Source organism: Bradyrhizobium sp., assembly GCF_035652035.1.
In the GTDB taxonomy this organism is placed as follows: Bacteria; Pseudomonadota; Alphaproteobacteria; order Rhizobiales; family Xanthobacteraceae; genus Bradyrhizobium.
The window spans coordinates 1-55,700 of record NZ_DASREO010000024.1 but is presented as its reverse complement, the minus strand read 5'-3'; the positions used below and the strand labels follow the sequence as shown (position 1 = coordinate 55,700).

Genomic DNA, 55,700 nt, shown 5'->3' with positions numbered 1-55,700 from the left:
TTGCGCTCGATTGTCTGATCAGCGCGGCGAAAGGCGAGCGGATGAGGCTCGCGGCGCGGTGGGCGATTTTCGCTAGCTTGGCGCTTGCTGCCAGCTGCTGCACGCCCTATGGCTGGGACTCGCTTCTCGCGTCGCGCAAGATCCTGGCGCTCGGCAGTGCGCTGCCGCTGATCACGGAATGGCGCGCTGCCGACTTCGCGACGCTGCATCCGTTCGAAGTCTGCCTGCTCGGCGGCATTGGGCTCGCGCTTTATCGCGGCATCACTCTGCCGTTGATGCGCATCGTGATCCTGCTTGGGCTGGTTCACATGGCGCTGGCGCAAGCCAGGGCGGCCGAAATTCTCGCGCTGCTGGCCCCGCTGGTGCTCGCTGCTCCGCTTGCGCGCCAGATCGGCGAAGCAAGAACCGCGTCCGCGTCTTCGCTCAAGCCCGTCGGCGCCGTGATGGCGGCCGCGCTTGTGGTGGTGCTGGCGGCGGGAACGCTGGGCTTTGCCGCGACGCATCGTTTCGCGCCAAACACCGCCAACTCGCCGGTGAAGGCCGTCGCCGAGCTGAAGAAGCTCAAACTCGAGCGCGTCTTCAACGACTATGATTTCGGCGGCTATCTGATCGCAAGCGGCGTTGCGCCTTTCATCGACGGCCGCACCGAACTCTATGGCGAGACGTTTTTCGTCGATCAACATCTGGCGTCCGAGCTGGCCGATCCGGACGTCCTGTTCCGCTTGCTGGACGCTTATCAGATTCAGGCGACGCTGCTGCGCACGCAAAGCCCCGCGGCCAAGCTGTTCGATCACCTGAATGGCTGGCGGAAGATCTATAGCGACGACATCGCCACGATCCACGTCCGCAAGGCTGGCGCATTGCATGCCAGGGAACCCGCGGTCAACAACGCGAACGAACCTCGCGCGAAGTGAATCGACAACGAGAAAAATTTGAGCCATCGCGGCGACACGTCGCGGTGACTCTGCCGTCGATTTGCCCCATTGATCTTCCAGGGAGCAATATGTCGGAAGCGTCTATCCGGCAGCAATCCTGTCCGATCTCCGCGTCACCGACCTTGCTTCCAGACTGACTTCAAAAAAATCGGGAGAGATGCGCTATGGCCGCAACCGGATTCCGTTCGCTGCCTCGAGAAAACCCATGCGCCCAGTGCGGCAGGCTGATTTCAATGCCCGAATGGGTCGAGACCGAGCCCGGCCGCACCTTCTATCTCTGGCGCTGCATGGCCTGCGACTATCGCTTTGAGGCGGTCGCCTATTTCGATGCAGACGAGGTCGAAGAAGCAATCGCAGCCTGACGCTTCAAGAAATTCACTCTGCCGCTTGCCGATTGGGTTGCCGCACCGGCAGTTCGATGCGCACGATCAGTCCGTGCGGCTGGCGGTCGTGCAGTGAAAGCTTGCCGCCGTGCGCCAGCACGATGGCGCGTGCGATCGAAAGCCCAAGCCCGAAGCCCGCGGTCTCGTCCATGTTGCGCGCATCGTCGCCGCGCACGAACGGTTCCAGCATCACTTCCTTGCGCGCATCCGAAATGCCCGGCCCGTCGTCCTCGACCTCGATGGTCGCGCAGTCGGCCGAGGTCGCAAGGCGAAGGGTGACGTGGGAGCTGTATCTCACCGAATTGTCCACGAGGTTGGTGATGCTGCGCGTCAGGTCGTCCGGCCGCACGGTCGCCATCGCATGCTCCGGGCCCTCATAGGTCACCTTGTGTCCGATATCGGCGAACTGGTCGACGACGAGTTGCAAGGTCGAGGCGATGTCGGCGAGCGTCATGGCCTCGAGCTTGCGGTCGTTGCGCAGGAACGAAAGCACCGATTCCAGCATCGAGCGCATCTGGTCGAGATCGCTCATCATGCGGTGACGATGAATCTCGTCGTCGATGAACTCTGCCCGCAGCCGCATCCGCGTGATCGGTGTGCGCAGATCGTGGCTGATGGCGGCCAGCATCTTGGTACGATCGTCGATCAGCGCGCCGATGCGTTCACGCATCCGGTTGAGTGCTCTGGCGACGGAACGGATTTCTTCCGGTCCGCGTTCCGGCAGAGAAGCGGCCGCGCCGTTAACGCTGAAATTCTCGGCCGCTTTCGCAAAGGCCGATAGCGGCGCCGTCAGCGCGCGCGCCGCCCACAGGCTGAGCAGGCTGACGCTGACGATCACAAACAACAGCGTCACCGTCCACGATCCGATCCAGAGCGGACGCATCCGCTGGTCGGGCAGTATGCGCGCCGAAATCATCGCGCCGTCCGGCAAGGCGATGCCGACCTTGTGACGGCTTTGATCGTTGACGAGAGAAAAGATGCGATAGCTGGAGTCGAGCCTTCGATGCAGGCTGCGCAGATCGAGGCCTTCGGGGTCGCTCGCTTCGGGCACGGGGCCCGCCGGCAGCGGCTGAATGTCGAGCTTGGGGAAGGCGCGCCCGAGATCGGCCATCAGGCGCGGGCGGTCGGCGGCTGACGCTGCGCCGAGCAGCAGAACCGACGCCGCAAACTGGGCGTGGCCGCGATCGACGCTCGGATCCGGCTGTTCCGGGCGGGTCAGCAGGAAGAGGCAGGTCAGAATGGCGTGGATGGCAACGATAGAAGCTATCACCAGCGCGGTGATCTGACCGCCGATCGTCCGCAGGTTCAGGACGTCGGCGAGCTTCATTTGACGCCATCAATCGGGACGGCAGCCGCCTCCACGGTCGGCGTGAAGAGATAGCCGCCCGAGCGCACCGTCTTGATCATGCTGGAATCCTGCGGATCGGTTTCGATCTTGCGGCGGATGCGGCTCACCAGCACGTCGATCGAGCGCTCGAACGAGCCGGCGCTGCGGCCTTGCGTCAGATCGAGCAGGCTGTCGCGCGACAATACGCGCCCGGGCCGCTCGCAGAAGGCGCGCAGCAAGTCGAACTCGGCCGACGTCATCGCTACGCGCGCGCCGGCCGGATTGCGCAATTCGCGCAAACGGAAATCGATCCGCCAGCCCTGAAAGGTGAGCGCGGTCGCGCCTGTCACGGAGCTTGCGGTTTGCGCGGCCGCCTGGCGGCGCAGCACCGCATTGATGCGGGCGAGCAGTTCGCGGGGGTTGAAGGGCTTTGCCAGATAGTCGTCGGCGCCCATCTCGAGGCCAAGAATGCGATCGACGTCCTCGCCGCGCGCGGTCAGCATGATGATCGGCACCTGCGACTCGCTGCGGATCTTGCGGCACAGGCTGAGGCCGTCTTCGCCCGGCAGCATCACGTCGAGAATGACGAGGTCGACGCGATGATCGGTCATCGCGCGGGTCATCTCGCGCCCATCATTGGCGGTGGTCACATTGCAGGCGTTGTTGCGAAGATATTTTGCAATCAGCGCCCGCGTTTCGCGGTCGTCTTCAACGACGAGGATGTTCGGCGGCACAGGAGGCATCCAAATTCTTTGCCCGAGATTTTGGGCAACAGAACCACCTTTTTTGTTTCCGGATGTTTCCGGAGTCTGGTTCGCAATAGCGGGCAATAACTGCACTTTCGCAGTCATGAGACCATTTTAATCCTGACATACGGTGATGGGGCAGGAAACCCATAAACCCCACGGCGCCCCGGCCAAAGCCCCGCAAAGAATGCATGTTTGACACCATCATTCTGCTGACCGGCTACATTGAACGAGCGGCGCTGCCGCCGGCCCTGCTCGGGCACAACCCGGCGGTCACCGTGCTGACCATCGACAGCGTCGAACAATTGTCGGAGCTATCGAGCCAGGTGCTGGCCCGTTCGCGCCTGATCGGCTTTGTCACGCCGGTGATCGTGCCCAAAAAGATCCTCGACCAGATCGGCTATGGCGCGGTCAATTTTCACCCGGGGCCGCCGAGCTATCCCGGCTGGGCGCCGGCGCATTTCGCGCTGTATGATCAGGCCGGTGAATTCGGCGCGACCGTCCATTTGATGGTCGAGAAGGTCGACGCGGGTCCGATCATCGATCTCGCGCTGTTTCCGATCCCGCCCGACACAACAGTGTTCAGCCTCGAGGGCATGGCCTACGCCCGCCTTGCATTTCTGTTCTGGCGCATGGCGCGGGAACTGGCTTGCTCTCTCACCTTGCCGGCGGCGCTGCCGGTCGAATGGGGACGGCGGAAATATTCGCGCGGCAACTACCTTTCGATGTGCGAGATTCCGCTCGACATTTCCAGGCACGAACTCAACCGGCGCATGCGGGTGTTCGGAGGAAATTATTTCGGCGTAATGCCGACCGTCAAACTGCATGGGATCGAGTTTCGGGCCGTGCTGCCGGACATTGCCGAAAGCGCTGCGGCCGCGCTGGGTTGATCTTCGTTACGCATCAGCGAACACAGGATTCGGCAAAGATCGGACGGCGCGCAATCGGAGCACATCGCTCCGGTTCCGCTGGTGTGCCAGCCGAAATTACCGGAACCGCGGAACAGCAATTGAAGCATCGGGTTTTCTCTTCACCTTTTGGCTAAGGAGGAAACAATGTTTGCAAAAACTATCACGGCGGCGTTGGCCAGCACGGCGTTGCTTATAACGATGGCTTCGGCGCAAACCCCGACGACGCAAACCCCGGCCGCTACGAGCGATCACGCGACCGGCGCGTCCATGCCCGAGTCCTCGCTCAAGGGTGACTGGCGCGCCTCGAAGGTCGTTGGCCTGAAAGTCTACAACGACGAAAATGAAAACCTGGGCTCCATCAATGATCTGTTGATGGACAAGGGCGGAAACATCAAGGCGGTGGTGCTCGGCGTCGGCGGTTTTCTGGGCATGGGCCAGCATCTGGTCGCGGTGCCGCTCGACAAGATCAAATTCGTCAACGAGCCGGTGGCCTATACCGGCACGGCCTCTACCGGTACGCCCAGCGCCGGCGGCGGCGCGATGACCCGTCCGCCGACCAGCCCGCCGACCACGACCGGCTCTGCCAGCGGCGGTTCTTCCGGCACCGGCGGCCCGCCGGCGAGCAAGCCCAACCCCTGGTATCCGGATCATGCCGTGTTCAATGCGAACAAGGATGAGCTGAAGTCGATGACCGAATTCAAATATTCGGAGTGATGCTTCGCCTGCCAACGGGCACGATAACAAGCGCGCGCCCGGTTCTGCCGGGCGCGCTTTCCTCGTGCAGGAACTTTGCGCCTTTCAGCGCCTATGTCCCGATGTTAGTCTCAGAAGTGGCAGGAGCACCTGCCTCCTGCCTAATACCGAACGGGAGGACTGATATGAGCGAAAGCGTCTACAAGGTCATTGAACTGGTCGGTACCAGCAAGGATTCATGGGAGAAGGCGGCCGCGGCCGCCGTCGAAAGGGCCGGCAAGACCTTGCGCGATCTCCGGGTTGCCGAAATCGTCAAGCTCGATATGCAACTTGATGCCAAGGGCAAGGTTGAAGCCTATCGCGCCAAGATCAACGTTTCGTTCAAATTCGAGGACTGAGGAGAGAGACCGAGCACGAGCGTCCGTGCAAAACGCGCCCGGTTTGGCCGGGCGCGTTTTTTGTTGTCCCACGTCATTGCGAGCCCAACGGGACGCGCGAATGCGCGCCCGATGACAGGCTCCGCGAAGCAATCCAGAATCTAAGAGAGCTGGATTGCTTCGTCGCTAAGGCTCCTCGCAATGACGTCTTGGCCTACGACGATCTCAATTCGTCTTCACCAGCGGGCAATTGCCCTTGTCGAGCGGACGGAACGCCTCGTCGCCGGGAACGGTGGCGAGCAGTTTGTAAAGGTCCCACTCACCCTTCGACTCCTCGGGCTTCTTGACCTCGAACAGATACATGTCGTGGACCATGCGGCCGTCGATGCGGATCTTGCCGTCGTGAGCGAAGAAGTCGTGGATCGGCGTGGCGCGCATCTGCGCCATCACCTTCAGAGAGTCGTCGGTGCCGATCGCCTCGATCGCCTTAAGGTAGTGCATGGTCGCGGAATAAAGACCCGCCTGGATCATGGTCGGCATGTGGCCGACCTTCTCGTTGAAGCGCTTGGAGAAGGCGCGCGTCTCGTCATCGCGATCCCAGTAGAAGGCATCGGTGACGATCAGCCCCTGGGTGGCCTTGATGCCGAGCGAGTGCACGTCGGTGATTTCCGTGAGCAGGGCGATCATCTTCTGTCCGCCTTGCGTGATGCCGAACTCGGCCGCCTGCTTCAGCGCGTTCTGGGTGTCGCCGCCGGCATTGGCGAGCCCAATCACCTTGGCCTTCGAAGACTGCGCCTGGAGCAGGAAGGAGGAGAAATCGGAATTGTTCAGCGGATGTCGCGCATCGCCGAGCACCTTGCCACCGTTTTCCTTGACGACGTCGGCCGCGTCACGCTCGAGCGCATGGCCGAAGGCATAGTCGGCAGTGATGAAGAACCAGGTGTCCTCGCCGCGCTTGACCATCGCCTTGCCGGCGACGTTGGACAGCGAATAGGTGTCATAGGTCCAGTGCACCGTGTTGGGCGAGCAGGCCTTGCCGGTGAGGTCGGACGTGCCGCCGCCCGAATTGATGTTGATCTTGTTCTTCTCGCGCGTCAGGGCCGAAATCGGCAGCGCGACGGACGACGTCGGCACGTCGAAGATCGCGTCGACCTTTTCGTTGTCGTACCAGTTGCGGGCGATCGAGAGGGCGATGTCAGGCTTGTTCTGATGGTCGGCAGAGACCACCTCGACCGGCTTGCCCTTCACCTTGCTGCCGTAGTCGGCGACCGCCATCTGCACGGCGACCAGCGAGCCCTTGCCGGTGGCGTCAGCATAAAGGCTTGCCATGTCGGTCAAGACGCCGATCTTGACGACGTCGTCGGAAATTTGCGCATTCGCCGCGCTGCTCGTTGCGGCAATAGCGAGCGCGGCGAGCATGCTGGCGGTGAAGGATTTCATGGTCTCATCTCCCTGACATGTTTGTTCTTATGGGGTTGTTTTACCCGGCTTCGGGAGAGCCTGCAAAGTCCGAAGAAGTCGGGGCCCATCCTTCGAGACGCATCGCTTCGCGATGCTCCTCAGGATGAGGAGCGCAGCTCAAAGCCCCGGCAGGGATGCCACTGTGACGCTGATGGTGCCGTCAACCTCGGCGATCAGGCGCAGCGTCTTGGCATCGTAGGCGATGTCGGCAAGCGTCAGGTTCTTGATGTCGGTGACGACCCGCACGCTGTTTTCGTTCTTCTGCAAATCGGAGACCGCGCTTCCGATCATCTTCTGCGCGTCGCCCAGGAACGGCTTCAGGTCCACCGTGGTCTTCTCGGCCAGGGTCTTTTGCAGATGCGGCATAACAGCACGTGCGGCGGCACCGAGCAGGCCGAAGGCAGCTTCCGATTCCACGCCCATCTCGACATTGGTGAGCCGCAGGATCTGGTTTGCCTTGTCGAGCACCGGCTTGCCCCAGATATGCACGGTGGCTTCGCCGCCGAACGAGAGGAAGCTGTTCTTTTCCTTGGCGTTGAGCAGCAGTGAAATCAAAAGCCGGTCGCCCGAGGCCGAAACCTGCGCGCGTTTCACGGTGACGTTCACCGAACCCGATCCATCTTCCGGAAAGGTGCGGCCGACCAACTGCGCTTCGACGAGCTTGTCGACGTCGGTGAAGGGAATATCGATCGGGATGCCGATGGCGACGATCGGCTGCGTCGGCGGCACGACCGAAAGCTTTTCGGGGAAGGGGCACATCGGCGTCGTTTGTTTCGGCGTGATGCGGGTTTCCGCCTCGATGCCGACCGTCATGGTGATGGCGGTGGCGCTGACATTCGGCTGGACGGCGATCGCGCGGGTCGGGCGCATTTCGAGCCAAAGCGGCGGCGTTGACGAGCTCGCGGTCTGCAGTGGAATCGAGCGGCAGGCCTTGGCCCATTGAATGCGCGCGTTGCGCTCGAACGAGGGATCGTTGTGGATGCGATTTTCCGCGGTGATGATCTGTTCGGCGACGTTCTTGTCGAGCAGCGGCTTGATCTGCGCAGGCACGTTGAGGCGCGCACCGGCGACCGACATGCTGGTGTCGCCGAGATTGACCTGGCCGCTCAGGTTGGGCTCGATGCGCCAGTTGGCGCCGAACTTCGGCCGCGCCGTGACGGTCACATTGCCCTTGATCTCGGCGCTGGCATTCACCGCCTTGATGTTGATGCTCGAGATCTTGCTGCCGACATCCCTGCCGAGCAGGCCGCCGATGGCGTCACCCACGGCGCCCGTCGTCTTCGCCGCCAGCGATCCCGTGACGTTCAGCTTTCCGGTCAGCGCCGTGTTCAGCGACAGTGCATCCTGACCGCCGCTCACCCCGATCGGCCCGCGCGCGGCGGTCCAGCCGATGTCGGCATTCTGCAGGACCTGCGAGACCGGGTTATCGGCCTTGCCGGAAAAGTTGCGGGGCGCGCCGCGGTCGGCTGCGTCGCGGATCGCGGTGATGGGAATGGCGACCTGGGCCAGGATGACGGAACTGCGCGGCGCCGGGGGTAGAGGCGGCAGGTCGGCGACGGCGGCCGGGCGCAGGCTCTCGCTGCGCGGCGAGACCCAGTCCATCACCTTCAGACTGACGAAAAAGGATCCCGCGACCACCACGATCGCGAGCAGAATGGTCTTAAGACGCATCGTCCCCCCGGACTAATTCAACTGGGGATTTTACAGGGCCGGGGTACCGGGCGCCAGAGCTCCGATTCCGAAGTTCGCAAGCTATCGCAGCAACTTCTGATGCGAACTTCGGAATCAAAGGAGCTCTGCAACCTATTAATTCTGGGGCGGCTTTGAATTTGAAGTTCCTAAAACGAACTCGCGGCGAAGCTGATAGGAACTTCAAATTCGCAGCGCCAGTAGAGCGGCTTGGCATATAAGGGGTTAAGCGCCGAAGGCAGGCCGTAATGTGGTGGAATCATTAACAAGAGTAAACGCGCCCCCCAGTCGTCCCCGCGACCCGTCTCCGCCAAGGCTTCGCCGGGCGAGCACTCCCAGGGCGCCGAAGCTTTAGCGAAGGCGGCACGCGGGGACCCATAGCCGCTGGCGAGCGAGACCGGCACGCTGCCGATCGTCACCTTCCTCGCCGACTATGGCCGCAGCGTATGGGTCCGGATCGCGCGCCAAGGGGCGCTCGTCCGGGACGACGAGTTGGTCAAGTCGGCGTGTGCATAAAAAAGAAGAGAGGCGCGGGGGGACGCCGCGCCTCTCTTTATTCGGGACTTGGGAGAAGTCCCTGGGGGAAATTAGCTTCGCCTGCTCGCGTTGTCGGCGCGGCGTTCCATCGGCAGCACGATCACCTTGGTGCCGACGCTCGCGCGGGAATAGAGGTCGGCGACGTCCTGGTTGGTCAGGCGGATGCAGCCGGACGACACATGCGTGCCGATGGTCTGCGGCGCGTTGGTGCCGTGGATGCGATAGACCGTGCCGCCCAAATACATTGCGCGCGCGCCGAGCGGATTGCCGGGACCGCCGGCCATGTGACGCGGGAGATAAGGCTGGCGCGCGATCATTTCCGGCGGCGGGGTCCAGTCCGGCCACTCCGCCTTCTTCGTGATCGTCTGCGTGCCGGACCAGGTAAAGCCATCGCGGCCGACGCCGATGCCGTAACGGATCGCCTGTCCGCCTCCGAGCACATAATAGAGATAGGTGTTCGGCGTATCGATGATGATCGTGCCCGCCGCTTCATGAGTCGGATAGGCAACGATCTGGCGCTTGAAGCGCGCTGGCAATTCGAACGGCGCTGCCTCTTCGTTGGACGGCGCGGGCTGGGCGGCCTGCGGCGGTTCCTGCATCGGGAATGGAAACAGCGGCAACGGCGCGGCCGCGGCCTGGCCGCTCACGGCGAAGATGCCGGCCGTCAGCGTGGCTGCGGCGAATGCACGGCGGAAGACGAATCTGACGTTAAGCATCTGGTCTGCCCTGTTGGATCGCTTGCCCTGTTGGATCGCACTTTGGTGCGTTGTTGACCTCGATCCTTAACCGCAAACCATTTCCGGACGTTTTCGTGGATCAGCGAAAAAGGCTTCGTCGCGTTCATCAATTATTTCATCTGTGTGTCATGAAGCCCGAAACGCAGGGGAGATGCGAAAATCAGGGGCGTTAACCTCTGTGACGTCACACGCTTGAAATATCTCTGACGCAACGTCGCGCCTTAAAGAATCAGCAAGGCTGAATCGGAAGGCATCATGCGAATCCTGGTTGCGACAGACGCTTGGCACCCGCAGGTCAACGGCGTGGTGCGCACACTGACGTCACTGCAACGAGCAGCGAGCGCGCTTGGCGGAGACATTCAATTCGTAACGCCCGAAGGCTTTCCCCAGATGGATCTGCCGACCTATCCGGGTTTGCGGATCGCATGGACGAACGGGCGCGAGATCGCGCGGCGCATCGAGGCGGCTAACCCGGAAGCGATCCATATTGCGACCGAGGGCCCGGTCGGATGGGCGGTGCGCGCCTATTGCCGCCGCCGCGGGCTTGCCTTCACGACGTCGTACACGACACGCTTTCCGGAATATATCAGCGCGCGCATGCCGATTCCGGCGTCCATCAGCTACGCGGTGCTGCGCTATTTCCATAACGCAGCGGCGACGACCATGGTCGCGGTGCCGTCTCTTTATAATGAGCTGTCCGCGCGCGGCTTCCGCAAGCTCGCTTTCTGGGGACGCGGCGTCGACACCAACCTGTTCAATCCGGACCATCCGGCCACGCTCGATCTGCCGCGCCCGATCTTCATGACCATGGGACGCGTCGCGATCGAGAAGAACATCGAGGCGTTCCTGTCGCTCGATCTGCCCGGCTCGAAGGTCGTGATCGGCGACGGGCCGCAGCGGCGCGAGCTGATGCAGAAATATCCCGACGTGAAGTTTTTGGGCGAAAAGAAGGGCGCGGATCTGACCGCGCATCTTGCCGCCGCCGACGTCTTCGTGTTCCCGAGCCTCACCGACACCTTCGGCGTCGTGCAGCTCGAGGCGCTCGCCTGCGGCACGCCGGTCGCGGCTTTCCCGGTCACCGGCCCGATCGACGTCATCGCGAGCCATCCGATCGGCGCGCTGGACAACAACCTGGGCGCGGCGTGCCTTCGCGCGCTCACGATGTCGCGTGAGACCTGTCGACAGTTTGCACTGGAGCGTTCCTGGGAAAACAGCGCGCGTCAGTTCATCGGTAACCTGAGTGATTTGGTGCCGAGCCGCTCGCTGCGGCCGGTCACGATTGCAACCGAAAGCCATGCAGTGGGTGGCTAAGAAAGACAATCACGCAACACAGGTTGGATCAGGCGACGCCGGATCAGCCATACCTGAGGAAAACGAGAAAACGACGATGGCAGAGAGCATCAAGCTGGACGGCACCGAACTCGACTTCGACCGCGAAATGGTCGAACAGGCCTATGACCGCTGGGCGCCGATTTACGACCTCGTGTTCGGGGGTGTGTTCTCGAAAGGCCGCGATGCCGCGATCCAGGCCACCAACAAGATTGGCGGTCGCGTCCTCGAGGTCGGCGTCGGCACCGGCATTTCGCTGCCGCTCTATTCGCCCAACCTTCGCATCTTCGGCACCGATATTTCGGAAGCCATGCTCAACAAGGCGCGGAAGCGCGTCGCCGAGCAAAGGCTGAAGAATGTCGAGGGGCTGGCGGTGATGGATGCCGAGAAGCTCGAATTCGAAGACGACTCCTTTGACGTGGTGATGGCGCAATATGTCGTCACGGCGGTGCCGAATCCGGAAGCCGCGCTCGACGAATTCGCCCGCGTATTGCGGCCGGGCGGCGAACTGATCATCCTCACGCGCGTCAGCGCCGACGAAGGATTGCGCCGTTTCATCGAGCAGGGCTTGCAGCCGGTGGTTCGCCATCTCGGCTTCCGCACCGCCGAATTTTCCTGGTCGCGTTACGCCAACTGGCTCGCGGGCGCGAAGAATGTCGAACTGGCGGAGCGTCGCCTGATTCCGCCGCTCGGCCATTTCTCGCTGGTGCGCATCCGCAAGACGACGAAGCCTGCCTGACCTCGCGAGAGTTTTGCATCGCGCGTCGTACTGCGTGACAGTTTTGTGACATTAAGATGATGTCACACACCGGACATCGAAATCCTGTAGAGTTCCTTCGACTCACCTTTTCCTTGAGGACGACCATGATCAAGAATTTCCTAGAGCAGCTGCGTATCCAGCGCTGGGATGACCATCGCTACTATCACCACAGCCGGATCAATCAGAGCCTGCATTTCGTCAGCGCAGTGAGCTTTTTGATCGGCTACGTGATGATGTTCTTCGACCCGCTGATGTCGGCGCTGATCGGCTGGCTGGTCTCGATGACCTCGCGCCAGGCCGGCCATTTCTTCTTCGAGCCGCGCGGCTACGACCATCTCAATGATGCGACGCACGAGCACAAGGAAGAGATCAAGGTTGGCTATAACCTGCGCCGCAAGGTCGTCTTGATGACGATCTGGGCCGCTTCGCCGGTCGTGCTCTACTTCGACCCGACGCTGTTTGGTCTCGTCTCGCCCTGGGTCACGCCGGCCGACTTCATGCGGCAGGTCGCCAAGATCTGGCTGGTGGTCGGCATCGGCGGTCTTCTGTTCCGCACCGTGCAGCTCTTCTTCATCCGCGATGTCGAAACCGGCCTCGTCTGGATGACGAAAATCCTCACCGACCCCTTCAACGACTTCAAGCTCTACTGCAAGGCGCCGCTCGCGCTTCTCCGTGGCGAGCTGATCGATCCCGGTCTCGACATCATCGAGCACAACGAACTCGTCGAAAACCACGCCTGAGATCTGAAGCTTTGCGTGGCTATGATTCCTTCGATGCCCGGGCTCGTCCCGGGCATTCGCGTTTTGTACGGGCAGCGGAAATCTTACCCTCCCCTAGAGGGGGAGGGTCGGTCCGCGGTCGAGCGCAGCGAGACAAGGACCGGGGTGGGGTGAAACGGAGCAACTTGTCACCCCACCCCAATCGCTCATTTCATTCGCGATTGACTCTCCCCCTCCAGGGGAGGGTGAGGAGCTCACCGTCCGAACCGGCTCTTGATCATCTCTTTGAGGATCTGGCGGCGGATGCCCTTGTTGGTCATGTCAGGCGGATGCCACCACCAGCCGTCGCGCTTCATCTTCTCGGCGGCTGCGACAAAGCGCTGCTCGACTTCCGCAAAATCGGCGTCGGTGAAGTTCAGGCTGAAGATCAGCCGTCCGGTGCCGACCCAGCTCAAGGCGAGGCCCTCGGCGCGCAGGTAGTACTGGAACATCCAGTTGTAGCGGCACGGCTCGGTGTATTGCACCGTCCAGACCGAAGAGAGATTGGCGACGCGCACCGGGAGGTTTTCCGCTTCGCACCGCGCATTCAGCGACGCCGCGCGGCCGTCCCAGGTCGCATCCAGCCCGTCATAGATGCCGCGGAAGTTCGGGCTCGACAGGCGCGACAGGAATTCGTCCATCGCCGTCATGACGTAAGGGTGCGAATTGAAAGTGCCGCGCGCGAAGCAGATATCCGCCGGATGATCGTCGCTGAAGCGGCGCATCAATTCCCTCTTGCCGCAGACGACGCCGATCGGCAGCCCGCCGGCAAGCGATTTGCCATAAGTCACCATGTCGGCGCGCACGCCGAAATATTCCTGTGCGCCGCCGGCCGCAATGCGGAAGCCGAGAAATACCTCGTCGAAGATCAGCACGATGCCGGCTTCGCTGCAGACTTCGCGCAGCTGCTTCAGCCAGGCGGTGTAGGCCTCGCGGTCGAAATGCGAATTGCGGGAGGAATCGACCAGCGAGGAATCGCCGGGCGCATTCGTATTCGGATGCAGCGCCTGCAGCGGGTTGACCAGCACGCAGGCAATGTCCTTGCGCGTCTTCAGCACGTACAGCGTCTTCTCCGACATCTCGGCGAGCGTATAGGTCTCATGCGGGGAAACAGGATTGCCGACGCCGGGCTGCACATCGCCCCACCAGCCGTGATAGGCGCCGGCGAAGCGAACGAGATGGGTGCGCTTGGTGTGATAGCGTGCGAGCCGCACCGCCTGCATCACGGCTTCGGTGCCGGACATGTGGAACGAAACTTCGTCGAGCCCGGATATGTCGCAGATGCGCTTGACGTTTTCGGCGACGACCGGATGGTAGTTGCCAAGCACGGGCCCGAGTTTTTCGGCGCGCTTGTCGCCCTCGGCGATGCACTCTTTGTAGAAGTCGTTGCCGAAGATGTTGACGCCGTAGGAGCCGGTGAGGTCGTAGAAGGTGTTGCCGTCGACGTCGGTCACGGTGACGCCGGACGATTTTTCCATGAACACGGAGGTGCCGAGGTTTTCCTGCACCAGACGCGAGAACTGGAACGGCACACGATAGGCGCGGGTGAATTGCAGGTCGGAGATCTGGCTCGCGGCCTCCGTCGTCATCGCGCGGCCCTTGGCGTAGCGCTCGCCGTAAAGCTTCGCCAGCGCGAAGAAGGCGTCCTTGCGCTGGCTCGCGATGTCTGCCGGCGCGCCGTCGGCGCTGAAATACGTGTCGCCGGTAAATTCGTAGAACGGCAGCAGCTTCGCCACCCGCCGCGACATCTTGGAATGTCCCGCCAGCGAGCGGTGCTTGGCGCGCGACAGTGCAATGCGCGCCCTGACCTTGGGGAAAGCAACGGCGGCGCCGGCCACCGCGGCGGCGGACAGAGAGAGAATCGGGAGAGATGTTTCCATGCCTGAAGCGCTAGCCGGTCCATCTAACAGATTCATGACAATCAAGGGCCTGATCACAGCCCTGACGGAACAGGAGAACATTAACTTTCTCCTGACCAACCGGATTCCGCGCGCCGCGCTGACCCGATTCATGGGCTGGTTCTCAAAGATCGAGAATCCCTACGTCTGCGCCGCCTCGATCGCGCTGTGGCGGCTGTTTTCCGACCTCGACCTCTCCGAGGCCAAAAAGACCGAGTTCAAGAGCCTGCACGATTGCTTCACCCGCGAGCTGAAAGAGGGCCTGCGCCCGTTCGATCCCGACCCCGCTATCGTGACAAGCCCGAGCGATGCCATCATCGGCGCCCATGGCGCCATCGAAGATACCGAGCTGTTCCAGATCAAGGGTGCGAATTACTCGCTGCTTGATCTGTTGGGGCTGCCGGACCTGGTCGAGACCCATCGCAACGGCCGCTTTGTCACGTTGCGGCTGACCTCGAGCATGTATCACCGCTTCCACGCGCCGGCGGATTTTGCGATCGAGCGCGTCACGTTCATCTCGGGTGATGTCTGGAACGTCAATCCGATCGCGTTGAAGCGTGTCGAAAAACTGTTCTGCAAGAACGAGCGCGCCGTGATCGAGACGCATCTCGCATCCGGCGAGGCGCTGACGCTGGTTCCCGTCGCCGCTGTTCTGGTTGCGAGCCTGCGTTTGCACTGCATCGACCGCACGCTGAATGCGCAGACGCGGGGACCAACGGTGTTTCCGTGTGAGGCGCACGTGAAAAAGGGCGACGAGCTCGGCTGGTTCGAGCACGGCTCGACCATCATCATCCTCACGCCGGATCGTTTTGAATTTTGTTCCAATGTGCGCGAGGGCGCGCGGATCAAAGCCGGGCAGCCGCTGCTGCGAAAGCCGTGAGTGAGCCAACGGAATTCGCGCGCGAGAAGCGAAAATAAAAATCCGCGCTCGATTTTGCGGAACTTCTGACGTATCTAAAACATGAGTCGAACGGACTCGAAATTTCGAGCAAGGCAAAGAAATGGCGCGATCGCCTGTCCTGGCGGCGGGAGGCATTGTGCTGCGGCAGGCGAGGCCGCCGCAGATCGCAGTCGTGCGCCTGCGCAAGGGCAACGAATGGGTTCTGCCGAAGGGCAAGCTCGACGACGGCGAAACGGCGCGCGATGCGGCGATGCGCGAAGTGCTGGAAGAGACCGGCCACGACGTGTCGGTGCACGAGTTTTTGGGAACGCTGGCCTATGAGGCCGGCGGACGTCCCAAGATCGTCCATTACTGGCGCATGGAGACGAACGGCAAGCCGACCCGCGATTTGATGCATGATGTAACGGCGGTCGATTGGCTGCCGCTCAATGCCGCGGTCGAGCGTTTGTCGCGTGACCACGAGCGTGCATTTCTTGCCAATGTCGGACCGCTCGCGCTGGAGGCGGCGAGACGTGCCAGGGAAAGAAAGCAGGTCGTGGCAGAAAAGCCGCCGCGGCGACGCCGTTCTGTTGCGCCCAAGCCCGCGCCTGTTGCGCCGGTGCCTGTCCCATCTGCGCCGATGGCGCCGCTCGCCAATGACGCCGCCACGATCGAACGCCGTGCTGTTCAGCCTGCCGCGATCGAACATCATGTCATTGAGGAAAGCCCGCCGCTGCTCGGCGGCGAAGCGATCGATGCCGGCGTGGCGGAGGACGCGCCGGAGATGGATCAGTCGGAGGCGGCCTGTTCCGATGCGATCGTTTCCGAGGGGGTCGGCCCTGACGCGCTGCCGGCGCTGGAGGACCAGGCGGTCAACGAAGCACGGCAAGGCCGGCGCTCCGGCGTGATGCAGCGTGTGCGGAGCTGGTTGCGGCGAGCGGGGTAAAGGCTTTCTCATCCGTCCGGCCTCATGGTTCTCCTGGCGATGGGGAGCATCGTCCAGAGACGGCGCGGAGCCTGTCATCGGGCGCGCGTTCGCGCGACCCGTTGCCGCCTCCTCACCATGAGTGTTTCAGTTCTGCCGCTCGCTCCGACCTCGTCCTGAGGAGCATCGCGATTAGCGATGCGTCTCGAAGGACGGGCGTCAGGAAACGTACCTACCGCCTGCGCTCCTTCGGGGGCTTTTTCGGCGGCGGTGCTCGTCGCGGCGGTGCGGCGGGCCGGTTCGGTGCTGCGCCCTGATGGAGCGCGGGTGCGTTTGGCCGTTGCATTGCCGGCGGCTGTTGCGGTCGCCCTTGCTGGGTCTCGTGGTTCGGCTCGCCCGGCCGCTTTTGCTCGGTTGCGTGGTTCGGCTCGCCCGGTCGCTTTTGCTCGGTAGTGCGATTCGGTTGACCCGGCTGACCCTGTTGACCGGCGCGGTTTGGCTCGCCGGGCCGGCGTTGCTCGGTCGCGCGGTTTGGTTCGCCCGGCCGGCCTTGCTGGCCGGCGCGATTGTTAGGCGAGCCCGGCTGCTGCGGACCGCGTTGCTGCAGGTTGTTCTGCCGCTGCTGCGGGTTGTTCTGCCGTTGTTGCGGATTGTTCTGCCGCTGCCCGGGTTGCCCTTGCGGATTGGGCCGGTTCGCCGGATTCGCCCGCCGCAGCGCGCGCTGTTCGTTGACCACCTGGCGGCCGACAGTCTGCGCCGCATGCACCTGGCGCACGACGCCTTGGTCGCGCGCCACCTGTTGCGGCGAGATCGCAAGCGGCGCGGCCGTGACGCGGCCACCGGCGCCGGCGCGTACGGTGAAGCCGCTCGCGCCCTGGTTAAGCGTGCCGAGCCGCGCGCCGCTGGAGCGGTCGCTGACGTCGATGGTGCCGACATGGCCGTCCGGATCGGGATAGAGCTTGATGTTGTGCGCGCCCGCGCCCGAACCGTTCACCTCGACAAGGCCGGTGGTGCCGCGAATGCCGAGCGTCGCCGTCGGCGTCGTGATCTTCATATTGCCGGTCTTGGCGACGGCGGCAGCGACAAAGGCGACGGTGCCCTTGGTGACGTCGAACAGGGCCGAGTTCTGCTGGCCGCCGTCCTGGTAGACGAAGTCGTCGATCTTGATCGATGCGCTGGCGGTGAGGTTGAAGGTGGTGGCGTCGTTGAAGGTCACGCCGACCGCGGAATCTGCAAAAGTGGTCACGACGTCATTGAGATAGATGTCGTCCTTCAGTTTCAGCGGCAGCGTGTTCTGGTTGCGGATGACGCTCGCGGTGCCCGTCAGCGTCGCGACGTTGCCGATCGGCTCATCCGATGCGGCGGGCTGTGCAGAAGGCGGCTGGGCGGACGCGCCCGGCTGAGCGGAAGAAGGCTGGGCGGAAGGTGCCGACGGTGCAGGTGAGGGCGCAGGCGTTGGCTGCGCCTGCGCGAGCCGGATCGCGTGCAACGCCGGCTGCATCGCCGCATCGGCTTCTTCGTCAAGCGCCGCGTAAGCGCGCGCGGCGTCCGTCATCGTCAGGCAGAAAAGCAGCGTGAGTGCGATCGAAAGCGGCCATTGAAGGCGATATGGCCCGGCCTTCGGTCTGCCGGGACGTGGGCCGGTTAAGGACGGGATCATCGCTGCCTTGGTGAGTTGGGACGCGGCGGGAGAAGGTTCAATTGATAGTTTTGCCGATCGGACCGGTAACGGCAAGCGCGCCTGCGGCGACGGCGCATGCGATTGAGCGGTTTAACGGCTGAACGCGGGATGAATAGTCAAAGCGTTTTCAAGCCTTGCCCACGAACCACATTGCGAATTTGTCATCCAATCCGTCTGAGCCAGGCCAGTCCTCCATCGCGACCACCAGGCATTGAAAGATGGAGATTTCATATGAAACGTATTGTCCTTGTTACAATGATATTGCTCGGCAGCGTGCTCGGAGCACAGGCCGATCAGGACATCTGGTCCAGCACTGACGGACATGCACGCGGTGATGCTGTGCTGAACGTCGACATTTCTGCCTGCTCGACGTTGCTCGGCGCTCCGCAGAACGGTGTGCCGACCTCGCGCGCGTTCAAGAGGTGCATGCTCGGTCATGGCTGGCGCTTCCGTTACACGATTCGCTCTGCCCACAGGCGTCCGACGGATCTTTATCCCGATCCGGATGATCCCGGCATGATGTGCAGGAGCTACACGGCCGGCGGCATCTCGCAAACAGACTGTTCGAACGCCTGGTAATCCGGCGCAAAAAAAACCGGCGGCTCTCGATGGAGCCGCCGGCTTTATTTCGGATGATCTTATGGTCCTAGAACACGCCAAGCACGATTGCGCCGACGAGCGCGATAGCCGCATACGCGGTAAAAACGCTCAATCTGCTGACGAAAGGACTAGCGGTCATCGAGAAACCCTCCTGAGGTCAGAAAGCTGACCCCCCACAACGCCAAGGCTAGCGATCCGTTCCATGACAAAAAAGTAAGCTTCACTGTCCGTGCACTGCACCTCCGCAGCGCAACACGTGGTTAAAGAGTCGTGAAATCAAGGCGTTGATAAGTCCTTAAATAAATTCGTTGAAGTTCTCCGCATGACGCGCGGAGTTAGTTGGTATCTCGTCGGCTCCTTCGTCCTTGTATCGTTGGCAGGCTGCGGCCGCGGATTTTTTTCCGAGGAGCGCGAGCCGTGGCGGGCCGAGGCCGAGGTCGCTTGCCTGAAGTCCGGCGTCGTCAAGGAAGGCCCTGATATCGTTCGGATCAATCCGATTTCGGGACCCGGCGCGTGCGGCGCGGATTTTCCGCTAAAAGTTTCAGCGCTCGGCGAAGGCTCGGGCACTTTCGGTTTCGCGGATGAAGATCTTCGCCCGCCTGCTGCTATTGGCAACCAGCCGCGCTGGCCGGGCAGCCAGCCGCCGCCACCACCGTCTTATTATCAACAGCAGCAGCCATATCCCGCGCGAAGCTATGGCGGATCGAATTACGGCGCGCCCGATTATGGCGCTCCTGGTAGCGGTCCGGTTTCGTTGCGCGCGCCCGGCGTGGCGCCGGATCAGGACGACATCCGTCTGCCGAGCGAAGGCTCGCCGCGCGGTGTCGCGGCGCCGATGTCTGCTCCCGTCTATCCGCCCTATGAGCCGCCGCGGCTGGGACCGGGACCGATGCAGTCATTTGCCTCCGCCCCCGTCGTGGTGAAGCCTGCGGCGACGCTGGCATGCCCACTGGTCTCGGTGCTCGATCGCTGGCTTGCCGATACCGTGCAGCCGGCGGCGCAGCGCTGGTTTCGTAGCCGCGTGGTCGAGATCAAGCAGATCTCGGCCTATTCCTGCCGCGGCATGAACGGCAATCCGAGCGCGCATATTTCCGAGCACGCCTTCGGCAACGCGCTCGATATCGCCGCCTTCACGCTCGCGGACGGACGCCGCGTCACGGTCAAGGACGGCTGGCACGGTTTGCCGGAAGAGCAGGGCTTTCTGCGTGATGTTGAGGCTGGCGCGTGCCAGCAATTCACCACCGTGCTGGCGCCTGGCTCCAACGCCTATCATTACGACCACATCCATGTGGATCTGATGCGCCGGGCTTCGCGGCGTCTGATCTGCGAGCCGGCGGCCACCTCCGGCGAGGAAGTCGCCGCACGCGCCACGCAGCGTAACCCTTACGCGTCCTCGCGCGATCCTTATGCGACGGGATCGCTCGGCGGCCACAAGACCGCCTCCCGCAAGCGCGAGAAGGTCAACGAGGAAGACGAGTTCGAGGACGAGTAGGGCTTCTCTTCCGTCATCGCGAGCGTCAGCGAAGCGATCCAGCCTCGCCACACGAAAGATTCTGGATTGCTTCGTCGCGTTGCTCCTCGCAATGACGACATGATTTTAGGCCTATAACCCTCCCTTGTTCGGCCGATCCGGCCAAGGGGAGATACCAATGTCAGACCCGATCGATCGCCGCCGTTTTCTGGAAGCTGCCGCAATTTCGGTTGCCGCAAGCGAATTCGCCCTGAGTACGTCCGCTTGGGCGCAAACAGGCGGCAACACCTCCTTCGCTGCGCTCAAGCAAATCAACGCAGGCCTTCTCAATGTCGGCTATGCCGAAGCGGGTCCCGCCGACGGCAAGCCGGTCATCCTGCTGCATGGCTGGCCCTACGACATCTATGCGTTTGCCGACGTGGCGCCGATGCTGGCCTCATCAGGCCATCGCGTCATCATTCCCTATTTGCGCGGCTATGGCACGACGAGGTTCCTGTCAGATACGACCATGCGCAACGGTCAGCCATCGGCTCTCGCTGAGGACATCACCGCGCTGATGGACGCGCTCAAGATCGACAAGGCCGTGCTTGCCGGCTTCGATTGGGGCGCGCGCACGGCGGACATCATCGCCGCCCTTTGGCCGGAGCGCTGCACCGCGCTGGTTTCCGTGAGCGGCTATCTGATCGGCAGTCAGGCTGCCGGCAGGATGCCGCTGCCGCCCGCGGCCGAGCTGCAGTGGTGGTATCAATTCTATTTCGCGACCGAGCGGGGCCGCGAGGGCTACGACAAATATCGCAGCGAATTCTCCAAGCTGATCTGGAAGCTGGCGTCGCCGAAATGGAATTTCGATGACGCGACCTTCGAGCGCAGCGCAAAGGCGTTCGATAATCCGGACCACGTCGCGATCGTGATTCACAATTACCGCTGGCGGCTCGGTCTCGCAGAAGGCGAGGCCAAATACGACGAACTCGAGCAAAAGCTCGCCAAGGCGCCCGTCATCAGCGTGCCGACCATCACGATGGAAGGCGACGCCAATGGTGCGCCGCATCCCGAGCCATCGGCCTACCGAAAGATGTTTTCAGGGACCTATTCGCATCGGTTGATCGCCGGCGGCATCGGACACAACCTGCCGCAGGAAGCGCCGCAAGCGTTTGCGGAAGCCGTGATCGATGTGACGAAGGGCTGATGACCGGTTCGTTCACCCGTTCCCCGGATGCTACGCAGCACGCCGCGAAGGCGGCGTGATGCGTTGCTGATCCGGGGTCCATAACCGCTCGGCGTAACGTGGCCGTGTTGGGTCCCGGCTCAGCGGAGCAGCGTTACACGCTGCACGCGCGTCCCCGACACGAGAACTTCACGACACGCCCCAAGCCGGTCATGGCCCGGCCTTGAGGTCGTCCATGTCTGGTCGCGGGAAAGTCGCATGCGCGTGTACCCAATCCGAAACTGCATTCGTGGCTACTTCGCCTCGCATGACGCTTGGCCCGGAAGTCTACTTGGGACGCGCGCTTTGCGAAAAGTCAAAGGAACTTTAGAGACGCGGTGCTAGGAACAAAAAGTGATACCTTCCGGTTGATTTTTCAGCACTTGAAGCTTTTGCCGTGGCGCGAAATGAACTCGAACGTCAACGTACCGTTCAGCAATCTGCGCGCGGTTGTGATCCTGATTGTGGTCGCCTTTCATTCGGCGCTGCCTTATCTCGCGTCGCAACCGGCACAACCCTTTGCTTTTGATGCCGAACCCTATCGCTGGATCGCATTTCCGATCATCGATCGCGAGCGCTGGTTCGGCTTCGATTTGTTTTGCGCATGGCAGGACATCAGCCTGATGCCGCTGATGTTTTTTCTTGCCGGCCTGTTCGCGCCGGCAAGCCTCGGCCGCAAGGGCGCGTTCGCCTATCTCACGGATCGCTGGTGGCGCATCGGCCTTCCCTTTGCGTTCGCGGTCGCGTTTCTGAGCCCGCTCGCCTACTACGCCTCGTATCGCCTGACCGCGGCCGATCCGTCGCTGTCGGCGTTCTGGCAGCATTGGCGCGCACTGCCGATGTGGCCGTCGGGCCCGCAATGGTTTCTCTGGCAGGTGTTTGTGCTGAGCGCGCTGGCCTCCGCGGTCTACGGCTTCACGCCTGGACTGGGGCAGGCGTTGAGCCGTCTGGTCGGGCGGCTGACTGAGCGGCCGCTTGCTTTCGTAGCTGGCCTGATCGGGTTGTCGGCGCTTGCCTACATTCCGCTGGCCATGATGTTTTCGCCGTGGGCGTGGGCCACTGTCGGACCGCTCTCCCTTCAATACAGCCGGCCGTTGCTTTATCTCGTCTACTTCTTCACCGCCTTTGCGATCGGCAGTCATGGCATCGATCGCAGCCTATTGCGCGCCGATGGGCCGATCGCACGGTATTGGCTCGCCTGGCTCGCCGCCGCGGTGATCTCCATGTGCGTGTGGGGAGGGTTGACGTCGCGGACCCTGCCGGACTGGGATGCGAGCCCGCTCATCGACCGGTGGGCGTCGGCCTCGGCCTTTCCGTTTGCCTGCACGGCCGGCGTAATGGCTTATCTCGCAATCGCGTTGCGGCTGTTGCGCGCGCGTGATCGCGTGCTCGATTCCCTTTCGAAAAATGCCTACGGCATCTATCTCGTGCATTATGTCTTCGTGCTTTGGCTGGGTTATGCGCTGGTCGGCAAGACGCTGAATGCGCCTGCGAAGATGCTCATCGTCTTTTCTGTGGCGCTTGTGCTGAGCTGGCTGACAAGCACAGCCGCCGGCGCTATTGTCAGGACCGTGGCCAAGACACCATCGCGCAAGACACCGTCGCGGCGGCCTTCTGCGATCTCGCATGAAGGTGCAGTAGCCGACCGAACATGATGAGGGATGAGGTCCGCTAGATGTCTCTGGTCATGACGCTTGCCGCGCGCAATCTTTTCCACGACCGGCTGCGTTTCATCGCAACCCTGATCGGCATCGTGTTCTCGGTCGTGCTGGTGATGGTTCAGATGGGCCTGTTTCTCGGCTTCGGTCAGATGGTCTCGACCATGATCGATCACGCCAGCGCCGACCTCTGGGTGCTTCCGAAGGGCGCGAAATGCTTCGAGGATCCGTCGCTGCTCGACGTCAAGCTGCGCGAAAAGGTCGCCGCCGTCGACGGTGTGGCCTCTGTGGTGCCGCTGGTGATCGGCTTTTCGGACTGGCGGACCGAGTCCGGCGAGGTGACGCCGGTCTTTATCGTCGGCAGCGATGTGAAGGCTGACGGCTTGCAGCCCTGGAACGTGGTCGAAGGGGACATTCGCACGCTCTCGCAATGGGGGACCGTCGCGGTCGACCGGTCCTATTTCGACCGGCTCGGAATCAAGAAACTCGGCGACACCGCCGAGATCCGCGGTCACAAGGTCAAGGTGGTCGCGCTGACCGACGGCATCCGCTCGTTCACCACCACGCCTTACGTCTTTGTCGATCAGAAGGACGCGCGCTTCTATACCGGGACGCTTCCGAGCAAGGCGAGCGACCTGATCATTCGCGTCAAGCCGGACGCGGACCGCGGCAAGACGATCGCGGCGATTCGCGACCGCATCGGTGATGCCGAGGTGCTCACCACGGACGAATTCCGCAAGCGCAGCCGCTCGTTCTGGCTGTTCGGCACCGGCGCAGGCGCGGCGCTGTTTGCCGGCGCCATTCTCGGCGTGATCGTCGGCACCGTGATCGTGGCGCAGACGCTTTACTCCTCGACCAAGGATCACATCAGCGAATTTGCGACTCTTCGCGCGATGGGCTCCTCGAACAATTATATCTACAACGTCATCATCTATCAGGCGCTGCTCAACGCGGTGATCGGCTTTGTGATTGCAGCGGGGATCGGTTACGAGGTGGTCAGGATAACCGAAAAGAGCGCGCTCCCGATCGTGATCACGCCGTGGCTCGTCGCCGCGCTGTTCCTTCTCACCATCGTGATGTGCATCGCTTCCGGCATGGTCGCCATTGTCCGCGTCGTTCGCATCGATCCCGCCTCGGTTTTCATGCGATGAACGACATCATCATCGAAGCCAGGGAGATCAAGAAGACGCTGGGGCGCGGCGCCGGCGAGGTGCAGGCGCTGCGCGGTGTCGACGTCACCTTGCGCAAGGGCGAACTCACGCTGCTGATGGGTCCGTCCGGCAGCGGCAAGACCACGCTGCTGCTGGTCCTCGGCTGCATGCTGACGCCGAGTTCGGGCACGGTGACGGTGTGCGGCGTCTCGACCTCCGATGCCGGCAAGGAGGAACTGGCGCGAATCCGCCGCGACCACATCGGCTTCGTGTTCCAGTCCTATCATCTGTTTCCGACCATGACCGCCCGGCAGAATGTCCAGCTCGCGCTCGACATTCGCGGTCAGCACGGCAGGGACGCGGCGAGAAAATCGCGCGACGCGCTTGCCCTGGTCGGGCTTGAACCGAAGGCGAAGTCGTTGCCGGAAGCCTTGAGCGGCGGCGAGCAGCAGCGGGTCGCGATCGCGCGCGCCTTCGTGGCCAACCCCTCCGTTATCCTCGCCGATGAGCCGACGTCGGCGCTCGACGCCGACAATGGCCGCACCATCATGCGCATCCTCGCCGATGCCGCACACAAGCGCGATTGTGCCGTGCTCGTCGTCACGCACGATCCCCGCATCGTCGCGTTCGCCGATCGCATCATCAAGATCGAGGACGGTCTTTTGGTTGAAGCAAATTCCGATGAGGCTGAACCGCTGCGATTGCCGAAGGCGGCTTCCTGGCCGTGAGACGCCCCTTTTCGTCATCGCGAGCGTTAGCGAAGCGATCCAGTCGTGGAGCGAGCAAAGGTTCTGGATTGCGTCGTCGCTTCGCTCCTCGCAATGACGGCGACTTTGGCGCACGTGGTGCTCGGAACGAAATCCAGCCTAAAAGCGTACCGTGCGCTGCGCCGCTGACAGGCAAAACGACATAAAGGTGTCCTTGGCCTTTTGCATCTCGTCGGCGGGGACAGGTGGCATGCCCGGGCGGTTCTTCACGACCATGCTGGTCGTCCCCCAGCTCAGTCTGGCCGCCTTGCACGCGAGCACGAGACCTTCAATCTTGTCGCCGGCGATCAGGGCTCGGATGACGTCGATCGGCGATCCCGACAGCAGCGCGAGCGCGACGACGACCTCGACATAGTCTCGGGCGGCCGCAGCGCGGTTCACGGTGGAATCCCTCAGCTTGCCCTGGCGGGCGACCTCCTGCAGCCTGGCCTGGGCGCGCGCAAGATCAGCCGGTTCAGGTTCGGGCATCCTGGTTGCGGCATTTGAGGCAACGGTGTCCTCAATCTGATCCCGGATGACGCGCGGCTTTGCGGCCTGCGCGCGCATCTGCGCATCCTCAAGCTTGGCATGGATTTCGCGCTTGATCGAGCCGGGAATGTCGCGCCGGCGGTCGAGTTTTTGCGCAAGGCTGGGATCTTTCTGCCCGAGCTCAGCGAGGCGGGTCCAGCCGGCTTCCGACATTTGGGCGCCCCGGTTTTCGGCCAGTGCGTGATGGACGGCCGGGACCCCGCACTGAATCAGTACATCGCTTAGCGAAGGATCGATCGAATGTCGTGAGGCAATCGCGAGTTGGTGCTTGAGCCCGCGCGACCGGATCACCTCGACCAGAAGTTCATGTGCTGTGCCCCGCGACTGGAGAACCGGCGCAAATACGGACTCGTTGTCGTCGAAGACAAGCCGGCGGGAAACCTGTGGCAATGTGTACTTCAGCTCACACAGCGTTTGGCTCAGCCGGACCAGTGAGGCCGTGTCGACGCGATCCATCAACCGGACGAAGACGCCGTCGAACAGATCGATCTGGGGCGCCGACAGGTTTTCAACATTACCGAGGAACAGCTTCGCCGTCCGATCGAGAATGGTGGCCCAGCGCTCGGAAGGCCATCCCTCCGTCGCGTCCAGTTCCGCGAGCAACTGCAACGTTGCTGTTTCCACCTGATGCCTCTGGGGCTTAAAAAGTCAGGGCTTTCGCAAACCCGCGATCGAAAAGACGGAGCAAATGACCGGGGAAAGTAGCAAACAAGCCATTATGATTTGATTAACGTTTCGCTTTCCGCTGGCCGGGCGCTCGCTCCGGTTGCGGCTTTTTGCTAAGCTCGATCGCATACGCGCAGGGGAGAGCCTGACTTGTCCATTACCGAGGCCGCACTGCGTGGCGGGGCGATATCCGTTCTGGTCCTGCTGGCCGTGCTCCTCCTGCGCGATGCGCGGCGCGTTCCGGCTGCCCGCTTCGCGGCGCTCTTTGCATTTGGGGTTGCCTGCTACGCCGTCGTCTCCGCCTCGGAGCTGGCCAGTGGCTTGCCCATCTGGCTGCGGCCGCTGCGCGTGGTCGCGATGGGCAATCCCGTCGTCTTCTGTCTGTTTGCCGCGGCGCTGTTCGACGACGACTTCAAGCCGTCGTGGTGGCACGCGCTGGCGTGGCTTGCGGTCGTTGCGACCGGCGCCGCGTGTTTCTGGATCGGCACGCCGCCGGCCCGCATCGCCTTCTCGACGATCGGGCTCGCCTGCAATGCGGTCGGCGCGTGGTACGCGCTGGCCGGGCGGTCGCTCGATCTTGTCGAGGAACGCCGGCGATTGCGCGCCGTGCTGGTGGTGGTCATCGCGTTCTACGCGACGGCGATCATCACCAGCGAGATGCTTTTTCCGAGAGGCAGCGGCGGTCCGGCGCTGGCGGCTGCGATCAGCGCCGGGGTTCTGACGATCGTGATGGTGTTTGCGCTGGTTCTGCTGTCGGTCAATCGCGAAGGCTCGCTGATTCCGTTTGGTCAGTCCGAACCGCAACCGCTCGCGGCTGCCCGGCGCAAGCCGGCCGTCGCCGCAAGTTTTGCCGAGCGGTCCGAAGGAGGCGAGGATGCGCGGCTGCTCGCCGCGTTGCGCGCTTTGATGGACCACGACAAGGTCTATCGCGAGGAGGGGCTCTCGATCGGCGGCCTGGCCGCGAGGCTCGACATGACAGAGCATGCGTTGCGCCGGCTGATCAACCAGCGGCTCGGCCATCGCAACTTCAATGCTTTCCTGAATGGCTATCGCCTCGACGAGGTGGTCGCGGCGCTGGCCGATCCAGCGCAGGAGGCGGTTCCGATCCTCACTATCGCGCTTGACGCCGGCTTCCAGTCGATCGGTCCCTTCAACCGCGCCTTCAAGTCCAAAACCGGCATGACGCCTACCGAATTCAGGCGTGAACAACTTGGTGGCCGTCTGGCCGCCGAATAGGGCGCGTTTCCGCGAAATCGGCTAGCCGATTTCGAATTCGGCAAGTCTCCCCGCAGGCTTCGGCGAGCCGCATCAAGGTCCCTCCGTCCAGGATCGACGTGGTTTTCGATCCCAAACGGAGCCCCCATGCAAACCCTCATGAATGCGCTGGCCAGCTTTTGGCATATCTGGTCCTTCACGCTTGTTCTCGATGTCGGACGTTATCTTGTTGCGGCGGGCGGCCTGGCGCTGATCTTGAAACTGTTCTGGGGTCTTGGCCTCAAGCACCGCAAGATCCAGGCAAGATGGGCATCGAATGCCGACGTCCGCCGCGAAATCCTGACCTCCCTGCGCACCGGCTTGATCTTCTCGCTGAACGGCACGGCCGTCGCGTTCGGCGCCATCACAGGCATTTTCACGGTCTATCGGGATTTCGACAAAGCCGGCATCGGCTATCTCGCGATCAGCGTGATCGCGGTCATCATCGTCCACGACGCCTATTTCTACTGGACGCACCGGATGATGCACCATCCGCGCCTCTATCCCTACTTCCATCGCACGCACCACCGCTCGGTGACGCCGACGCCGTTCGCGGCTTACGCCTTCGACATTCCGGAGGCGCTGGTGATGGCCGCGTTCATGCCGCTGTGGCTGGCGTTCGTTCCGATGCACGTGCTCGGCATGTTCCTGTTCATGGCCTTCATGATCATCCGCAACGTCATGGGTCATGCCGGCGTCGAACTGATGCCGCGTTCACTCGCCGACAGCCGCTGGTTCGGGTGGATCAACTCGACCACCCACCACGACCTCCATCACGCCACCTTCCACCACAATTACGGTCTCTACTTCACCTGGTGGGACAAGATGATGGGAACGGAGCATCCGGCCTATCGCGAGAGGTTGCGCGGCACGCCTGCCCGCGACGCCGTCGCCGCGGACGACGCCGTCCGCCCGGCCATCGCGGCGAGCTGACCCAAGCGTGCGACGATGATGCGGCGCTAGCCCGCGGCCGTCACCGCGCGCTCCGCCATCACCTTGATCAGGTTGGCGCGGTAATCCGCCGAGCCGTGAATGTCGCTCATCAGGCCGCTGGCGGGAATTGTGACGCCCGCAAGCGCGCTTGCGGCCCAGTTCGCCTTCAGCGCCGCTTCGATCGCGGCAACGCGCATCACGCCGTTCTGCGCGGCGCCGGTTGCGGCGACGCGGACGTCGCCGGATTTTGTCTTCGCGACAAACACGCCGGTCAGCGCAAAGCGCGAGGCAGGGTGCGGGAATTTGGCATAGCCTGCCTTGGCGGGAACCGGGAAGGTCACGGCGGTGATGATCTCGCCATCGTCAAGGGCGGTCGCAAACAATCCCTTGAAGAAGTCGTCGGCTGCAATCGCGCGCTTGTTGGTCTTGATGGTCGCGCCGAGCGCCAGCACAGCGCTCGGATAGTCCGCGGATGGGTCGTTGTTGGCGAGTGAGCCGCCGATGGTGCCGCGATGGCGCACGGCGGGATCGCCGATCATGGAAGCGAGGTGCGCGAGCGCCGGGATCGCCTTCTGAAGTGCGGCGTTTGACGCCACGTCGTAATGGGGCGTCGCGGCCTTGATCGTCACGGTGTCGCCGCTGACGTCGACGCCGATCAGTTCCTTGATCCTCGCAAGGTCGATCACGTCCGACGGCGCAGCGAGCCGCTGCTTCATCACGGGGATCAGCGTCTGACCGCCCGCAAGATATTTGGCCTCATTGCCCTTGCCGAACAGGGCAACCGCTTCGTCGATCGAGGAGGGGCGATGATAGGTGGTGGAATACATCTGTCGTCTCCTCTCTAAGCCGCTTTGCCGTTGATGACATGCCAGACGCGGTCGGGCGTCGCCGGCATTTCGAGCTTGTTGTTGCCGATCGCATCCGTGATGGCGTTGATCACGGCAGCCGATGCGCCGATCGCGCCGGCTTCGCCGCAGCCCTTGACGCCGAGCGGATTGCCCGGGCACAGCGTCGTGGTGTGCGACAGCTTGAACGAGGGCAGGTCGTCGGCGCGCGGCATGGTGTAATCCATGAACGAGGCCGTCACGAGCTGGCCGTTCTCGTCATACACCGCGCCTTCCAGCAGCGCCTGGCCAATGCCCTGCGCGAGCCCGCCATGGACCTGGCCCTCGACGATCATCGGATTGATCAGGCGGCCGAAATCGTCGGCTGCGACGAAGTTGACGAAGGTGGTCTTGCCGGTGGGCGGATCGACCTCGAGCTCGCAGATATAGGCGCCGGCCGGGAAGGTGAAGTTGGTCGGATCATAGAACGCGGTCTCTTTCAGGCCGGGCTCCATGCCTTCAGGCAGGTTGTGCGCGGTGTAGGCGGCGAGCGCCACCATCGGCAGCGCCAGCGACTTGTCGGTGCCCGTCACCTTGAACTCGCCGTTCTCGATGACGATGTCGCCCTCGGACGCCTCCAGCAGATGCGCTGCGATCTTCTTGGCCTTGGCTTCGACCTTCTCCATCGCCTTGACGATGGCGGTGCCGCCGACCGCGAGCGAGCGTGAGCCGTAGGTGCCCATGCCGAACTGCACCTTGTCGGTGTCGCCATGCACGATCTGCACCTGGCTGATCGGAACCCCCAGGCGCTCCGAGACCAGTTGCGCGAACGTCGTCTCGTGGCTCTGGCCGTGGCTGTGCGAGCCGGTGAGAACCTCGATGGTGCCGACCGGATTGACGCGGATCTCGGCGGATTCCCACAAGCCGACGCCTGCGCCCAAACTGCCGACGGCTTTCGACGGCGCGATGCCGCAGGCCTCGATGTAGCAGGAGACGCCGATGCCGCGCAGCTTGCCTTCGGATTTCGCCTTGGCCTTGCGTGCGGCAAAGCCTTCATAGTCGATCGCCTTCTTGGCGGCGTCGAGCGAGGCGTGGAAGTCGCCGGCGTCATAGGCCATGATGACCGGCGTCTGGTGCGGAAACTGCGTGATGAAATTCTTCTTGCGAAGTTCGGTCGGATCGACCTTGAGCTGCCGCGCCGCGGTCTCCATCACGCGCTCGATCAGATAGCTCGCCTCGGGCCGTCCGGCGCCGCGATAGGCGTCGACGGGCGTGGTGTTGGTGTAGACCGTGATCACCTCGGCAAAAATGGCCGGAATGTTGTACTGGCCTGACAATAGCGTCGCATAGAGATAGGTCGGCACCGCCGACGAAAACAGCGACATGTAGGCGCCGAAGTTGGAATGGGTCTTCACCCGAAGTCCCAGGATCTTGTTGTCCTTGTCGAACGCCATCTCCGCTTTCGAGATGTGGTCGCGACCGTGCATGTCGGTGAGGAATGATTCCGAGCGGTCGGCGGTCCACTTGATCGGACGGCCGACTTTCCTGGACGCCCACAGGCAGACCATCTCTTCCGGGTAGATGTAGATCTTGGAGCCGAAGCCGCCGCCGACATCGGGCGCGATTACCCGGAGTTTATGTTCAGGCGCGACGTTGTAGAACGCCGACAGCACGAGGCGCGCGACATGCGGATTCTGCGAGGTCGTGTACAGCGTGAAATGCTCTTCGGCGTCATTGTAGTCGGCGATCGCCGAGCGCGGCTCCATCGCGTTGGGGACCAGGCGATTGTTGGCGAGCTCGAAGGTCACCACGTTGGCGGCCTTGGCGAAGGCGGCGTTGACCGCGGCCTCGTCGCCGAGCGTCCAGTCGAAGATGATGTTGCCGGGCGCCTCGGGATGCAGCTGCGGCGCGCCGGGCTTGATCGCCGCGCGGATGTCGGGAACAGCCGGCAGCTCTTCGTAATTGACGACCACGGCTTCCGCCGCGTCGCGCGCCTGGTTCTTGGTCTCCGCGATCACGACCGCGACCGCCTGTCCGACGAAGCGCACCGTCTCCGGCGCCATCGCCGGCCAAGCCCCCATTTTCATCGGCGAGCCGTCCTTGGAGGTGATGGCCCAGCCGCAAATCAGATTGCCGATCTTGTCATCGACGATCTGCTGCCCGGTCAGCACCGCGATCACGCCCGGCATCTTCATTGCCGCGGAGGAATCGATGCCCTTGACCTTGGCGTGGGCATGCGGGCTGCGGACGAACTGGGCAAATGTCATGCCCGTGAGCTTGACGTCGTCGACGTAACGTCCCTTGCCGGTAATGAAGCGTTTGTCTTCCTTGCGCACCACGCTGGCGCCAATGCCTTCAACACCCATGTCCTGTCCTCCCTACCGGAGTTTTAAGACCAGCCATTCCATCGAACGCGGCGGTCTCTTGTTGATGACGATCTGATGACGACGTGCGTCCAGCTATTCCGCCGCCTGCGCGACCTTCATGCGGCCGGCCGCATCCAGCACCGCCTTGACGATGTTGTGATAGCCGGTGCAGCGGCAGATATTGCCTTCGAGTTCGTGGCGGACTGTCTCTTCATCGAGCTTGCCGCCATGGCGATGGACGATATCGATCGACGCCATGATCATGCCCGGCGTGCAGAAGCCGCATTGCAGGCCGTGATTGTCGCGGAACGCGGCCTGCATCGGGTGCAGCTCGTCGCCCTTGGCGATGCCTTCGATGGTGGTGACGCTGCTTCCTGCGGCCTGCGCGGCCAGCATGGTGCAGGATTTGACCGCGCGGCCATCGACGTGAACGGTGCAGGCGCCGCACTGGCTGGTGTCGCAGCCGACATGGGTGCCCGTCAGGTTCAGGTTATCGCGCAGGAGATGGACCAGAAGCGTGCGGTCCTCGACATCGGCCGAGACCGCCCTGCCGTTTACCGTCAGTTTGACTGTCGACATATCTCCTCCCTGGAATTTCTGTTTTTGACTTTGGCCGATTAGATCATGCGCCATTTTTGGCGCAATTGCGATCTTGGTCGCAGTTTCTCATCAGAAGGGAGGGTAGGCCCGATGGGCGCGGGGCGCGACCCATTCGGTAAAGCTGCCCATGCGTGATCCCTGTCACAATCGTGCGAGGTTTGGCTCGTCGCGGACGGCTCAGCCCGGCGGCTTGAGCACATCGCGCAGGAAGTCACCGACCACCCGCGCCGTCGCCTCGGGCTGCTCGAGGAAGAGCATGTGCGGCGCGCCCGCAAGCTCGGCATAGCGCGCACCGGGAATCGCGGCGGCCATGTCCCTCATCACTTCCGTCGGCGAGGATTTGTCCAGTTCGCCGGCAAGACATAGCGTTGGCGCGCGCACCTTGCGAAGGCGAGCCGCCGTATCGACGGCCGCCATCGCGTGCCAGGCCTGTGCCCAGCCCTCGACGTCGTCGGAAAGCAGCCGCGCCTTGGCAGCATCGTCCTTGCCGCCGGCGCGAAACGCAGGCGTGAACCAGCGATCGAGCGTCGCCTCGAGCACGTCGGCCATGCCGCGCTGTCGCGCATCGTCGCCGCGGGCGCGGGCGATATCGCGCGCCACGGGGGGAAACGAGTCACGGCTGGCGCAGATCACCAGCGCGTTGACGTCCTGCGGATATTTCAGCGCCAGCTCCTGCGCCACCATGCCGCCGAAGGAAAAGCCGACAACCGCGGCAGGCGCGAGCTCAAGCCTGGCCAGAAGCGCATGCACATCGTCGGCGTAATCGACGAGCGAATGCGCCGGCGTCGAGGCCGGGCTCTTGCCGTGCCCGCGCTGGTCGACCGTCAGCACCGTGAATTCCTTGCGCAGGATAGCGGCCACGGGCGCGAGAAATGTCAGGTCGAGGCCGACCGGATGCAACAGGACAATGGATGGCCCCTGGCCGTCGAGTTCATGGTTCAATACACTCGTTTGCGCCGGCATCGCTGATCTCAGGGGATAAGAAGCGAGGCGCCGGAGGTGCGCCGCCCCTCGAGGTCGGCATGCGCCTTTGCCGCGTCAGCGAGGCGGTAACGGGCGTGGATCGGTACCTTGACGATGTTGTCTCTCATCATCGCAAACAATTCGGCCGCGCGCTGATCCATCTCCGCATGGTCGTGCAGGTAGTCGGCGAGCCCGGCATAGGTGACATAGAGCGAGCCCATGCGGTTGAGCCGCCACAGGTCGAACGGCGGGATCACGCCGCCCGCCGAGCCGTAAAACACGGCGAGGCCGCGCCGCTTTAGGCATTGCAGGGACATCTCGTAGGTCGAGCCGCCGACACCGTCATAGACCACGGGTAGGCCGGCGCCGCCGGTAAGTTCGCGCACGCGCGCCACGACGTCCTCGCGGGTGTAGATGATCGGAAGCTCGCAGCCGTTGGCCTTGGCGAGCGCGGCCTTTTCCGGCGTGCTCACGGTGCCGATCACCCGCACGCCGAGATGGCGCGCCCACTGACAGATGATGAGGCCGACGCCGCCGGCGGCCGCCTGCAGCAGGATCGTCTCGCCACGTTTGATGGTGTACGCGCTGCGGATCAGATATTGCGCGGTCAATCCCTTGAGGAGCGTCGCCGCCGCGGCCTCGTCGTCGATATAGTCGGGCAGCTTGATCAGCCGCGTCACCGGCATCACCGTGGCCTCCGCATAGGCGCCCGGCGTGGCGGCGGCATAGGCCACGCGATCGCCGGCAGCGAACGCCGTGACGCCGTCGCCCACCGCCTCGACCACACCCGCTGCCTCCATGCCGATCACATGTGGCAGCGATGGCAGCGGATAGCGGCCGGTACGGAAGTGAATGTCGGTGAAGTTGAGCCCGATCGCGGTGTGGCGCACGCGCGCTTCACCAGGGGCCGGATCGCCGACCTCGACCTGTTCGTAGCGCAACTGCTCGGGGCCGCCCAGCTGGTGGACGCGGACCGCGTAAACCTTCGTCATGGGCTGAATTCCTGACATTCCTTCGTTCAGTCGATGACCCGGGCGACCGGGCGCACCGGCGCGCCGTCGGAGCCGGCGATGTTCAGTCCGAGAAACATGATCTCGGCGCGCTTGCCCACGAGCGGTGCAAGATTGGTGACGTGTTCGGCAATCAGCACGCCGCGGCTGAGCAGGTTGTAGTGCACCGGAAAAGCGAAATCAGGCGGCCGCAGCGGCGAGGCGAGATCTGGCGTCGGACAGTCGATGCCGACGAGCTTCGCGCCTTGCTCGACCAGCCATGCCGCCGCCTCGCCAGTGAGGCACGCGTGCTGCATGTAGCGATCGGTGTTGATGTAGCGCGACCGCGACGTATCGATCAGCACCATGTCGCCGGGGCGCATGCGCGGCGTCGCGGCTTCGAGATCGGCAACGTCGATGATGCCGCCGTCGGCGACGTCGAAATGCCAGATCACGCCCGTCCCGTAGAGCCGGTCGAGCGGAATTTCGTCCATGGTTGGCCCGTCGGCGATGAAATGGCGCGGCGCGTCGATATGCGTGCCGTGATGCACGACCATATGTACTTCAGTGACGTTGGCGCGGGCCTCCGGAATCCTGCTGATCTGGCGAATGTGCGGCTGCGGAAACGACGGGATGCGCGACAGTTCCTCTGTGAGCCGATGCGACAGGTCGATCCAGGGTCCGCTGGCGCCGGAGATCTTCGGCGATGGCAGATCGAGCCAGCCTTTCCAGCCGGGGATTTTAGGGGTTTCGGTTTCGCACATGGCACGCGCCTCCCTCTTTATTGGTCTTGCCTATCTGGTCTTGCGGTCGACGGGTCCGGATTCGTTGCCGCCGACGACGACGCCGGCCCATTCCTCGATCATCTTGATCAAGGCTGTGTAATCGTCGTTGCCGCGGCCTTGCGTCATGGCGTGGAACCAGAGCTGGACGACGTTGGAGCCGACCCACATCGGCACGTCGCGGTCGCGCGCTTCCTCGAAGCAGAGCAGGACGTCCTTGTACATGGTCGAGAGCTTGCCGCCGTAGTCGAAGCTGCGCGTCAGCACCGCGGCGGGAAACTTGTCCATCGTCGCACTGTTGCGGCCGGTCGAGGCGTTGACGGTCTCGATCAGCGTGCGCGCATCGACGCCGGCCTTCACCGCCATTGCGGAGCATTCGAAGGCGGCGGCCATGCCGGCGGCGGAAATCATGTTGTTGGCGAGCTTGGTCACCTGACCAAGCCCCGGTTCTTCGCCGATGTAGAACACGTTGCGCGCGACCGTCTCCAGCAGCGGCTTCAACGTCTCGAAGGTTGCGCGCTCGCCCGCGACCATGGTCGAGAGCGTGCCGGCGCGCGCGCCGCGCGGGCCGCCGCTGACCGGTGAATCGAGCACTGCGATGTGGCTTGCGGCCAGCCCCTGCGCGATCGCCTTGATCGTCTTCGACCCGATCGTCGACATCTCGACATAGGCTTTGAGCCCCTTGCACGCCGCGATGCCGCCGTCATCGAGCGCAACCTTGCGGCTGACCTCGGGCGAGGGCAGGCAGGCGAAGGCAACCTCGCATCCGTCCGCGGCGGTTCGCGGCGAAGATGCGGCAACGGCGCCGCGCGCAACCAGCGGCGCGGTCGCGGCAGAACTCGGATCGTAGATGTGAAGCGCGTGTCCGGCGTCGATCAGCCGTTCGGCGATCGGTGCGCCCATCGCGCCGCAGCCGATGAAGGCAAGGCGCGCCATCTTCAGTCCTCCCACATCTTTCCGGTGGTGGAGGCGGTCTGGCCGCCGTCAATGACCAGTTCGGTCGCGTTGACGAATCTGGATTCGTCGCACGCCAGATACAGCACGCCATAGGCGACGTCCCAGGCGGTGCCGAGTCGGCCGCTCGGCACAGCCTTGCGCCGCTCGTCGATCTTGCGGTCGTAGTCGGCGGGATTGCTGCGCTTCAAGCGATCGGTGATGCGGGGCGTCGCGATATAGCCCGGCATCACCGAGTTGCAGCGGATTCCCTTTGCGGCGTACTGGACGCCGATATTCTGCGACAGTTGCTTCACCGCGCCTTTCGAGGCGGAGTAGGCGACGTTGGCGTAAGTGAAGCGGATGCCGGCGGTGGATGAGTTGTTGACGATCGAGCCGCCGCCCTGGCGCAGCATATGCGGAATGACCGCGCGGCAGGTCAGGTACATGCTCTTGACGTTGACGGTCATCAGCCTGTCCCAGTCGTCCTCTTTCACGTCGAGCGGACCGCCGACCACCTGCATGCCGACATTGTTGAAGAGCACGTCGATGCGGCCATAGGCCTTGATGCAGGCGGCGACCATCGCCTCCACGTCGGCCGCAATCGACACATCGCACTGATACGCGGTGCATTCGCCGCCTTCGGAGCGAATGATATCGCGCGTCTCGCTCGCCGCATTGATATCGCGGTCGACCGCGAAGACCCTGGCGCCCTCGCGGGCAAACAGCACCGCGGTTGCCTTGCCGTTGCTCCAGCCCTCCGCGATCGCGCCGGCGCCGGCGACGATCGCGACCTTGTCACTCAGACGGCCCATGAGGCGTCACACATCAGCTCTTCGGCCATTTCGCTTTGGCGGTGGCACGATCGATCGGATAGATCGTGACGGGAACGCCGTTCTGCCACTGCACGATCACGAGCGGCGCGCCGACGCGATGGCCCGCGGCGTCGAACTTCACCTTGCCGGGAAATGCCATCGCGGTCGGGCCGGTGTCGAATTCCGTCTCATGCATCACCTCGGCCACCTTGACCTTGTCGGCCTTGCCGACCTTTTCCAGCGCATCCTTGAAGATCCAGATGTGGCCGTAGCCGTCGAGCGCGTCCTGGGTCATCCAGGGTTCACCGGTGCGCTTCTTGAACGCATCGAGGATCTGCTCCTGGCCCTTCAGGCCCCAGTTCGCCACGATGAAGATGTATCCTTCGAGCAGATCCGGTGAGACGCTCTTGAGCACCTCCGGCGCGCCGTTGGCGCCGCCGCTGCCGATCACCGGAACGACGCCCTTGTCGATGTGAAACTCGTGCATCTTGTCGAGGCCGAGCTTCAGGTCCGAGATCGTGGTCGTGATGTAAAGCAGCATATCCGGACGCGTCGCGCGCACCCTCTGCATCAACGTCGTCGCATCTGACAAAGGCGGCGTGTAGGTCTCGTCGACCACGGCTTTCATGCCGAACTTGTCGAGACCGCCCCCTTCGCGGAATGGCTTGAGGAAGCTGACCGGCGCGGCGGTGTTGTCACCGATCAGGCCGATCGTCGTCGGCGTCTTTCCGGTGGCCGACTTCGCGAGATCGATGAGCGTTGGCAGAGCATCGACCGACTGGGTATTTGCGGTCGGGGACGACTGGAAAATGTACTTGAAGCCGCGGCTGGTGAGCGAGTCCGCATACGACAAGGTCAGCCACGGGATTTGCGCGCGCTCGGTCACCTCGGTAATCGCAAGCGTGAAAGTGGAGAGCCAGGCGCCGCAGCCGGCGACGACGTCGGGATGCTCGGCGACCAGACGCTGCGCCGCGTTCTTCGCCTTCTCGGCGCTGTCGCCGGCATCGATGGCGATGAGGTCGAGCTTGGCCCCGCCCATCGATTTGATGCCGCCCTTTTCATTGATCTCGGCGATTGCCATTTCGGCGCCGAGCTTCACCAGCTGGCCTTGCCGCGCCCAGGGACCGGACAGTGGCACGATCACTGCGATTTCCACCGGCTTTTGCGCCTGCGCGTGCGCCGCGCCGGACGGCCACGTCGCAAACGCGGCGGACATCAGGACCGCTGCGGTAAAACTGATGAGCGGCTTTGCGAGCAATCCGCCACTTGACCTGCCTGCCATGCTTTCCTCCCTATGATTGTCTGGCCGAAACAGCCTTTGTTGTTAATGTTTTCACATGCCGAGATAGGCTCGCCGGACGAGTTCATTCGAGACCAACGTGTCGTGAGCTCCCTGCAGCACCATGCTCCCGGTCTCCAGCACGTAGCCGTGGTCGCAAAATTCAAGCGCTTCGGCCACGCGTTGTTCCACAAGCAGGATGGTCAAGCCTTGTTCGCGATGAATGAGCTGGATGCGGTCGAAAATGGAATCGACGACCGCGGGCGCAAGCCCCATCGACGGCTCGTCCAGCATCAACAGGTCCGGCGCCGATGCGAGGCCGCGGCCGATCGCCAGCATCTGCTGCTCGCCGCCCGACAGTGTGCCGGCGAGCTGGTCGCGCCGCTGGCTGAGGATCGGGAAAAGTTCGAGAATGGCCGGCAGAAGCTGATGCCAGCGCGCGCGGCCCTTTTTCGTCAGCGCGCCCATTTCGAGGTTCTCCATCACGGTCATGGAGGCGAAGACCTGGCGTCCTTCCGGCACGTGGGCAATGCCCAGCATCGCGCGCTGCTCGGGCGGAACGGCGAGCAGCTTCTGGCCGCGATAGATGATTTCGCCCGACAGCGGCGCGACGACGCCGGAGATGGTCTTGAACAGCGTCGTCTTGCCGGCGCCGTTCGGCCCGACGACGGTGACGAACTGGCCTTCCTCGACGTCGAGCGAGACGTCGTTCAGGGCCTTGAGCCCGCCATAGGCGACGTTAAGCGACCGGATCTTGAGCACGTTGCATCCACTTCCTGCCGAGATAGGCTTCGATGACTGCCGGATCCTTGACCACCTTGGCCGGCGCGCCGCCCGCGATCAGTTTGCCGTGGTCGAGCACGCTGAATTCGTCGACCAGCTTCATCATCGCCTGCATGGTGTGCTCGATAATGGCGATGGTGACGCCGTCGCGGTTGATGCGGCGCAGGATCGTCAGAATATCGTCGAGCGCGTCGTGGCCGAGGCCGGCGAGCGTCTCGTCGAGCAATAACAGCTTCGGGCGCGGCGCCAGCGCCCGCGCAAGCTCCATCAAACGCAGTTGCTTGGTGGTGAGGCCGCCTGCGATCGCATAGGCCTGGTTGTCCGAAAGCCCGACCCGGTCGAGCGCCTCCATCGCGAGCCGCTCGGCCTCGCTATCGCTGTTCGTGCCGACGAAGGCGCCGACCACGACGTTCTCCAGCACGGACATGCGCGGGAAGGCGCGGATGACCTGAAACGTCCGCCCGACGCCGAGGCGGCAGATGTCGTGCGGCTTCAACCCGACGAGTTCGGTGCCGGCAAGATTGATGCTGCCGCTGTCGGCGTGAAGAAAGCCGTTGATGACGTTGAACAGCGTGGTCTTGCCGGCGCCGTTCGGCCCAATGATGCCGTGGATGGTGCCTGCGCGAATGCCGAGATCGACACCGTCGACCGCCTTGAGTCCGCCAAAGGCGCGGCTCGCGCGCTCGAGGCGGAGCAGCACCTCGCCGCTGCCCGCCACCTTGCGCTCGGTGGTGTCAGGTGGAGCGGCATCGATCGTACCGATGATCGACGCCGGTGCTTTGCCAGCTTCCGGCTCGCTCGCACGTCTGCGCGCGAAAAAATCGCGCAAGCGCCAGTAAATGCCTTCGGGCGCCACCAGCGTGATGACGATGATGGCGAGCCCGTACACCACGCCCTGAATGCCGGGCAGGATATGGCCAAGCTGGGCATTGAGCATTTCGGCGAGCGGCACCAGAACCGCGGCGCCGATCACCGGGCCCCAGAATATGCCGACGCCGCCGAACAGCGCCATGATCAGCGCCTGCGCGGACACCAGCGCGCCGAACATGGTCTGCGGCGTGACGACGAGAAGCACCATGGCATAGAGCCCGCCGGCGGCCGCGCCCATCGCGGCGCTGATCATCATCGCCAGCATTTTCCATCGCATCGGATTGATACCGGCGGCGGACGCTGCCGGCTCGTTCTGCTTGATCGCGGTCAGCGACATGCCGAAGCGCGAGCGTTCGATGTGCAGGGCGACGATCATGCAGAGCACGAGGAGGATCAGCGCCAGCACCATATAGGCCCTGGGATCGCTGAACTCGGCATAGAGGAGGGGCGCCTCCCGCATCATCGGGATCGGCACCTCCTGATAGCCGATCCACTCGAAGACGTAGAGCATGGCCAGCGGATAGGCGAGCATCGCCAGCGCGAAGTAATGTCCGCGCAGGCGGAACGTCGGCACGCCGATGACGATTCCGGCAATGACGCCGACGACGACGCCGAGCGGAATGCCGATCCACGGCGTGATGCCGAAGGTGACGAACAGGATGGTCATCGTATAGCCGCCAAGGCCGAAGAAGGCCGCGTGACCGAACGAGATCATGCCGCTATAGCCGCTGAGCGTGTTCCAGGAGACGCCGACGGTCGCCCAGATCAGCACCAGCGTCATCATCAGCTGGTAGTAGGAATTGTGCACGAGGAAGCCGAGGCAGAGATAGGCGAGGGCGAAGACGAGGATCGCCGCATATTGTCTGCCAAGCGGCGCGCGGTTCATCAGGTGCGCTCCCAGACCCGGCCGAACATGCCTTGCGGCTTGAAGAACACGATCAGCAGAAACACGACGAAGATCGCCGTGTTCTGCAACTGATACGGCAGGATCAGCGTCGACATCTGCTGCACGAGGCCGATGGTCAGGCCGCCCCAGAAGGCGCCGAGGATCGAGCCCATGCCGCCGAGCACCACGCCGGCATACATCACGATGACGAAATCGAAACCAATATAAGGCTGGAACGATTGCGAGCTCGCGATCAGCCCGCCGGCGACGGCGGTGACGCCGACGCCGAGCGCGAACGCCAGGCGATGGCAGCGATCGACATTGATGCCGACATAGGCAGCGGCGACCGGATTGTCGGCAGCAGCGCGCAAGGATTTGCCGAGCGCCGAGCGGGTCAGGAACAAATAGAGCGCGAATGCGGCGATGACCGCGAGGATGAAGGCGACCGCGCGGGCCTGGTTGAGAAAGACTTCGCCGATCTCCCAGGATTCGCTCGACAGCGGCGTGCGAACCGACAGCGGCACCGAGCCGAACAGGATCAGGCCGCCATTGGAGAGAACGAGGGCCACACCGAGCGTCATGATGATCTGCGCGTAATGGCCTTCACCTTCGGCGGAGGCGACGCGCGCGCCGGTGACGCGCGAGATCAGATAGCGGTGCAACAACCAGCCGATGCAGAACACGATTGGCCCGGCCAGCGCCGCGCCGGCGACCGGGCCGGCATAGGGGCCGAGAAAGGCAAGAACGCCGAAGCCCGTCACGAGATAATAAGTGACGTACATGCCGAGCATCATGAAATCGCCTTGCGCGAAATTGACGACGCGCATGACGCCGAAGATGATGCCGAGCCCAACGCACATCAGGCCATAGGTGCCGCCGACGAGCAGGCCGGCAGCCAGCGCCTGAAAGAAGTCGATGATGTGCCACTTCAGCGCGTCCATGCGCACCCTTCCGCAAGGGAGGAAGACCGCCGCTGCGGCGTTTCAACGCAGCGATCGGTGGTGAGTGCGCGAGGGAATTGCGTTTTGCTGCGGCAAGGGATGCGCCAAGGGCAGCAAGGGAGAGGAGAAGGGGGAGAGGCCGGCAACTGGCCGGGGCGGCCAAGCGCGATTCCGCCGTGCGCCTCGGCCCGGAGCATTCGCGCCATTCGTCCTCCCAGTGGCTCTTTTTTAATCGAAACAGGCCGCTTTCTATGAGCGCGCGGGAGGTTACGTTTGCTTCCGTTCGGTCGTCAAGCGCTCCTCATGCCTGATCCGTGGGCGGCCGAACCCGACGAAAGGCGAACGACCGGCCGGCTCTAATCCCGGCGGCGTTGCCGACGCGCCATCGTCAGCGTGAGGTCCCAGGCATTGCGAATGCTGACGATGGCGAGCACAAGCAGCGCGCCCGCCAGTGCGTCCAACCCAAAATCCTTTTCCAGATAGATCGACACGGCAGCTGCGAGCAGCGCGAGATACGCCAGGCATGGCAACAGGCCATAAGCGAGGTAGTCCTCGACATAGTCCGTCATCTCGGTGCGCACGACCTGGATTGTGATCCAGGCCGAAAGGATGGTGCCGATCACTGCCGTGACGCCGACCAGCGCCGCAAGCGAGCCGCCGTGATGCCAGGGCAGCAGCGCGATCGCCGAGACGAAGAACACGCTGGTGAAATGCAGCACGACCGGGCTGAAGAAGGTGCGCGTCCCCGCGCGGCGCTCGTCGGTCAGAAAGCCGACCCCGAGCGATACCGCAACGAACAAGAGCGCGAGCAAGGTCGCTCCCGCCGTTCCCACCAGCAGGTAGAAGTCATGCCACGGCTTCAGAGTTTCGACGGCCCACATCGGCTTATTACCTCATCGAAGGTCCGCCGTCGCCTACAGTTCCAAGAGTTCGTGCAACATCACATCAACATACCGCTTGACCTGTTGGCATTCCTTCTTGCCGCGCTCCTGATGTGCTGACAGGGAACCGCGATCATAGGTAGATCGCGTCATTGATGCGATCACCTCTTCCACCAAGTTGACCGCATTCTCTGGAACGGCGCTCTCGGTCTCATTGTACTCGCGGTTCTTGAGGATGAAGCGAACCTTTTGTTTCATCGTGTAGATCTCGTCGCCGCGCTTGTTCTTTTCCTTCCTGACACCTGCCTTTTCCATATCCGCGGGTGACGCGAAGCGATCGAGAACCTCCCGAAGCGCTTCCCGGAGTTCGTGTGCCGCACCACGCCACGACACGCGGTCAGCTTGCGCCATATCCATAAGGGCCTGCTCATATGAGAGTGCGGCCGATGGCACGAGATCAAGAAGTGTTGCGAGGATCTTCTGATCGTTTTCACTCGAGCTCACGGCATTCCGAGGGCCACCGGCCTGGATTTCAATCCGGCTCGTGATTTTCGGGATGAGCCGCCGGATTGCCTTCACGTGCTTCTTATATGAGCTTGTGACATTGCGGCCTTCGGAAAGTGTGATCAGTGCTTCAAAATGCATCGAGAGCGGCTCTGCGAACTCGGCGAGCGCGAGCTGCTGTAGCGTGTGCCGCATGCCTCTAAAGTAGAGCTGCGCGATGGCGCGCGTCTCGTTGCGGAGCTCCTGCGAGTTCACATGGACGGAGGAGTTTCGGTTGATCCGGTCAGCATAGAGCACGAAGGCGTCGCAGAGCTCGCGCCACTGCTCGGCGGGATGGGCTGTCACTTCCGTGCCTTCTTTTTCTTCGTCGCCTTCTTGGCCCTCTTGGCCGTCCGACGCCGCGTTCCGCCGCCTGAGTTACTGTCACCGGCAGGGAGACGATGCGTCACGAGGTTATGACCGACGGGATTGAGCCTGTACTGGCCAGTCGCGATCTGCTCCAGATAGCCGCCGTTCTTGGCATTTACGAGCGTCTGGCTGGGCGGTCCCGTCGGGAGCTCGAAGCCTGCTTGCGGAAAAAAGCGCTTGATGTCATCCGGGGTGATGTAATCCCGGCGCTCGGGCGCGTGGTGCGCGAGATAATATGCCATCACCGCGACCATTTGGTTGGCGTTCTTAGGCTGCTTCTGTTCCCGGAGCGATCGCAAGTCGGTAATCGCGCCAGGTGCAGCGGGCGGGACAGGCTGTGCCGGAGACGCGTGCGGGATTGTCGGCACGATAGGCGGAATATGGGCGGGCCCAGTGGCGCCCGGAATCGTGATGTTGAGCTCCTTGAATACGAATTGTAAGACGTTGATGCGAGTGTCAGGGTTCATCGGCTTGAGCACCTCAATAAGCTTGCCGATAGCTCCAACGCCATGATCCTCCTCTTGGTCGGCCAAGATAACCTCCAAATCCGTCGAACAGGGCAAAATAGCACACGCGGGTTCTCTCAAGAGAATATTCTCCCTTGCGCCGTCGGGCAAATCAGTGGTTGTTCTTCGCGCGTCCCGTTGCCCGATCAAGAGGGGCGTTTCGCGATCGTCACGAACGTTGGGTAGGGATGCGATGGACGCGTTAGCGTCGCCAGACGAGCGACGCTAGTGCGGACGGCGAAGTCGTGTGGTCTTGACGCCTCGACGCTGGCGTTAACTCGGCGACAACGCTTGCGCGTTGCGCTGGGGATGGTGGCAAGAAAGCCCGATCACCAGAGAGAGCGCGAAGAAAGCCGTTAAAACCAATCGCGCAGGGAAGGCCGGAATCACTCCGGCGGACCTGTGGTGACTAACTCGTGTCCTTGTTTTCTTTGGACGCGAGGCTGCGGGTGCGCCAAGCATCCGGCTTTCCCTGCGCCCTCTGCTTTCTGAGGGACATGGTTGGGTATAGCTCGGGCGGAACAGGCCGCGGGAATGCGGAGGCATGTCCAAATGGTTTCCGTCATTCCCGGGCGCGCGTGAGCACGAGCCGGGAATCCATGGTGCCGCACTGATGCTCGGAGGAATGGATTCCGGGCTCGCGACTTCGTCGCGCCCCGGAATGACGATGGGCTGTTTGACGATTGAATCGGAAAATCGTCTGGCCACGCGCAAGCGCGGCATATTGTGATCGCAAACAGCTCGCCTAAGATGGCCGTCGTCCCAAAGCTTACGAAAAGCAACAAAGGCGGACCGGGAGAGGAAGCAAATGAAGGCATCGATATTTTGCCTGCCGAGCATCGGCTCGCGCGCCGAGATCGAGGCAGGCATGGCGGCAACAAGGCCCGAACTCTATCAGCGTATGCTCAAGGAGCTCACTGAGCTCGTCAAACTGGCCGACGATCTCGGCTACGACTCCGTGAGCTTCACCGAGCATCACTTTCACATCGAGGGCTTTGAGGTTTCCAACAACCCCGTGCTGCTCGATCTTTATTTTGCGATGCAGACCAAGCGCATCCGCGTCGGCCAGCTCGGCATCGTGCTCCCCGCAGCCAATCCGATCCGCGTTGCCGAGGACATCGCGATGCTCGATCACGTGACCGGCGGGCGCGCCTGCGCCGGCTTTGCCCGCGGCTACCAGCGTCGCTGGGTCGACATCATGGCGCAGCAGACTCATGGTGTTTCGGGAACCTTGCCGCACCATCACGATGCGATCGACCAGGCCAACCGCGAGGCGTTCGAGGAGAACTGGCAGATCATCAAGAAGTGCTGGACCGAGGAGATGCTGACGTACAGCGGCAAGTACTGGAAGGTGCCGGCTGGAGCGACGCCATGGGATCTCGAGACCACGGTGAAATACGGCAAGGGCGTCGAGAACGGCATGCTCACATCGGTGGGCGTGGTGCCGAAGCCGTTGCAAAAACCATATCCGCCGGTGTTCCTGCCGTTTGCCTCCTCGCCGAGCTCGATCCGCTGGGCGGCGCGCGAAGGCGTCACCGCGATCCTGCCGCCGATGCATGAGGCCTATTCGTCGCCGCTCTACGATCTCTATGCCGACGTGTCGGGACGGCCGCGCGGGCAGGGCACGGGTCTGTTGCGCGATGTCATCATCGCCGATACCGACGAAGAGGCGATGGCGCTGTGGGCGGACTCAGGCCAGTTCTCCGGCAAGGCGTGGTTCGAGCCGTTTGGTTTCCGCCGCGGCCTGATGGACCCCGAGACGAAGCAGTTTGCGACCGCAAAGGAGGCAATCGACCTCGGCTACGCGCTGGTTGGCACCGTCGATACCGTGACGCGGGCGCTCGAGGCCAACATGAAGCGGCAACCTGTCGATTGGCTGTTCTGCTACACCTACAATGCGCTGGTGCCGCACGCGAAGCTGATGAAGTCGACGGAAGCGTTGTGGACGAAAGTGCTGCCGAAGTTCATGTGAGTCGGCAGATCGGGCCTGAAACGATTCCTGTTCACTGGAGCAAAGCGATGCACAAGCACATACGCGCCGCCATCCTGTTTGCCGGCGGAATTCTGGCCGGCCTTGGATCGTCCGAAGTGATCCATGCGCAGATGCAATCCGGCCTGGTCACCAAACAGATTTTCAAGACCGATCTGTCGAATCTGCCGGGACAGGAAGTGATCATCTCCGCGTCGGAGTGGCCACCCGGCTTCCGCCTGCCATTGCACAAGCATGAACAGGGACATGAGCTTGTCTACGTCATCGCCGGCGAGCAGACGTTCGAAATCGAGGGCGTCGGCACCAGGGTCGTGAAGGCGGGCGAGGTCGTCTATACGCCGCCGGACACGCCGCATTTCGGACGGAATGCCACCGACGGGATCTCGAAGACGCTCGTCATCCGCATCAAGGCCAAGGACAAGCCTGTGATGACCGAGGTGAAGTAGCGAGTGTATCCATGAACGCTGGCGTAACGCCGCGATAGCCGCGCGCGATCCTCAATGCTGTCCAATCTTTGGCCGAGGCGTTCCCAATGCAGCAATTGCTCCAACCACCAGCAGCCAGAATGGAAGCACCCCGAGGCCCGGTATCGCTTCCAGGACCAGCCCCGGCAAAAGCAGCCATTGCCAACCCAGCACGACGAACAGCAGCGCGGCAGTCACGACGTCGATTGCCCATCCAATCGGCGGCGCCAGGTTCGCGAAAGCACCAATGACGTCGGATACACCGGCGACGGCGAAGGCGAGTGCTAATCGCAATACCGAGAATTTGAGGGGCGTAGAGACTGTCGTCCCGGTTGACCGCTTCTCCAATTCTGGGCGAGCGGAAGGATCGGACATTTTAAGCGTCGCTCTCCGGCATTTCAGGATCGATAGCCCATGATACACCATCTTCGGCGCGGCGGAACGCCAAGCCGCGTCAAGGCCTCCGGCTGGGTGCGACGAAGGGGTTAGTCTCGACTGCGGGGTGACTGTTCTTCTCAAAACATGATTCCAGCCGTTCAACGGCCGCCGTGCTCCCGTCGAGTGGTACCTTCAACGTCGCGCCTTCTCCTCTGACTTCGAGAACACTGGACGAGCGCACTCTTCCGCTGAGCGCGTCCGGCACAGCGATCGTCACGCTCTTGGCGTCGGCCAACGCTTTGGCGTGGAGCGATCGCGGACCCGCAACCAGCCTCACGTCGTACTCCTTGCCTCGCTCCAGCTTCCATCTCGGTGAACCGAGCAGCAGGGCCAAGCCGTCATGAGATCGTTCAAACGTGATGTCGAGATCGTTGGCTGACCTGCTCATCGTGCAGCTGTCAAACTTCTCCGCTTTGAACGAGGTGGCAATCGTCCAGGGTCCAACGGAGACGGTCTGATCTTGCTCACGTGCAATGACCGGTGTGATCGAAATCAGCGCCAGAGGGAGTGCAGCCGACAACCGCATGTTTCCTCCTTTGACAGGCAAGGCAGAAAACCCAGCCAGGACAATATATGTTCCACATGCCGCAGAGACGATGACAGCTTATCTGACCTTGGCACGATTTTATGGCATGCACCGCATGCCGGGTTGCGCGGAATGGTTGCGACAACTCAGATGAGTCCGCGTCGTAGATCGATGCCATCCGCGATCGTGGTGGTGGACCAGATGCCATCGGGGAAGCGAATGGGGCCATGCAAGGCGTTTGCGATGGAAATGCTTGTCGCGTCCTTGCGCGATGCTAACCTGCCTTCACTCAGGAGTCCTGGAGCGCTCGTGCACATACAATAATCAATAATACTGGGGGAGGACGGTCATGGCAGAAGACCCGAAAATCGGGCGCCGTGAATTTCTGACAGTTGCGGGAGCCGCAGCCGCCGCGCTTGCGCCTGCAAATCTCGCGGAAGCGCAACAAGCTCAATCCGTTACCACATCTGCCACGCCGCCTGCCGCGACATCCGCCGCGCCGCCGGTGGACGAGCCGCTGCTCACCTTGACGGCAACCGAGCACGCCTTCTTCGTCGCCGCCGCCGATACGCTGATTCCAGCCGACGAGCTTTCGCCCTCCGGCAGCGATTGCGGCGTTGCCAATTTCATCGACCGGCAGCTCGCGGGCGCTTATGGCACCGGCGCGCGGCTGTATCGACAGGGGCCGTTCCCGAAAGGAAAACCCGAACAGGGCTATCAGCTCCCGCTGAACCCGCGCGAATTCTTCCGCGCCGGCATCGCCTCCGCAAACGAATACACCCGCAAGACTTTCGGGAAGGACTTCGATCGGCTGAACGAAGCGCAGAGGATCGAAGCACTGAAGGCGATGGAGCAGGGCAAGGCCGAGTTCACCGGTTTTGGCAGCGCGATGTTCTTTGGCGCGCTGCTGCAGATCACGATGGAAGGCTTCTTCGCCGATCCGATCTATGGCGGCAACCGCGACATGGCGTCATGGAAGATGGTCGGCTATCCCGGCCTGCCCGCGACCTACCGCCACGACATCAAAAAGTATCTCGGCAAGGTCTACGACAAGGCGCCGCGTTCGATCGCGGACTTCTCTTGAGGAGGGCCGCGTCATGACAACTATCTTGAAGGAAGTCGATGCGGTCGTGATCGGCGTCGGTTGGACCGGCAGCATCATGGCCCGCGAACTCACCAAGGCCGGGCTCAAAGTGGTCGGCCTCGAGCGCGGCGCGAGGCGCATGCCGGCGGAAGACTTCACGCTGCCGAACGTGCGCGACGATCTCAAATACGCCGTGCGCCAGGAGCTGTTTCAGGACGCGCAGGAGGAAACCGTCACGTTCCGCCATTCGCCGTCTGAGACGGCGCTGCCGGTCCGCAGGCTCGGTTCGTTCCTGCCGGGCACGGGGCTTGGTGGCGCGGGCGCGCACTGGAATGGCCTGACCTGGCGGATCTTGCCGTCCGACCACAAGCTCAGGAGCCATCTCACCGAGCGTTATGGCAAGAGCGCTATCCCAGCCGAAATGACGATCGAGGATTTTCCCGTCAGCTATGACGAGCTCGAGCCGTATTACGATCACTTCGAGAAGATCTGCGGCGTCTCCGGCAAGGCCGGCAATCTGCGCGGCGATAAAATCGCCGGCGGCAACATGTTCGAGGGGCCACGCGCGAATGAATATCCGAACAAGCCGCTGCCGCAGACGATGGCCGGCTCCATCATGGAAAAAGCCTGCAAGGATCTCGGTTACAGCACGTTCTCGGGGCCCTCGGCCAATGCGAGCGAGGTCTACACCAATCCGGAAGGGTTGACGCTCGGGGCCTGCGAATTCTGCGGCCACTGCGAGCGTTTCGGCTGCGAGGCGAACGCGAAAGCCTCTCCAAATGTCTGCATCCTGCCCAACTTGATGGCCGATCCCAAGTTCGAGCTGCGCAACTACGCCTATGTGAAAGAGCTGGTCTACGACAGACAAGCCAGGAAGGTGAAAGCCGTGCGCTATGTCGATACGCGCAGCGGCGAGGAATACGAACAGCCGGCCGGCATCGTCGTGCTCGGCGCCTATGTCTTCAACAATAACCTCCTGATGATGATGGCCGGGATCGGCGAGCAATACGATCCGGCCACCGGCAAGGGCGCGCTGGGGCGCAACTACTGCTATCAGCTCTCTGGCAACACCGTCACCGTGTTCTTCGAGGACAAGGTGATCAACCCGTTCATGGCATCAGGCGCGCACACCACCAACATCGACGATTTCAACGGTGACAATTTCGATCACGGCGGCCTCGGTTTCTTCGGCGGCGCGATCATCGCCGCCGGCACCACCAACGGCCGTCCGATCGCAACGCGCCACGTGCCGCCGGGAACGCCGAGGTGGGGCCGCGAATGGAAGCAGGCGACGGCCAAGTGGTACAACCACGCCTTCAGCATCGGCGCTTCCGGATGCAGCTACGCGCACCGCGAAAATTTCCTCGACCTCGATCCGACCTACAAGGACGTGCTGGGGCGGGCGCTGGTGCGGATGAGCTACAATTTCCGCGACAACGATCACAAGCTCGTCGAATATATCGGCGCCCAGATGGAGCGGATCGGCCGCGCGATGAACCCGAGCAAGATGAGCGCGGCGGCGATGCGGCGCGGCAACTACAGCGTCGTGCCATATCAATCGACGCATAACACAGGCGGCACGATCACGGGCTCCGATCCGAAGACGAGCGTCGTCAACAGGTATCTGCAGGCGTGGGGTGCCGACAATCTCTTCGTGATGGGCGCCTCGGTGTTTCCGCAAAACGCCTCCTACAACCCGACCGGCCTCGTCGGCGCGCTGGCCTACTGGTCGGCGGAGGCGATCACCAAACGCTACATCAAGAACCCGGGCCCGCTGGTACCGGTCTAATCGTGCGAAGGAATTCCATGCAACGCATTTCGGTTATTGTCGGCGCCGCGCTTCTGGCGGCGTCACTCTCGCCCGCGCTCTCAGCCGACGCCGAGCACGGCAAGATGCTCTATGCCGCCTGCGCGGCATGTCATCAGGACAAGCCCGACGCGCTGGGGCCGAGTCTGAAGGGCATTGTGGGGCGCAAGTCCGCTGCGCTCGACGACTTCCGCTATTCCAATCCGATGAAGCGGGCGAATCTGGTTTGGGACGAAGCCAACTTGAAGGAATACATCGCCGATCCCCAGGCCAAGGTGAAAGGCAACCGGATGCCGTTCGACGGCCTGCACGATCCGAAGGACGTGGACGACATCGTCGAATATCTGAAAACCTATAAATAATAAGCATTTCACAGAGAAGCCACGGCCGCATTTTCGGAATGTGAAAGTCCCGGCACACTTCGGCTCCGCCGCAACACCTTAAAGAAAATCGTCAGCGATTATCCCAAGTAAGTTTCAGGAGGCGGAACTTGCGCTAGCGAAGCGCCATGCATCGCCTTGCCAATGAATCCTACCGCTCGCTCGAATTGCTGTGCCGCGCACAAGCGGCGCTTTGCTCCTCGCCATCGGCCCGGCAGGAGCTGGAGGCTATGGCGCGTGAATACGCCGCCATGGCGGACTGGCAGGAGCGCCAATCGCCTGATGACACTGGCCAAATAGGAACCAGCTGACATCGGTCGGGTTGCCTTGCACGGGCAGGGAGCAACCGCCGTGTGCGACAGGTGCTATTCGATCGACAGAGAGCTTGTGACCTTTCAATGCTTGCGGACGACGATCGAAGATGACTTCACGCTCGTCCTGATCGCCGAGGCCGTCAAAGAGCTTCAGTCGGAAAGAGCTGCTCTGCATGCGGGTGATGTGGAGCCGAGCGACGAATAGCCTCTCGCTCCGCGCGCTTTCAAAAGCTCTTTCCGAATTTCCCGTCTTATTTCTGATCCTGTTTCTGATCTTGCGGTGCAACGCCTGGCTGCGGCGCGGGCGCGCGGCTCTCAACCCTGTTCTCGGCCGGCGCTGTCTGGTCGCTGGCCTGCAGCCAGGTCGGCACTCGCACCAGCGAATTGTCGAGGTGATTGATGATCCACACGCCGCCGAGCGCGATGATGCCGGCCAGCATGACGTGCGGCAGGGTTCGCACGAGAACGCCGAGCAGTTCGGCGAAGGCGGCCAGAATCGCCGCGCCCGCCAAAAACAGCTCACGGCCTACGCGGTAAAGCGCCCAGACGACGGCTGCCAGAACCAGGACCAGAAGCAGTTGCTTCCAGAACGGCCATTGCTGCCACGGCACGCTTGCCAACCTTGCGATCTGATCGACCGACCAGGTCCAGATCAGTTCGACGAAACGGAAGATCGCCGCGATTCCTTCGTGCAGGAATTTCAGGAACTGATCGAAAACCTGTTTCATGACCGGTCTCCCTCGCGCATCCCTTAAGAATGCAACGGGGCATGGTCCGGTTCCCCGGTTCCAGCGCTTCGCAACCGCTCAAACGGCTCTCAAGGGCGTGCTCACTTTTGCGGCGGTGCTGCACCCATCAGCAATCCCAACGGCATCAACGGGCCGACGGGAATGTACTCGTGGTCCATCAGATGTTCTTTGGCGAGCGGCAGCGTCTCCATGATCGCTTCGGCTTCGTCTTTCGTCTTCGCGTCGATGAAGAAGACGACGCCTCTGCCGTCGCCGCGGGAATACCACTGGCGGATTTTCCCGGCGAGATAGAGCTTCACCGTCTCCCGGATCTCGGACGGCATGATCGCCATGATTTGCTCGCGGGTGACGCCCTGCCTGGGCGTGAGGATGACCATCACCTCGGTGGTCTTGGGCTGCATCGGTCCGGCGCCGGTCGGGGTCTGGCCGGACTGTGACTGTGCAACGGCGGCTGCCATCGGCAAGGCTGCAACGAGAAGCGGCAACATGAATTTCATCTGATCGTCTCCATCAGCGCGGTTGGGATCGGTTGTTGGCGTGGTTGGCGTGAAAACGAACTTCCGGCCTAAAGCTGCCGAATGAAATCGATCATGGCGGTGCTGACCTCTTGAGCGCGTTCCTGCTGGGTCCAGTGCCCGCAACCCGGCAGCACGATCGATCGAAGTTTTGGGACGAATTTCGACTGCTCGGTGATGGCGTCTTTGAACACGCCGGCAACGAAGTCGTGGTCGCCTGCGATGTGAAGCGCCGGAACGCTCACCGCTTCCCCTTCAAAAGCGGACATCAGCTCCCAGCTGCGATCGACATTGCGCCACCAGTTCAGCGCGCCGCGAAAGCCGCTGCGGGTGAGTTCGTCGACGTAGATATCGATATCGGCCTCGTTGATCCAGGCCGGCAAGGACGCCGGATCGGTCAGGTTCGCACCCTTGCGAGACACCATCCCGCCGGCAAATGCGCCGGCCCCGGATCGCTGCCCGTCGGCGGAGAGCGAGTAGAACTGGGAGCGGAATACGCGGCGCATGTTTTGTTCGAGCGCCGCCTCAACCTCGGGCGACTGGAAGAAGAGCTGGTAGAACACCGCGTTCTCGTTCTTGGGCATCAGCGTCGTCGGCGGCACCGAGCCGCCAAACGTCCGCGGCCGGAACGGCGGACTGAGAGCAATCACGCCCCTGAAACGATCCGGGCGCAGCAATGCGGCCTGCCAGGCGATCGCCGCGCCGACGTCGTGGCCGGCAATGACCGCTTGCTTGACACTGAATGCGTCGAGCAGGCCGACGACGTCGCCGACGAAATGCAGCACGGTGTATTTCTCGACACCCTCGGGGCGATCGCTGCGGCCATAGCCGCGCAGGTCGAACGCTACCGCGCGGAATCCGGCCTCGGCGAGTGCGCGAAGCTGATGCCGCCAGGAATACCAGCACTCGGGAAAGCCGTGGCAGAGAATGACGAGCGGGCCCTTGCCCTGTTCCGCCACGTGGATGCGGATGCCGTTCGCTTCCACGATGCGATGCGTCACGCCGGGCATCGCCGCGTCCGTCCACGACGACGGATCCGGACCGGCCGCGCCCGCCTCCGCCGCGGCGGCCTTGAGCGGCTCGGCAATGGCGGCGCGGATCGTAAGCGCGCCTGCGGCTGCGCCGAGCATGTCGCGTCGTGACATCGTCGCGTCTTGCATTGTCTTGCTCCTTTGCTGCCGCGCCTTTGAAGGACCGATCGCGGCAGCGACTTCCCGATTGGCTGATCCGGATATACGGCTGCTTCCCACACGCGACTATTCGCGATAATATTGACGGGCTATGAAGCAGAACTTCACAGTGAGGCAGGGCGCCCTCGACGGCGTGGCGGCGTTTCTCAGCGTCGCCCAGCATCGCAACTTCCGCAAAGCAGCCGCTGAACTGGCGGTGACGCCGTCGGCGATCAGCCAGGCGGTGCGCGCGCTTGAGGCGCGCATTGGCGCAGCGCTGTTCATCCGCACCACTCGCAGTGTCGGGCTGACCGAAGCAGGTCAGCGGTTTCTGGCGCGCGCAAAGCCCGCCTTCGAGGAACTGGTTGCCGCAAGCGAGCTGGCGCGGGATCTCGGACAGCGTCCGGCCGGGCTACTACGTTTGACGGCGCCGCGCGCGGTGATGCCGCATCTGTTGGATTTGATCGGATCGTTCGCCCAGGCCTATCCCGAGGTCGAAGTGGAGATCTCCGCAAGCGCGGACCTCGTCGATATCGCGGCGGGAGGATTTGACGCCGGCATCCGGCTCGGCCAGTTCATCGAGGCCGATATGATCGCGGTGCGTCTGACGCGGCCGTTCCCGCTCGCCTTGGTCGGCAGCCCCGGCTATTTGCGCCGGCAGGCTCGGCCGGAACGCATCGACGATCTGCGCGGCCATGCCTGTCTGCGCCTGCGACGGCAGGACGGATCGATCGCGCCGTGGACCTTCGTCAACGGCAACCGCCCGGTCGAGGTCGTCGTTTCCGGACCTTTCATCGCCAACGATATTCCAACGACGCTTGCCGCGGCCGTCGCCGGAATAGGCCTCGCGCAGGTGCCCGAGCCGCTTGCCGAAGCCGCGCTGAAAGCGGGAAGGCTCGTGCGCGTGCTGGAGCGGTTCGCGCCGACGTCGCCGGGCGTGTTTCTTTATTATCCGACCCACCGGCAAATGATGCCGAAGCTGCGCGCCTTCATCGATCACGTGAAGGGCCGCACGGAGACCGCCTCGGCATCAAATCGTTCCCGGTCTGCCGCCCGTCGGCAGAGCAATTGAGTTCGACCGCGGGTGACCGAAAGGCGGACATGAGCGCCGGTTCCTCTTCACAAGCCGGGCCATCCGTCTTGCATGGAACCTCGCCTCGTCGGATGCGTTGAACGCTTTCTTCATCGAGGACGCCGTGCTTGGCGGAGCGGCGCATCGCGGTCACGGCTCAAAGCATTCCCTGAAAAAACATGTCACGCCAGGAACGGTCCGCTTGCCGGAGCAGATTGAAAACGCCAGCACGCCGGTGGATCGCCTGCGGCGTCGTTGCCCTGTCTTTGTTTGCGGGACCAGCAAGCGCGCTCGCGCAATCGGGATCATCCGGCCAGGCACGCGACGGCGCGAACGCACGCGCAGCCGTGCACGGTGAGGGCGTCCTCAAGAAACAGATGTCGGAGAATCGCTACACGGCCGGCTTCGTCACCGGACCGCCCGACAGCACCGAATTCGCCATGGTGCAGGAGATCGCGACCGTGCTGGCGAGCGGGCAGGAGACCGGGCCTCACGGCGAGGTCGCGCTGCGCGTGCTTCCGATGGTCGGGACCGGCGGCGTCCGCAACATCATGGACCTGCTCACTCTTGGCGGTGCGGACATGGCGATCGCGCCGGTGGTTCTGGTCGACCGTCTGCGCGATGCAAGAACGTTCGGCGATATCAGCCACAAACTCGTCTACATCACGCTGCTTCACACCGAGGAGTTCCACCTTCTGGTTCGCAGCGACATCAAGAGTCTTGCCGATCTCGCCGGCAAGACGGTCAGTCTCGGCGAGGAGGACAGCGCCGCAGACGTGCTCGGGCGCGAAGCCTTCGATGCGCTCGGCGTGAAGATCAACGCGGCCAACCTGTCTCTGGACACAGCGCTCGACCAGATGAAGCGTGGGCAGATATCGGCGGCGCTGGTTCTGTCGGGAAAGCCAGTCAAGCCGCTGCTCGCGCTCAACGGGGGGCCGGACAATATCCATTTGCTGTCGATTCCGTATTCGCAAGCATTGCAGCGTGATTTCCTGCCATCGACGCTCGATCACGCCGACTATCCGAACCTGATCGCGGGCGATCAGGCGGTCGGGACGATCGCGATCCAGTCCGCGCTCTTCGCCTACAACTGGCCGGCGCGAAGCCCGCGCGCCGAATTGCTCGAGACCTTCACCCGCAGCTTCTTTTCGCGCTTTTCCGAATTTCTCGCCGATGACCATTCGCCGAAATGGCGCGAGGTGAACCTGGCGGCGCGCTTGCCGGGGTGGGAGCGCTTTCGTCCCGCCGAGCGCTGGCTCAGCCTGCAGTCGATGGGATCGGACGCCGCCCGCAGCGGCAGTCCCAACGCGTCCAATCCGGCCGGCACGTCGTCCGAGCAAAGAGACAAACTGTTTAAGGAGTTCCTCCGATGGCGAGAACGGCAGCAAGGCAAATGAATCCACGAAACATCGCACGCTGCCGGACGGCGATGATGACCGTTATCTTGATCGCAGCCCTCGCATCATTCGCCGATGTTCGCCGGGCTGACGCGCAATATGACCCGATGGGCCGTCCGCTTCAGCCGCCATATCCGACCTACGCGTACCCGCCTGCCGCGCCTCAGCGCGAGGCGATCGAGCCGCCGGTGACGCGAAGGGCCGGA

53 protein-coding genes (1 of these 53 running past the window's edge) are annotated in these 55,700 nt (G+C 62.9%); 25 read left to right on the top strand and 28 right to left on the bottom strand.

Features of this window, described 5'->3' with window-relative positions; genetic code table 11:
- Both VFB05_RS09550 and VFB05_RS09545 read left to right on the top strand, forming a co-directional pair.
- Positions 1-914: the 3' portion of a hypothetical protein gene (locus tag VFB05_RS09550; protein WP_325011426.1), read on the top strand. The gene continues 592 nt to the left of window position 1, outside the view; only the last 914 of its 1,506 coding nucleotides appear in the window; its start codon lies beyond the left edge, outside the window; the stop codon is at positions 912-914.
- Between the two features lie 254 nt (positions 915-1,168).
- Positions 1,169-1,297 carry a hypothetical protein gene (locus VFB05_RS09545; protein WP_325011424.1) on the top strand — a complete coding sequence of 43 codons (129 nt, stop codon included), beginning with the start codon at positions 1,169-1,171 and terminating at the stop codon, positions 1,295-1,297.
- A 13-nt stretch (positions 1,298-1,310) separates the two neighbouring features.
- Here the strand turns inward: VFB05_RS09545 and VFB05_RS09540 are convergent, their stop codons facing one another.
- The gene (locus VFB05_RS09540) at positions 1,311-2,645 is read right to left on the bottom strand and encodes an ATP-binding protein (protein ID WP_325011422.1); all 1,335 of its coding nucleotides are present in this window, start codon (positions 2,643-2,645) and stop codon (positions 1,311-1,313) included.
- Complete coding sequence (locus VFB05_RS09535) at positions 2,642-3,388, bottom strand: response regulator (protein WP_325011420.1); 747 nt, start codon at positions 3,386-3,388, stop codon at positions 2,642-2,644. Before VFB05_RS09535 ends, VFB05_RS09540 begins: the two co-directional genes overlap by 4 nt.
- Before the next feature lie 194 nt (positions 3,389-3,582).
- On the opposite strand from VFB05_RS09535, the gene VFB05_RS09530 reads away from it, so the two are divergent.
- From VFB05_RS09530 to VFB05_RS09520, 3 genes are all read left to right on the top strand, one after another.
- Positions 3,583-4,281 carry a formyltransferase family protein gene (locus tag VFB05_RS09530; protein ID WP_325011418.1) on the top strand — a complete coding sequence of 233 codons (699 nt, stop codon included), beginning with the start codon at positions 3,583-3,585 and terminating at the stop codon, positions 4,279-4,281.
- A gap of 165 nt (positions 4,282-4,446) precedes the next feature.
- Positions 4,447-5,016 carry a PRC-barrel domain-containing protein gene (locus VFB05_RS09525; protein WP_325011416.1) on the top strand — a complete coding sequence of 190 codons (570 nt, stop codon included), beginning with the start codon at positions 4,447-4,449 and terminating at the stop codon, positions 5,014-5,016.
- Between the two features lie 164 nt (positions 5,017-5,180).
- Positions 5,181-5,393, top strand: a complete 213-nt coding sequence (locus tag VFB05_RS09520) for a dodecin family protein (protein WP_325011414.1) — start codon at positions 5,181-5,183, stop codon at positions 5,391-5,393.
- Between the two features lie 204 nt (positions 5,394-5,597).
- On the opposite strand, the gene VFB05_RS09515 is transcribed toward VFB05_RS09520, so the two are convergent.
- From VFB05_RS09515 to VFB05_RS09505, 3 genes are all read right to left on the bottom strand, one after another.
- Entirely contained in the window at positions 5,598-6,812 is a 1,215-nt protein-coding gene (locus tag VFB05_RS09515; RefSeq protein ID WP_325011412.1) for an ABC transporter substrate-binding protein, read from the bottom strand.
- A gap of 138 nt (positions 6,813-6,950) precedes the next feature.
- Complete coding sequence (locus VFB05_RS09510) at positions 6,951-8,504, bottom strand: DUF4403 family protein (protein ID WP_325011411.1); 1,554 nt, start codon at positions 8,502-8,504, stop codon at positions 6,951-6,953.
- 605 nt (positions 8,505-9,109) lie between these two features.
- A complete protein-coding gene (locus VFB05_RS09505; protein WP_325011409.1) occupies positions 9,110-9,775 on the bottom strand; it encodes a L,D-transpeptidase in 666 nt (221 codons plus the stop codon).
- Between the two features lie 276 nt (positions 9,776-10,051).
- Between VFB05_RS09505 and VFB05_RS09500 the strand changes: the two genes are divergently transcribed.
- From VFB05_RS09500 to VFB05_RS09490, 3 genes are all read left to right on the top strand, one after another.
- On the top strand, positions 10,052-11,107 hold the full coding sequence (locus tag VFB05_RS09500) for a glycosyltransferase family 1 protein (protein ID WP_325011407.1): 1,056 nt from the start codon (positions 10,052-10,054) through the stop codon (positions 11,105-11,107).
- A 76-nt stretch (positions 11,108-11,183) separates the two neighbouring features.
- A complete protein-coding gene (locus VFB05_RS09495; protein ID WP_325011405.1) occupies positions 11,184-11,864 on the top strand; it encodes a class I SAM-dependent methyltransferase in 681 nt (226 codons plus the stop codon).
- A gap of 125 nt (positions 11,865-11,989) precedes the next feature.
- Positions 11,990-12,625: a hypothetical protein gene (locus VFB05_RS09490; RefSeq protein ID WP_325011403.1), complete on the top strand. Its 636-nt coding sequence runs from the start codon at positions 11,990-11,992 to the stop codon at positions 12,623-12,625.
- Between the two features lie 233 nt (positions 12,626-12,858).
- Here VFB05_RS09490 and VFB05_RS09485 read toward each other — a convergent pair whose 3' ends face one another.
- Entirely contained in the window at positions 12,859-14,523 is a 1,665-nt protein-coding gene (locus tag VFB05_RS09485; RefSeq protein ID WP_325011401.1) for an aminotransferase class III-fold pyridoxal phosphate-dependent enzyme, read from the bottom strand.
- Between the two features lie 34 nt (positions 14,524-14,557).
- Between VFB05_RS09485 and asd the strand changes: the two genes are divergently transcribed.
- Both asd and VFB05_RS09475 read left to right on the top strand, forming a co-directional pair.
- Positions 14,558-15,421, top strand: a complete 864-nt coding sequence (asd, locus tag VFB05_RS09480; protein WP_325011439.1) for an archaetidylserine decarboxylase — start codon at positions 14,558-14,560, stop codon at positions 15,419-15,421.
- Positions 15,422-15,542: 121 nt separating this feature from the next.
- A complete protein-coding gene (locus tag VFB05_RS09475; RefSeq protein ID WP_325011398.1) occupies positions 15,543-16,367 on the top strand; it encodes an NUDIX hydrolase in 825 nt (274 codons plus the stop codon).
- A gap of 211 nt (positions 16,368-16,578) precedes the next feature.
- Here the strand turns inward: VFB05_RS09475 and VFB05_RS09470 are convergent, their stop codons facing one another.
- Complete coding sequence (locus tag VFB05_RS09470; RefSeq protein ID WP_325011396.1) at positions 16,579-18,006, bottom strand: FecR family protein; 1,428 nt, start codon at positions 18,004-18,006, stop codon at positions 16,579-16,581.
- A 252-nt stretch (positions 18,007-18,258) separates the two neighbouring features.
- Here VFB05_RS09470 and VFB05_RS09465 point away from each other — a divergent pair, with 252 nt between their 5' ends.
- The 6 genes from VFB05_RS09465 (at position 18,259) to VFB05_RS09440 (ending at position 24,839) form a co-directional block, all read left to right on the top strand.
- Entirely contained in the window at positions 18,259-18,606 is a 348-nt protein-coding gene (locus VFB05_RS09465) for a hypothetical protein (protein ID WP_325011394.1), read from the top strand.
- A gap of 343 nt (positions 18,607-18,949) precedes the next feature.
- Complete coding sequence (locus VFB05_RS09460) at positions 18,950-20,119, top strand: extensin family protein (RefSeq protein ID WP_325011392.1); 1,170 nt, start codon at positions 18,950-18,952, stop codon at positions 20,117-20,119.
- Positions 20,120-20,276: 157 nt separating this feature from the next.
- Positions 20,277-21,284 (top strand): alpha/beta hydrolase, encoded by a 1,008-nt coding sequence (locus VFB05_RS09455; RefSeq protein WP_325011390.1) that lies wholly within the window; start codon positions 20,277-20,279, stop codon positions 21,282-21,284.
- A gap of 425 nt (positions 21,285-21,709) precedes the next feature.
- Complete coding sequence (locus tag VFB05_RS09450; protein ID WP_325011389.1) at positions 21,710-22,957, top strand: acyltransferase; 1,248 nt, start codon at positions 21,710-21,712, stop codon at positions 22,955-22,957.
- A 20-nt stretch (positions 22,958-22,977) separates the two neighbouring features.
- Positions 22,978-24,111: an ABC transporter permease gene (locus VFB05_RS09445; protein WP_325011387.1), complete on the top strand. Its 1,134-nt coding sequence runs from the start codon at positions 22,978-22,980 to the stop codon at positions 24,109-24,111.
- Positions 24,108-24,839, top strand: a complete 732-nt coding sequence (locus VFB05_RS09440) for an ABC transporter ATP-binding protein (RefSeq protein WP_325011385.1) — start codon at positions 24,108-24,110, stop codon at positions 24,837-24,839. Before VFB05_RS09445 ends, VFB05_RS09440 begins: the two co-directional genes overlap by 4 nt.
- A 138-nt stretch (positions 24,840-24,977) precedes the next feature.
- On the opposite strand, the gene VFB05_RS09435 is transcribed toward VFB05_RS09440, so the two are convergent.
- Positions 24,978-26,030, bottom strand: a complete 1,053-nt coding sequence (locus VFB05_RS09435; protein WP_325011384.1) for a DUF2336 domain-containing protein — start codon at positions 26,028-26,030, stop codon at positions 24,978-24,980.
- 192 nt (positions 26,031-26,222) lie between these two features.
- Here VFB05_RS09435 and VFB05_RS09430 point away from each other — a divergent pair, with 192 nt between their 5' ends.
- Positions 26,223-27,308, top strand: a complete 1,086-nt coding sequence (locus tag VFB05_RS09430) for a helix-turn-helix domain-containing protein (RefSeq protein ID WP_325011382.1) — start codon at positions 26,223-26,225, stop codon at positions 27,306-27,308.
- A 126-nt stretch (positions 27,309-27,434) separates the two neighbouring features.
- Positions 27,435-28,259: a sterol desaturase family protein gene (locus VFB05_RS09425; protein ID WP_325011380.1), complete on the top strand. Its 825-nt coding sequence runs from the start codon at positions 27,435-27,437 to the stop codon at positions 28,257-28,259.
- Between the two features lie 26 nt (positions 28,260-28,285).
- Here VFB05_RS09425 and VFB05_RS09420 read toward each other — a convergent pair whose 3' ends face one another.
- The 15 genes from VFB05_RS09420 to VFB05_RS09350 all read right to left on the bottom strand — a co-directional run bounded on the left by VFB05_RS09420 (position 28,286) and on the right by VFB05_RS09350 (position 43,616).
- Positions 28,286-29,086: a xanthine dehydrogenase family protein subunit M gene (locus tag VFB05_RS09420; RefSeq protein ID WP_325011378.1), complete on the bottom strand. Its 801-nt coding sequence runs from the start codon at positions 29,084-29,086 to the stop codon at positions 28,286-28,288.
- Between the two features lie 14 nt (positions 29,087-29,100).
- On the bottom strand, positions 29,101-31,449 hold the full coding sequence (locus tag VFB05_RS09415) for a xanthine dehydrogenase family protein molybdopterin-binding subunit (RefSeq protein ID WP_325011376.1): 2,349 nt from the start codon (positions 31,447-31,449) through the stop codon (positions 29,101-29,103).
- 93 nt (positions 31,450-31,542) lie between these two features.
- Positions 31,543-32,028 carry a (2Fe-2S)-binding protein gene (locus tag VFB05_RS09410; RefSeq protein WP_325011374.1) on the bottom strand — a complete coding sequence of 162 codons (486 nt, stop codon included), beginning with the start codon at positions 32,026-32,028 and terminating at the stop codon, positions 31,543-31,545.
- A gap of 198 nt (positions 32,029-32,226) precedes the next feature.
- Positions 32,227-33,012 carry an alpha/beta fold hydrolase gene (locus VFB05_RS09405; protein ID WP_325011372.1) on the bottom strand — a complete coding sequence of 262 codons (786 nt, stop codon included), beginning with the start codon at positions 33,010-33,012 and terminating at the stop codon, positions 32,227-32,229.
- A gap of 8 nt (positions 33,013-33,020) precedes the next feature.
- On the bottom strand, positions 33,021-34,004 hold the full coding sequence (locus VFB05_RS09400; protein ID WP_325011368.1) for a quinone oxidoreductase: 984 nt from the start codon (positions 34,002-34,004) through the stop codon (positions 33,021-33,023).
- A 26-nt stretch (positions 34,005-34,030) separates the two neighbouring features.
- Entirely contained in the window at positions 34,031-34,765 is a 735-nt protein-coding gene (locus VFB05_RS09395) for a cyclase family protein (RefSeq protein ID WP_325011366.1), read from the bottom strand.
- 30 nt (positions 34,766-34,795) lie between these two features.
- Positions 34,796-35,719, bottom strand: coding sequence for an NAD(P)-dependent oxidoreductase (locus VFB05_RS09390; RefSeq protein WP_325011364.1), 924 nt, complete (start codon positions 35,717-35,719; stop codon positions 34,796-34,798).
- A 2-nt stretch (positions 35,720-35,721) separates the two neighbouring features.
- Positions 35,722-36,531 carry an SDR family oxidoreductase gene (locus VFB05_RS09385; RefSeq protein ID WP_325011362.1) on the bottom strand — a complete coding sequence of 270 codons (810 nt, stop codon included), beginning with the start codon at positions 36,529-36,531 and terminating at the stop codon, positions 35,722-35,724.
- A 13-nt stretch (positions 36,532-36,544) separates the two neighbouring features.
- A complete protein-coding gene (locus VFB05_RS09380; RefSeq protein ID WP_325011360.1) occupies positions 36,545-37,813 on the bottom strand; it encodes an ABC transporter substrate-binding protein in 1,269 nt (422 codons plus the stop codon).
- A 51-nt stretch (positions 37,814-37,864) separates the two neighbouring features.
- A complete protein-coding gene (locus VFB05_RS09375) occupies positions 37,865-38,572 on the bottom strand; it encodes an ABC transporter ATP-binding protein (protein WP_325011358.1) in 708 nt (235 codons plus the stop codon).
- Positions 38,550-40,349 carry a branched-chain amino acid ABC transporter ATP-binding protein/permease gene (locus VFB05_RS09370; RefSeq protein WP_325011357.1) on the bottom strand — a complete coding sequence of 600 codons (1,800 nt, stop codon included), beginning with the start codon at positions 40,347-40,349 and terminating at the stop codon, positions 38,550-38,552. The genes VFB05_RS09375 and VFB05_RS09370 overlap by 23 nt, the downstream gene beginning before the upstream one ends.
- Positions 40,349-41,290 (bottom strand): branched-chain amino acid ABC transporter permease, encoded by a 942-nt coding sequence (locus tag VFB05_RS09365; RefSeq protein WP_325011356.1) that lies wholly within the window; start codon positions 41,288-41,290, stop codon positions 40,349-40,351. Before VFB05_RS09365 ends, VFB05_RS09370 begins: the two co-directional genes overlap by 1 nt.
- Before the next feature lie 356 nt (positions 41,291-41,646).
- Positions 41,647-42,171 (bottom strand): hypothetical protein, encoded by a 525-nt coding sequence (locus tag VFB05_RS09360; RefSeq protein WP_325011354.1) that lies wholly within the window; start codon positions 42,169-42,171, stop codon positions 41,647-41,649.
- A 33-nt stretch (positions 42,172-42,204) separates the two neighbouring features.
- On the bottom strand, positions 42,205-43,020 hold the full coding sequence (locus tag VFB05_RS09355) for a hypothetical protein (RefSeq protein WP_325011352.1): 816 nt from the start codon (positions 43,018-43,020) through the stop codon (positions 42,205-42,207).
- A complete protein-coding gene (locus tag VFB05_RS09350) occupies positions 43,017-43,616 on the bottom strand; it encodes a hypothetical protein (RefSeq protein ID WP_325011350.1) in 600 nt (199 codons plus the stop codon). The genes VFB05_RS09355 and VFB05_RS09350 overlap by 4 nt, the downstream gene beginning before the upstream one ends.
- 781 nt (positions 43,617-44,397) lie before the next feature.
- Between VFB05_RS09350 and VFB05_RS09345 the strand changes: the two genes are divergently transcribed.
- Both VFB05_RS09345 and VFB05_RS09340 read left to right on the top strand, forming a co-directional pair.
- Positions 44,398-45,561: an LLM class flavin-dependent oxidoreductase gene (locus VFB05_RS09345; RefSeq protein WP_325011348.1), complete on the top strand. Its 1,164-nt coding sequence runs from the start codon at positions 44,398-44,400 to the stop codon at positions 45,559-45,561.
- A gap of 47 nt (positions 45,562-45,608) precedes the next feature.
- Entirely contained in the window at positions 45,609-46,025 is a 417-nt protein-coding gene (locus VFB05_RS09340; RefSeq protein ID WP_325011346.1) for a cupin domain-containing protein, read from the top strand.
- Positions 46,026-46,076: 51 nt separating this feature from the next.
- Here the strand turns inward: VFB05_RS09340 and VFB05_RS09335 are convergent, their stop codons facing one another.
- Positions 46,077-46,418 carry a hypothetical protein gene (locus VFB05_RS09335; RefSeq protein ID WP_325011344.1) on the bottom strand — a complete coding sequence of 114 codons (342 nt, stop codon included), beginning with the start codon at positions 46,416-46,418 and terminating at the stop codon, positions 46,077-46,079.
- Positions 46,419-46,497: 79 nt separating this feature from the next.
- Entirely contained in the window at positions 46,498-47,007 is a 510-nt protein-coding gene (locus VFB05_RS09330; protein WP_325011342.1) for a hypothetical protein, read from the bottom strand.
- Positions 47,008-47,356: 349 nt separating this feature from the next.
- Here VFB05_RS09330 and VFB05_RS09325 point away from each other — a divergent pair, with 349 nt between their 5' ends.
- The 3 genes from VFB05_RS09325 to VFB05_RS09315 are packed head-to-tail and all read left to right on the top strand — an operon-like array spanning position 47,357 to position 50,260.
- Positions 47,357-48,091: a gluconate 2-dehydrogenase subunit 3 family protein gene (locus tag VFB05_RS09325; RefSeq protein ID WP_325011340.1), complete on the top strand. Its 735-nt coding sequence runs from the start codon at positions 47,357-47,359 to the stop codon at positions 48,089-48,091.
- A 13-nt stretch (positions 48,092-48,104) separates the two neighbouring features.
- Positions 48,105-49,880: a GMC family oxidoreductase gene (locus tag VFB05_RS09320; RefSeq protein ID WP_325011338.1), complete on the top strand. Its 1,776-nt coding sequence runs from the start codon at positions 48,105-48,107 to the stop codon at positions 49,878-49,880.
- A gap of 17 nt (positions 49,881-49,897) precedes the next feature.
- Positions 49,898-50,260, top strand: coding sequence for a c-type cytochrome (locus VFB05_RS09315; RefSeq protein WP_325011336.1), 363 nt, complete (start codon positions 49,898-49,900; stop codon positions 50,258-50,260).
- A 583-nt stretch (positions 50,261-50,843) separates the two neighbouring features.
- Here the strand turns inward: VFB05_RS09315 and VFB05_RS09310 are convergent.
- From VFB05_RS09310 to VFB05_RS09300, 3 genes are all read right to left on the bottom strand, one after another.
- Positions 50,844-51,320 carry a hypothetical protein gene (locus tag VFB05_RS09310; RefSeq protein WP_325011334.1) on the bottom strand — a complete coding sequence of 159 codons (477 nt, stop codon included), beginning with the start codon at positions 51,318-51,320 and terminating at the stop codon, positions 50,844-50,846.
- A gap of 101 nt (positions 51,321-51,421) precedes the next feature.
- Positions 51,422-51,838 carry a hypothetical protein gene (locus VFB05_RS09305; protein ID WP_325011332.1) on the bottom strand — a complete coding sequence of 139 codons (417 nt, stop codon included), beginning with the start codon at positions 51,836-51,838 and terminating at the stop codon, positions 51,422-51,424.
- 68 nt (positions 51,839-51,906) lie between these two features.
- The gene (locus VFB05_RS09300; protein WP_325011330.1) at positions 51,907-53,016 is read right to left on the bottom strand and encodes an alpha/beta hydrolase; all 1,110 of its coding nucleotides are present in this window, start codon (positions 53,014-53,016) and stop codon (positions 51,907-51,909) included.
- Between the two features lie 121 nt (positions 53,017-53,137).
- Between VFB05_RS09300 and VFB05_RS09295 the strand changes: the two genes are divergently transcribed.
- Both VFB05_RS09295 and VFB05_RS09290 read left to right on the top strand, forming a co-directional pair.
- Positions 53,138-54,097 (top strand): LysR family transcriptional regulator, encoded by a 960-nt coding sequence (locus tag VFB05_RS09295; RefSeq protein WP_325011328.1) that lies wholly within the window; start codon positions 53,138-53,140, stop codon positions 54,095-54,097.
- Positions 54,098-54,312: 215 nt separating this feature from the next.
- Positions 54,313-55,494: a TAXI family TRAP transporter solute-binding subunit gene (locus VFB05_RS09290; RefSeq protein WP_325011326.1), complete on the top strand. Its 1,182-nt coding sequence runs from the start codon at positions 54,313-54,315 to the stop codon at positions 55,492-55,494.
- The last annotated feature ends 206 nt before the right edge of the window (positions 55,495-55,700 follow it).

What these genes read in the sequence shown, in the direction of transcription:
- VFB05_RS09520 (WP_325011414.1), top strand. Translation starts at nt 5,181, where the DNA reads ATGAGCGAAAGCGTCTACAAGGTCATTGAACTGGTCGGTACCAGCAAG.
- VFB05_RS09400 (WP_325011368.1), bottom strand. Translation starts at nt 34,004, where the DNA reads ATGACGAAGGTTTACGCGGTCCGCGTCCACCAGCTGGGCGGCCCCGAG.
- VFB05_RS09490 (WP_325011403.1), top strand. Translation starts at nt 11,990, where the DNA reads ATGATCAAGAATTTCCTAGAGCAGCTGCGTATCCAGCGCTGGGATGAC.
- VFB05_RS09380 (WP_325011360.1), bottom strand. Translation starts at nt 37,813, where the DNA reads ATGGCAGGCAGGTCAAGTGGCGGATTGCTCGCAAAGCCGCTCATCAGT.
- VFB05_RS09315 (WP_325011336.1), top strand. Translation starts at nt 49,898, where the DNA reads ATGCAACGCATTTCGGTTATTGTCGGCGCCGCGCTTCTGGCGGCGTCA.
- VFB05_RS09465 (WP_325011394.1), top strand. Translation starts at nt 18,259, where the DNA reads ATGAAACGTATTGTCCTTGTTACAATGATATTGCTCGGCAGCGTGCTC.
- VFB05_RS09460 (WP_325011392.1), top strand. Translation starts at nt 18,950, where the DNA reads ATGACGCGCGGAGTTAGTTGGTATCTCGTCGGCTCCTTCGTCCTTGTA.
- VFB05_RS09335 (WP_325011344.1), bottom strand. Translation starts at nt 46,418, where the DNA reads ATGTCCGATCCTTCCGCTCGCCCAGAATTGGAGAAGCGGTCAACCGGG.
- VFB05_RS09395 (WP_325011366.1), bottom strand. Translation starts at nt 34,765, where the DNA reads ATGTGCGAAACCGAAACCCCTAAAATCCCCGGCTGGAAAGGCTGGCTC.
- VFB05_RS09530 (WP_325011418.1), top strand. Translation starts at nt 3,583, where the DNA reads ATGTTTGACACCATCATTCTGCTGACCGGCTACATTGAACGAGCGGCG.
- VFB05_RS09485 (WP_325011401.1), bottom strand. Translation starts at nt 14,523, where the DNA reads ATGGAAACATCTCTCCCGATTCTCTCTCTGTCCGCCGCCGCGGTGGCC.
- VFB05_RS09440 (WP_325011385.1), top strand. Translation starts at nt 24,108, where the DNA reads ATGAACGACATCATCATCGAAGCCAGGGAGATCAAGAAGACGCTGGGG.
- VFB05_RS09475 (WP_325011398.1), top strand. Translation starts at nt 15,543, where the DNA reads ATGGCGCGATCGCCTGTCCTGGCGGCGGGAGGCATTGTGCTGCGGCAG.
- VFB05_RS09535 (WP_325011420.1), bottom strand. Translation starts at nt 3,388, where the DNA reads ATGCCTCCTGTGCCGCCGAACATCCTCGTCGTTGAAGACGACCGCGAA.
- VFB05_RS09445 (WP_325011387.1), top strand. Translation starts at nt 22,978, where the DNA reads ATGTCTCTGGTCATGACGCTTGCCGCGCGCAATCTTTTCCACGACCGG.
- VFB05_RS09310 (WP_325011334.1), bottom strand. Translation starts at nt 51,320, where the DNA reads ATGAAACAGGTTTTCGATCAGTTCCTGAAATTCCTGCACGAAGGAATC.
- VFB05_RS09470 (WP_325011396.1), bottom strand. Translation starts at nt 18,006, where the DNA reads ATGATCCCGTCCTTAACCGGCCCACGTCCCGGCAGACCGAAGGCCGGG.
- VFB05_RS09545 (WP_325011424.1), top strand. Translation starts at nt 1,169, where the DNA reads ATGCCCGAATGGGTCGAGACCGAGCCCGGCCGCACCTTCTATCTCTGG.
- VFB05_RS09505 (WP_325011409.1), bottom strand. Translation starts at nt 9,775, where the DNA reads ATGCTTAACGTCAGATTCGTCTTCCGCCGTGCATTCGCCGCAGCCACG.
- VFB05_RS09425 (WP_325011380.1), top strand. Translation starts at nt 27,435, where the DNA reads ATGCAAACCCTCATGAATGCGCTGGCCAGCTTTTGGCATATCTGGTCC.
- VFB05_RS09495 (WP_325011405.1), top strand. Translation starts at nt 11,184, where the DNA reads ATGGCAGAGAGCATCAAGCTGGACGGCACCGAACTCGACTTCGACCGC.
- VFB05_RS09500 (WP_325011407.1), top strand. Translation starts at nt 10,052, where the DNA reads ATGCGAATCCTGGTTGCGACAGACGCTTGGCACCCGCAGGTCAACGGC.
- VFB05_RS09455 (WP_325011390.1), top strand. Translation starts at nt 20,277, where the DNA reads ATGTCAGACCCGATCGATCGCCGCCGTTTTCTGGAAGCTGCCGCAATT.
- VFB05_RS09365 (WP_325011356.1), bottom strand. Translation starts at nt 41,290, where the DNA reads ATGGACGCGCTGAAGTGGCACATCATCGACTTCTTTCAGGCGCTGGCT.
- VFB05_RS09410 (WP_325011374.1), bottom strand. Translation starts at nt 32,028, where the DNA reads ATGTCGACAGTCAAACTGACGGTAAACGGCAGGGCGGTCTCGGCCGAT.
- VFB05_RS09295 (WP_325011328.1), top strand. Translation starts at nt 53,138, where the DNA reads ATGAAGCAGAACTTCACAGTGAGGCAGGGCGCCCTCGACGGCGTGGCG.
- VFB05_RS09415 (WP_325011376.1), bottom strand. Translation starts at nt 31,449, where the DNA reads ATGGGTGTTGAAGGCATTGGCGCCAGCGTGGTGCGCAAGGAAGACAAA.
- VFB05_RS09385 (WP_325011362.1), bottom strand. Translation starts at nt 36,531, where the DNA reads ATGGGCCGTCTGAGTGACAAGGTCGCGATCGTCGCCGGCGCCGGCGCG.
- VFB05_RS09540 (WP_325011422.1), bottom strand. Translation starts at nt 2,645, where the DNA reads ATGAAGCTCGCCGACGTCCTGAACCTGCGGACGATCGGCGGTCAGATC.
- VFB05_RS09320 (WP_325011338.1), top strand. Translation starts at nt 48,105, where the DNA reads ATGACAACTATCTTGAAGGAAGTCGATGCGGTCGTGATCGGCGTCGGT.
- VFB05_RS09330 (WP_325011342.1), bottom strand. Translation starts at nt 47,007, where the DNA reads ATGCGGTTGTCGGCTGCACTCCCTCTGGCGCTGATTTCGATCACACCG.
- VFB05_RS09450 (WP_325011389.1), top strand. Translation starts at nt 21,710, where the DNA reads ATGAACTCGAACGTCAACGTACCGTTCAGCAATCTGCGCGCGGTTGTG.
- VFB05_RS09305 (WP_325011332.1), bottom strand. Translation starts at nt 51,838, where the DNA reads ATGAAATTCATGTTGCCGCTTCTCGTTGCAGCCTTGCCGATGGCAGCC.
- VFB05_RS09300 (WP_325011330.1), bottom strand. Translation starts at nt 53,016, where the DNA reads ATGCAAGACGCGACGATGTCACGACGCGACATGCTCGGCGCAGCCGCA.
- VFB05_RS09360 (WP_325011354.1), bottom strand. Translation starts at nt 42,171, where the DNA reads ATGTGGGCCGTCGAAACTCTGAAGCCGTGGCATGACTTCTACCTGCTG.
- VFB05_RS09340 (WP_325011346.1), top strand. Translation starts at nt 45,609, where the DNA reads ATGCACAAGCACATACGCGCCGCCATCCTGTTTGCCGGCGGAATTCTG.
- asd (WP_325011439.1), top strand. Translation starts at nt 14,558, where the DNA reads ATGACAATCAAGGGCCTGATCACAGCCCTGACGGAACAGGAGAACATT.
- VFB05_RS09510 (WP_325011411.1), bottom strand. Translation starts at nt 8,504, where the DNA reads ATGCGTCTTAAGACCATTCTGCTCGCGATCGTGGTGGTCGCGGGATCC.
- VFB05_RS09390 (WP_325011364.1), bottom strand. Translation starts at nt 35,719, where the DNA reads ATGGCGCGCCTTGCCTTCATCGGCTGCGGCGCGATGGGCGCACCGATC.
- VFB05_RS09525 (WP_325011416.1), top strand. Translation starts at nt 4,447, where the DNA reads ATGTTTGCAAAAACTATCACGGCGGCGTTGGCCAGCACGGCGTTGCTT.
- VFB05_RS09420 (WP_325011378.1), bottom strand. Translation starts at nt 29,086, where the DNA reads ATGTATTCCACCACCTATCATCGCCCCTCCTCGATCGACGAAGCGGTT.
- VFB05_RS09370 (WP_325011357.1), bottom strand. Translation starts at nt 40,349, where the DNA reads ATGAACCGCGCGCCGCTTGGCAGACAATATGCGGCGATCCTCGTCTTC.
- VFB05_RS09345 (WP_325011348.1), top strand. Translation starts at nt 44,398, where the DNA reads ATGAAGGCATCGATATTTTGCCTGCCGAGCATCGGCTCGCGCGCCGAG.
- VFB05_RS09325 (WP_325011340.1), top strand. Translation starts at nt 47,357, where the DNA reads ATGGCAGAAGACCCGAAAATCGGGCGCCGTGAATTTCTGACAGTTGCG.
- VFB05_RS09515 (WP_325011412.1), bottom strand. Translation starts at nt 6,812, where the DNA reads ATGAAATCCTTCACCGCCAGCATGCTCGCCGCGCTCGCTATTGCCGCA.
- VFB05_RS09405 (WP_325011372.1), bottom strand. Translation starts at nt 33,012, where the DNA reads ATGCCGGCGCAAACGAGTGTATTGAACCATGAACTCGACGGCCAGGGG.